This window comes from Arthrobacter sp. 01T428, from assembly GCF_056398685.1.
The window spans coordinates 629,696-685,966 of record NZ_JBFTPW010000001.1 but is presented as its reverse complement, the minus strand read 5'-3'; the positions used below and the strand labels follow the sequence as shown (position 1 = coordinate 685,966).

Sequence of the window (56,271 nt, the reverse complement as noted above, 5' to 3'; positions counted from 1 at the left end):
TAGGCAGACCGGCCAATGATATGTGGCCGATGTGAAGTGCGGCACACTTTTCTAGCTCAAACGGTGAGGATGCTAGTCCTCCAGATCCACTTCACGAACCATGTCGGCGCCGATGCCGGCCTTGATGGCTTCAAGGACCTGCTGCGGCACCGAAGTGTCGATCGTGAGCAGCGCCAGGACCTGGCCGCCTTCGCTCTGGCGGGCCACCTGCATGCCACCGATATTGATGTTGTTCATGCCCAGGATGTGGCCGATGGTGCCGATGACACCGGGACGGTCCGCGTAGGAAACAACCACGAGGTGCTCGCTGATCGGGATTTCGACGTCGTAACCGTTGACGCCCACGAGCTTCTGGACCTGCTTGGGTCCGGTGAGCGTTCCGGCCACGGAAATCTGCGATCCGTCGCTGAGTGCCCCGCGGATGGTCAGGACGTTGCGGTAGTCCTCGGCTTCCGGCGTCGTGATCAGGCGGGTGTTGATGCCGCGCTGCTCGGCGATGACGGGTGCGTTGACGTAGGAGACCTGCTCGGTCACGACGTCGGCGAACACGCCCTTGAGCGCCGCCAGTTCGAGGACCTTCACGTCCAGGCTGGAGATTTCGCCCGCGACCTCGACGTCGATCTGCGTCAGGGATGCGTGGGTCAGGGCCGTGAAGATCCGGCCGAGCTTCTCGATCAGCGGGATTCCGGGGCGGACGTCGGAAGCGATCACGCCACCGGCCACGTTGACTGCATCCGGGACGAGTTCGCCGGCGAGGGCGAGGCGCACGGACTTCGCCACGGAGACGCCGGCTTTTTCCTGGGCTTCGTCCGTGGAGGCACCCAGGTGGGGCGTCACGATGACATTGTCCATGCCGAAGAACGGAAGGTCGGTGCTCGGCTCCTTGACGAAAACGTCGATGCCGGCGCCGGCGATCTGGCCGTCTTCCAAAGCCTCGTGGAGGGCTTCTTCGTCGATCAGGCCGCCGCGGGCGACGTTGACAACGTAGGCCGTTTCCTTCATCTTCTTGAAGGCATCGGCGCCCAGCATGCCCACCGTTTCCGGGGTTTTGGGCATGTGGATGGTGATGAAGTCGGACTTCTCCAGCAGTTCGTCCAGGGTGACGAGCTTGACGCCGAGCTGAGCGGCGCGCGCGGAGGTGATGTAGGGGTCGTAGGCGAGGATCTCGGTCTCGAAGCCCTGCAGGCGGGCGGCCACGAGCGCTCCGATGCGTCCGAGGCCGATGATGCCGATCTTCTTCTCGAAGAGTTCGATGCCCGTGTACTTGGAGCGCTTCCACTCGCCGCCCTTCAGGGCGGAACTGGCCTGGGGGATGTGGCGGGCAAGGCTGAGGATGTGGCCGACCGTCAGCTCGGCAGCGGACACAATGTTCGACGTCGGGGCGTTGACCACCATGACGCCGGCCTGGGTAGCGGCCTTGATGTCCACGTTGTCCAGGCCGACGCCGGCACGCGCGATGATTTTGAGGTTCTTGGCTGCGGCAATTGCCTCGGCGTCCACCTGGGTGGCTGAACGCACGAGGATGGCGTCGACGTCGACGATTGCGGAGAGCAGCTGGGAGCGGTCCGCGCCGTCGGTTTGGCGGATCTCGAAGTCCGGACCAAGGGCCTCGATCGTGGCGGGCGAAAGTTCCTCAGCGAGGAGTACTACTGGCTTGGTGCTAGTCACCGGTGACCTCTTTAGCTCTCTTTTTCAGGTGGGGTTTTGGTGAAACGATTCTTTGACGACGAAGGCCGGACCCGGTATACCGGGTCCGGCCTCCATGCCGGGCGGCTTCATTTCGAGCCTATCCCGAACGGCGTTCTGTGTTGAATTGCTACGGCTCCTGCCGCGGCTTCAACGGGTGCCTTGACTAGCGGGCCGCGGAGCCTTCGACGTAGTCCTCGTCCTGCTGCTGCCAGGAGAACAAGGAACGCAGCTCGCGGCCGACCCCCTCGATCGGGTGCTGCTCTGCCTTGGCACGCAGCTCCTTGAACTCGACTGCGCCGTTGTCCTGGTCGTCGATGAAACGCTTGGCGAAGGCACCGGACTGGATGTCCGCGAGGACACCGGCCATGTTTTCCTTGACGCGGGGGTCGATGACGCGCGGGCCGGAGACGTAGTCGCCGTACTCTGCGGTGTCGGAAACGCTCCAGCGCTGCTTGGCGATGCCGCCCTCCCACATGAGGTCAACGATGAGCTTGAGCTCATGAAGAACCTCGAAGTAGGCGATCTGCGGCTGGTAGCCGGCTTCGGTCAGGGTCTCGAAGCCGTACTGGATCAGCTGGGAGACGCCGCCGCAGAGGACAGCCTGCTCGCCGAAGAGGTCGGTTTCGGTCTCTTCGGTGAAGGTGGTCTTGATGACGCCGGCGCGGGTGCCGCCGATCGCCTTCGCGTAGGACTTGGCCAGTTCCCAAGCGGAACCGGAAGCGTCCTGCTCGACGGCGATGATGTCCGGGATACCGCGTCCGGCTTCGAACTCGCGGCGCACGGTGTGGCCCGGAGCCTTCGGGGCGATCAGGATGACGTCAACGCCCTCGGGCGCCTCGATGTAGCCGAAGCGGATGTTGAAGCCGTGGGCGAAGGCAAGGGCCTTGCCGGCGGTCAACTTGTCCTTGATGGAGTCGTTGTAGATCGCGCGCTGGTGCTGGTCCGGTGCCAGGATCATGATGACGTCGGCCCATTCGGCGGCGTCGGCAACGTTCTTGACCGTGAAGCCTGCGTCCTCGGCCTTTGCGATCGACTTCGAGCCTTCCTTGAGCGCGATGACAACCTCGACGCCGGAGTCGCGCAGGTTCAGCGCGTGGGCGTGGCCCTGGGAACCGTAGCCGACAATGGCAACCTTGCGACCCTGGATGATCGACAGGTCTGCGTCGTCGTCGTAGAACATTTCAGTCACTTGCGTAACTCCTCTTGAGTGGTTTTGTAGATATTGTCTGTGGTTCGGTATCGGGCTACTACGCGGTACTAGGACAGTGCCTAAGCGCTGCGCAACGCCCTGTCACTCATGGAGCGGGATCCCCGCCCAACGGCCAAGGTGCCGGACTGCACTATTTCGCGGATGCCGAACGGCTCGAGCACTGAAAGCAGCGCTGCAAGCTTTTCCGGGGTACCGGTTGCCTCGATGACCACCGAGTCTGTGGAAACGTCAACCACTGAGGCACGGAACAAGTCTGCAGCTTGGGTGACCTGCAGGCGTGTCGCGGCATCCGCACGTACCTTGACCAGGATGTGGTCACGTTGCACGGAAGATTCTGAAGTCAGCTCCACAATCTTGATCACGTTGATCAGTTTGTTGAGCTGTTTGGTGACCTGCTCGATGAGGTCGCCATCGGCGTCGACGACGACGGTCATCCGGGAAATCCCGGAGACCTCGGTGGGGCCGACGGCCAGGGAGTTGATGTTGAAGGCCCGCCGGGCGAAGAGGCTGGCCACGCGGGTCAGCACGCCGGGCTTGTCTTCGACCAGAACGGACAATGTGTGGCGGCTCATGGCTAGTCCTCCTCTTCCCATTCCGGGGTCATGTTGCGGGCAACCTGGATCTGGTCGTTAGAGACTCCGGAGGGGACCATCGGCCACACCATGGAGTTCGGGCTGACCACAAAGTCGATGACCACGGGACGGTCATTGATTTCCAAGGCCTTCTGGATGGTGGCGTCAATGTCCTCGTCCCGCTCGCAGCGGAACGCGGCACAGCCGTAGGCGTCCGCCAGCTTGACGAAGTCCGGGATACGGACGGTGTCGTGGCCGGTGTTCAGGTCGGTGTTGGAGTAGCGGCCTTCATAGAAGAGGGTCTGCCACTGGCGCACCATGCCCAGCGAGGAGTTGTTGATGATGGCAACCTTGATGGGAATCTTGTTGATGGCGCAGGTGGCCAGTTCCTGGTTGGTCATCTGGAAGCAGCCGTCGCCGTCGATCGCCCAGACCACGCGGTCGGGTTCGCCGACCTTGGCGCCCATGGCTGCCGGCACGGCATAACCCATGGTCCCGGCCCCACCCGAGTTGAGCCAGGCGTGGGGACGCTCGTACTTGATGAACTGGGCGGCCCACATCTGGTGCTGGCCAACGCCTGCAACGTAGATGCCTTCCGGACCCGTGAGCGCACCAATGCGTTCGATGACCCGCTGGGGGGCGCTGAGTCCGTCTTCCGGCTCGGTCCAGCCAAGGGGGTAGGTGTCGCGGAGGTTGTTGAGGAACGCCCACCAACCGTCGAGGTCCGGGGTGCCGGATTGCTCGAAAGCGTTGCGGACAGCCTCGCTCAGTTCCGGAATGATCTCCTTGACGGAGCCCACGATCGGAACGTCGGCCGTACGGTTCTTGGAGATCTCCGCGGGGTCGATGTCCGCGTGGATGATCTTTGCGTGCGGAGCGAACGTGCTGAGCACACCCGTCACGCGGTCATCGAAGCGCGCACCAAGGGTGATCAACAGATCGGACTGCTGCAGTGCGGTAACCGCGGAAACCGTGCCGTGCATGCCGGGCATGCCGACGTGCAGGGGGTGGGAATCCGGGAACGCGCCGCGGGCCATGAGCGTTGTCACCACGGGAGCGCCGGTGAGTTCCGCGAGCTCGCGCAGTTCGGCCGATGCGTGGGCCTTGACCACTCCGCCGCCGACATACAGGACAGGCTTGCTTGCCGCAGCGATCAGCCGGGCGGCTTCGCGGACCTGCTTGTTGTGCCCGCGGACCACCGGACGATAACCCGGCAAATCGATCTTGGGCGGCCAGGAGAAGGTCATGGTGCCCTGCTGGGCATTTTTGGCGATATCCACCAATACGGGACCGGGACGACCGGTGCTCGCAAGGTAGAAAGCCTCGGCCATGACGTGCGGAATGTCATTGGGATCCGTCACCAGGAAGGAATGCTTGGTGATCGGCATGGTGATGCCGACGATGTCCGCTTCCTGGAAGGCATCAGTGCCGATGACGGAAGCCGATACCTGGCCGGTAATGGCCACGAGGGGCACGGAGTCCATGTGGGCATCCATGATGGCGGTAACGAGGTTGGTGGCACCGGGGCCCGAGGTGGCGATGCAGACGCCGACCCGTCCGGTAACCATGGCGTAGCCTTGCGCTGCGTGGCCGGCTCCCTGTTCGTGACGGACCAGGACGTGATTCATCTTGGAGGCCATCAAAGGGTCATAGGTGGGGAGGATCGCGCCACCGGGCAAACCAAAAATATCGTCCACGCCGAGTTCTTCGAGCGAGCGGACAATAGCTTCCGAGCCGGTCATCACCGTTGGGGGTACAACGTTGTTCGGCCCGAGTACAGGAGAGAGAGTTGCAGCATTGTCGACGACGGCGTCAGCCGGACGGTCGACCTTTTCCGGAGCCTTGGGGGCTCCAGCGGACTTTGCAGCCATCAGCGAGGGGCTGATCGGCGATCCTTTGCTCATCGGACTCTTCCTTTGGGGATCTTCAATTAGTGAAAGTTACTGCGTGGGTACTGCGTTCATGCTGGTTCTTGCTCAATGCGCCGTCCCCTGCGGGAAATAAAAAAACCCCTCAGCCTTGCGGCTCTTCGAGGGGTTGCGCGTGACGGTTCGTTACCAGTCGGGCTAGGAGGCCACGCGCTTGGTAAGTACGACAGTGCCCACGGTGGCGCCGACAGTAACGAATGCGATCATGCGTTCAGTGTTCCCTCTTAGTGAGATAGGTGTCAAACGATGAAGATGTCATCTCACTATGTGGACCTCATTGTCCACGGACTGGTCCTACCCCACCCTCCGGCGTGAACGCCGTCCGGCCGGGACCCCTCGGACCAGCCCTTATTAAGCCCTGCCGCCTCCAGCGGCCTTGTCACCGCTGGAGGCACGGGGTACTTAGCTTCAGCCGCAGTAGGCGCCTGTGGAGGCGCTGTGCACCAGCTTGGCGTACTTCGCGAGGACGCCCTTGGTGAACTTGGCCGGGAGGGGCTCCCAGCCAATCTTGCGGGACTCGAGCTCGGCTTCGTCCACCAGGAGGTCGAACGAACGGGCAGCGATGTCCACGCGGATCTTGTCGCCGTCCTTGACGAAGGCGATGGGTCCGCCGTCGACGGCTTCAGGCGCAACGTGCCCGATGCAGAGGCCGGTGGTACCGCCCGAGAAGCGGCCGTCGGTCAGCAGGAGCACGTCCTTGCCAAGGCCCGCGCCCTTGATGGCGCCGGTGATGGCGAGCATCTCACGCATGCCCGGGCCGCCCTTGGGACCTTCGTAACGGATCACGACGACGTCCCCCGCCTTGATCTCGCCCTTGTCCAAGGCGTCGAGCGCACCCTGCTCGCGCTCGAACACGCGGGCGGTTCCTTCGAAGACGTCGGCGTCGAAGCCGGCGCTCTTCACGACGGCACCTTCCGGGGCCATGGAACCGTGCAGGATGGTGATGCCGCCGGTCTTGTGGATCGGGTTGTCCAGGGCGCGCAGGATCTTGCCGTCGAGGTCCGGCGGGTTGATGGAGGCCAGGTTTTCGGCAAGGGTCTTGCCCGTGACCGTCAGGCAGTCGCCGTGCAGCAGGCCGGCGTCGAGCAGCGCCTTCATAATGACCGGCACGCCGCCGATCTTGTCGACGTCGGTCATGACGTAGCGGCCGAAGGGCTTGAGGTCGCCCAGGTGCGGGATCTTGTCGCCGATGCGGTTGAAGTCGTCCAGGGTCAGTTCGACCTCGGCTTCCCGGGCGATCGCGAGCAGGTGCAGGACGGCGTTGGTGGAGCCGCCGAAGGCCATGGTGACGGCGATGGCGTTCTCGAACGCCTTCTTGGTCATGATGTCCCGCGCGGTAATGCCGAGGCGAAGCAGGTTGACCACTGCCTCGCCGGACTTGCGGGCAAAGTCATCACGACGGCGGTCTGCCGAGGGCGGGGCAGCCGAGCCCGGCAGGGACATGCCGAGGGCTTCACCGATGCACGCCATGGTGTTGGCCGTGTACATACCGCCGCAGGCGCCTTCACCAGGACAGATCGCGCGTTCGATGCGGTCCAGGTCGCCCTTGCTCATCTTGCCTGCAGCGCAGGCGCCCACGGCTTCGAAGGCGTCAATGAGGGTGACTTCCTTCTCCGATCCGTCCTCAAGCTTGACCCAGCCCGGCATGATGGAACCGGCGTAGAGGAAGACGCTGGCGAGGTCCAGGCGGGCGGCTGCCATCAGCATGCCCGGGAGGGATTTGTCGCAGCCGGCCAGCAAAACGGAGCCGTCGATGCGCTCGGCCTGCATGACCGTTTCAACGGAGTCGGCAATGACTTCGCGCGAAACAAGGGAAAAGTGCATGCCCTCGTGGCCCATGGAAATGCCGTCCGAAACGGAAATGGTGCCGAACTGCATGGGGAAACCACCGCCGGCGTGAACGCCTTCCTTGGCGCCTTGGGCGAGCCGGTTCAGCGAGAGGTTGCAGGGGGTAATTTCGTTCCACGAGCTCGCGACGCCGATCTGGGGCTTGGCGAAGTCATCATCGCCCATGCCTACGGCCCGGAACATGCCTCGCGCGGGGGCGGCATGGATGCCGTCCGTTACGACCCGGCTGCGTGGCTTGATGTCCGGCTGGTTGTCTGTCGCAATTGGGGTGTGGTCACTCATGGGCACGAGTCTATGACTCTTGGGCTGTGGCCAACGAACATGATCGGCGGGTTAAGGCGAATTTGGCACTATTTCAGCCAATATTTCATTCAAATAATGGACAGTCGTCTCGCTATGTGAGACATGGGTCTCATTGTCGGCTGCTGGCCTATCCGACAGGATCGCTGATGCGCTGAAGGGCCGCGAATCGATTGACTAACCTAGACAGCCCCGTGACACGGACGTAACGTCAAATCACGACAGCTGCGCCACTCGAACAGACATGCGCCAATTGAACAGACAGAAGGGCTCCTCCCATGGATTGGTTGATCTGGGTCATCGTCATCGTGTTGATCGTCGCGATTGTTTGGTGGCTCCTGAGCCGCAATAGCGCGAAGTCTTCTTCGGGCTCCGGGGCTTCGCCGTCGCAGGCCGCCTCGTCACCACAAATGGACGTCACAGCAGCCGCATTGACAGGCTCCGCCCCCTTGGTCGCCGCAACCGCGACCGCAGATCAAGAGCTAGCCGAGTCGCGCGCAGCCGCACCCGAGCCGGAGCCGGAAGCCGAAACTGAGGCAGGCGGCGTCGACGTCGACGACTGGGAGCGCCCCGGCCCTCCCCTCGAAACCGGCATGGCCGCCCCGGAAGAAGAATCGTCAGCGGCCGGCCCCTCGGTGGTGGAGCCCGTGTTCGAGGAGCCCACGCTCTCGGAACCCGTACTGTCCGAGGACGCGGTTTCCGAGGCTACGGCCTCAGAGACCGCCGCACCGCTGGCTGCCGAGCCGGAACTTGAAGGGGGCGTGACGGCCGACGACGTTAACGCGGCCGACGCCGGGCCGTCCGTTCCCGCGGCTGCCGGCGTTCCGGCGTCGTCGGGCTCGGAACCAGCCACCCCCGAACAGTTGGCCGACAGCGCCGAATGGGAAGCGACCTGGAGCGAAGGCAGCGCACCAGTGGCTCCCGCCCCGATCCACCACCGCGAATACACGGACGCCCATGCACCGACGCTTCCCGGCGCGGAATCCGCCGCGGCGGAGGCAGTCGACACTGCAGCCGAAGGGGCGCAGGAAGACCGGGCCGAAAATCCCGACGCGGCACCTTCGCCGGTTGAGTCAACCACCGTGGCCCAGGATTCCGCAGCCGCATCGCCGCTGGGCGGGCATCTCGCAGCCGAGCAGCCGTATGGCGAAGGCTCCGCCGCGGCCGACGCTGACGGGAGTGGCCCTGATGGCTACACCGTCAAAGGCAACGCGGACACCATGACCTATCACGATGAAGACAGCCCGTCGTACGACGAGGTCAAGGCCGACGTCTGGTTTATTTCCAGCGCCCACGCCGAGGCAGCAGGCTTCCGACCTCCTCGCAGGAACCGCCGCTGAGAGCCCCAAGGAGCTGACCCAGGGCGGCAAGCAGCCCTGCAACCAGGACCCAAGCAATGAACCAGGCAAAGGCGGGATCCGGGAGCCTCTTCCGGTCCCGCCTTGGGCTCGTCCGGGCTCCCGTAGCGGTGGCCTGCCTCGTGGCCCTGTTGCTGAGCGCCTGTACAGGGAGTGCCCCCGGACCGGGGCCTACCCAAGGCAACGGACCCGAGTTGATTCGGAAGCTTGACCTGAATCTGACAATTCCGTGGTCGATCGTGTTCCTCGACGACGGTACTGCCGTCATCTCCGAACGCGACACCAAGCTGATCAAATCGGTCCGGAACGATCGGGCCACGACGGTAGGCGAGGTTCCCGGCGTCGTACCCGGGGGCGAAGGCGGGCTGCTGGGGCTGGCGCTCTCCCCGACGTTCGCCAGCGACCGCCTGCTCTATGCCTACTTCACCGCTGAATCGGACAACCGGATTTCGCGCATCCGGCTGGAGCAGGCCGCAGACGGGCGGTTGAGCCTCGGCACACCCGAAGTCATCTTCACCGGCATTCCCAAAGCCGGCACCCACAACGGCGGGCGCATCCGCTTCGGTCCCGACGGGTTCCTCTACGTCGGCACGGGAGACGCGCAGCACCCGGAGCAAGCACAGGACCGCATTGCGCTTGGCGGGAAGATCCTGCGGCTTACACCCGAGGGAAAGCCGGCACCGGGCAACCCGTTCGGCAATCCCGTTTACAGCTACGGACACCGCAATGTGCAGGGTTTGGCTTGGGACAGTGACGGCAGGCTGTGGGCGAGTGAATTCGGACCCGACGTCAACGACGAACTCAACCTCATCGAAGCGGGCGGCAACTACGGTTGGCCACAAGTGACCGGTGCGCCCGGCCGCGCCGGTTACATCGACGCCAAGGTGGTCTGGCCGTCGACGGCGGATGCCTCACCGAGCGGTCTGGAAATCGTGAACGGAACGGCGTTCACGTGCGCGCTGCGCGGTCAGCGTTTGTGGACCGTACCGCTGCGCGGAGAAACGGCGGGGAATCCCGTGGCGTACCTCACGGCCCAGTACGGACGGCTGAGGGACGTTTCGCTAGCGCCGGACGGCACACTGTGGGTCCTCAGCAACAACCAAAACCCCGACTTTGCACTGCTCCTGAAGCCTCCCCGCCAGTGACGCGCAGGAGGCCCGGGCCGATTTCACACTTCGGCAAGTGTCGTGTAGAGTTACATGTCGTTGCGGAGATCAACGAGGGAAGAAAAGCCCTCAGCCGATCGAAATCGACAAATGCACCTCTAGCTCAATTGGCAGAGCAATTGACTCTTAATCAATGGGTTCCGGGTTCAAGTCCCGGGGGGTGCACCAAAGGGAAGGACCCTTGAGCGGCAGTAGCCGCTCAAGGGTTATTTCTTTGCGTTGCGAGCAACAAACAATTGCACCTCTAGCTCAATTGGCAGAGCAATTGACTCTTAATCAATGGGTTCCGGGTTCAAGTCCCGGGGGGTGCACCAAAGGGAAGATCCCTGGATGGCTGAATGGCCGTCCAGGGATCTTTTTTATTTTCCCCCGGACTCGGCCCGGAGCCGGTTCCGCCCGGACCTGCGGAGGCCTAGTTGGAGGGCTCGCCCGGCGCCACACCTGAATCCGCTGCGGCCACAATGTCGTTCACGACTGCCGAGGAATGATTGTTTGCCAGTTCGCGTACAAGCGACTGGAGCTCCCGCCGCAGTTTGGCGGTGTCCACGGGCACGGGTGCAAGCACTTCGCGTTCCAGCTGCGTGGCGAGTCCGAGGGTGCGCTCCCCCGCCTCGGTCAAACTGACCACTTGGCTACGGCGGTCGGACACGCTGCGTGCACGGCTGACGTGGCCGTGCGCCTCCAGCCTGGTGAGCGTCTTCCCCATTGTCTGCGCCTGAACCCGGACGATCTGTGCGAGCATCGACTGGGTGGTCGGTCCGTTGACGGCAAGTACTTCCATGACAATGACCCCGGCATGGGTCAGGTCCATACCGCGCAGTTTCTCGTTCCAGGCATGCTCCACGAGTCGCGCGGCCGTGGAGAGCAGGCGCCCAGTGGGCCACCGTTCCATATCAGGCATAAGGGCCAGTATATAGACCGCTGCGCGCGGAGCAGGACCGGGGTTCAATTCGTGAAGCGGCCAGCCGATCACTAAGCTGAGTGATCGCGAACGCTAGCAAGGAGCACAAATGGCTGAACGACTCATTCCAGGCGACATTGCCCCGGACTTCACCCTCAAGGACCACGCGGGCCGCGAGGTCAGCCTGGCGTCGCACCGTGGCCGCAATACAGTCATCTACTTCTACCCCGCGGCTTCCACCCCGGCATGCGCCAAGCAGGCCTGCGACTTCCGCGATTCCCTCGCAACCCTCCAGGCCGCCGGTTACGAGGTTCTTGGCATCTCTCCGGACACCGTGAAGGATCTGGAGAAGTTTGTGGCCGAAGAATCATTGACCTTTCCACTGCTGTCCGACGAGGGGCACCACGTGGCTGAGGCCTATGCGGCGTGGGGCGAAAAGAAGAACTACGGGCGCACCTACCAAGGGCTGATCCGCTCAACGATCGTGGTGGACCCCGACGGCAAGGTGGCCTTGGCCCAGTACAACGTGCGGGCCACCGGCCATGTCGCCAAACTCCGCAGGGACCTCAAACTCGACAAGTAGCCACCGCATCGCCGCATAGGCGCGGCTGGAATGGGTGGCGCGAAACCGTGGGTACAATGGAGGCCGGTAGAAGACCGCGGCGGGAATCCCTGAATCCCGGTCCGGAGACCAACACCAGCGCGAGTGGTGAAATTGGCAGACACGCAGGATTTAGGTTCCTGTGCCTTCGGGCGTGGGGGTTCAAGTCCCCCCTTGCGCACATTCAGGAAGTGCCCCGGTCCTTGGCCGGGGCACTTCCAGTTTCCAGCCGGGACTCAGGGCCCTGAACTAGACTGGACCGCGGTCCGGCTGCCGCGGGCCCCAAGCCCGTCCAACTGCCTTGAGGGGACAAGAGTGGTAAGCAGCAAGCTTCGCCGAGTCACGCTACAAATCGGCGCAGGCCTTCTGGCCCTGGCCTTGACCTCGTGCACGGTAAGTCCTGGACCGGCACCGTCAGCCTCGGCCGCGGGCAGCACCAAGGCAGAGCCGAGCAAGACCTTCAACTTCGGCACCCCGTCGATGCCGCTTGGGCTCGATCCCGCCGTGACGAACGACTCCGAGTCCTATCGCGTGACCCGGCAAGTGATGGAAGGCCTTGTGGGGGTCGACGCGTCCACCGGCCAACCAACTCCCCTGCTTGCCACCTCTTGGTCACAAGGGAACGACGGACTCAGCTACGACTTCACGTTGCGGTCGAAAGTCACCTTCCACGATGGCACCGTCTTTGACGCCGCCGCCGTCTGCAGCAACTTCAACCGTTGGTTCAATTTCCCGGCGACCGTGCGTCAGCAGGCACCGGGCATTGCATTCAAGAGCGTCTTCAAATCCTTCGCGGACGACGCTTCGCTTTCGCTCTTCAAGAACTGCAAGGTCATCTCCCCCGATCACGTCCAAATCAACCTGGCCAAGCCCTTCACAGGCTTCCTTCAGGCTTTGACCCTGCCGGCGTTCGCGATGTCCTCCCCGAAAGCAATGGCCGACGGCAAGGCCGACGTCCTGGACAAGAAGCTGTCAGGCCAGCCGGCGTCAGCCTATGCCTCCCACCCCGTGGGCACGGGACCTTACGTTTTCTCCTTCTGGAGCCAGGACCGCATTACGCTGACCAGCTACAAGGGCTACTGGGGCGACCGGGGAGAGATAGCCGCGGTCAACTTCATTCCGTTCGACTATCCGCAGGCCCGGCTCCAGGCCTTGCTCGCTGGAACCATCGACGGATACGACCTTGTTACCGCCGGCACCTTTGACCAACTGGTCAAGAAGGGCATGCAAATCGTCCAACGGGATCCGTTCTCCGTGATGTACCTGGGGATGAACGAGTCCGTGGCGCCCCTCCAGAACCTTGGCGTGCGGCAGGCAATAGAGATGGCCATCGACAAAGACACCCTTATCCACAAGTTCTTCATCGACAACACCTCACCTGCGACCCAGTTTGTTCCCCCCAAGCTGAGCGGCTTCAACAACAACGCACCGTCCTTGGGATACGACCCGGACAAGGCCAAGCAACTCCTCGCCAAGTCGGGCTACAAAGGCGAGGAGCTCAAGTTCTACTACCCACTCAATGTCACGCGCGCCTACCTTCCCACTCCGGAGAAGATCTACGCGGAGATCAGCGCGGAGCTCACCGCCATCGGACTGAACATCAAGCCGGTGCCCGTGAACTGGGACGACGGCTACCTCCAGAAGGTCCAATCACCCGGTGACCATGCGCTGCATTTGCTCGGCTGGAATGGCGCCTACTCGGACCCGGACAACTTCGTTGGAACCCTCTTCGGTGAAAACAACGGTGAGTTCGGCTACAGCGATCCCCAAGTCTTCTCAAAGATCGACCGGGCCCGGGGACTCCCCGACGGCGCTGACCGCAACTCGCAGTACCAGACCATCAATGCGCAGATCGCTGCCACCGTCCCGGCGGTACCCATCGCCTTCCCGATCTCGGCTTTGGCCCTTTCCGACCGCGTCGAGAAGTACCCGGCATCGCCTGTCTTAAACGAAGTTTTTACAAACGTTCGCCTGAAGTCTTGACGTCCCGCCGCAATTTCAGTTATGTGCCCACGCGGGGATATTCTGTGACAGCCAGTGCCGCCGCTATCGGAGATAGATCGTGACCTTCATTTCCAAGACACACCACGCTGACGTCGTCCTTATTGGGGGCGGGATCATGAGCGCAACCCTGGGGGCGTTCATCAAGCAACTCGAACCCAGCTGGACCATCTCCCTTTTTGAGCGACTCGACGAAGCCGGCCTGGAAAGCTCCGGACCGTGGAACAACGCGGGAACCGGGCACGCAGCGCTCTGTGAGCTTAATTACTCGCCCGCAGCCAAGGACGGCTCGGTAGACCCGTCCAAGGCCCTCCACATCAACGAGCAGTTCCAGCTCTCCCGGCAGTTTTGGTCCCACCTCGTGGACAACAAATTGATCGGCTCCCCGAAGGGATTCATCAACACCGTCCCGCATATGAGCTTCGTCATCGGCGACAAGCACGCAGACTTCCTCAAGACCCGCTACGAGGCACTCAAGCCCAACACGCTCTTCCGCAGCATGGAATACACGGAAGACCAGGCACAGATCGCCAAGTGGGCTCCGCTGATCGTCAAGGGCCGCGACGCCAAGCAGCGCGTTGCCGCCACCCGCGCCGCTGAAGGCACCGACGTCGACTTCGGCGCCTTGACCCGCGAACTGACCGGCTACCTCGCCGCGAACGGCGTTGAAGTCAACTATGGCCACGACGTCACCAATGTGAGCAAAGCCTCCGACGGCGGCTGGGACCTTTCACTCAAGTACCCCGCTTCCGGCGAACACAGCCGGATCCACGCCAAGTTCGTCTTCGTCGGCGCGGGCGGCGGAGCACTCCACCTGCTCCAGGCATCGGGCATCCCGGAAAGCAAGGGCTACGGCGGTTTCCCGGTATCCGGACAGTTCTTCCGCTGCACCGACGAGGCCATCGCCAGCCAGCACAGCGCCAAGGTGTACGGCCAGGCCTCCGTCGGCGCCCCGCCCATGTCCGTGCCGCACCTTGATACCCGCTACGTCGGCGGCAAGCGTTCCCTGCTTTTCGGCCCGTACGCCGGCTTCTCCACCAACTTCCTCAAGACGAGCAGCTACCTTGACCTTCCGCTGTCCATCCGCCCGAGCAACATCATCCCGATGCTGGCCGTGGCCAAGGACAACATGGACTTGACCGCGTACTTGATCAAGGAAGTGGCCAAGCGCCACGACGCCAAGGTGGAGTCCCTTCGCGAGTACTACCCCCAGGCCGACGGCGGCAACTGGGAGCTCATCACAGCAGGCCAGCGGGTTCAGATTATCAAGAAGGACTCCAAGAAGGGCGGCGTGCTGCAGTTCGGCACCGAGGTCATCACGGCCCGTGACGGATCCATCGGAGCACTGCTCGGCGCCTCCCCCGGCGCCTCGACCGCCGTCCCCATCATGATCGAGATGCTCCAGCGGTCCTTCCGGAAGAACTTCAAAGGCTGGCAGTCCAAGCTCAAGGAAATGATGCCGGGCTACGGCGTCAAGCTAAACGACAATCCCGACCTTGCGGCCGAGCTGGAAGCGAGCACTGCCCGTTCGCTCCAACTCGAGCCTGCCGACGCCGTCCAGCACTAGCAACCGTCCGGGCTGCGGCCGGTTCACGACAAGAGACAGACCGTAGATCCCAGGAGACAGTGCAATGTTCCGTCTGGCAAAGCTTTCACTGGCGAACAGGGCACTGATCGCGCTGATCACCGTCTTCGCGGCGGTGTTCGGCGTGATCACCATGTCGTCCCTCAAGCAGGAACTCATTCCCTCGATCGAGTTCCCGCAGATCTCGGTGATCACGGCGATGCCGGGCGCGTCGCCGGAAGTTGTCGACAAGCAGCTCAGCCGCCCGCTCGAAGCAGCACTGAACAGCGTCGAGGGCCTGGAATCGACCACGTCGACGTCGCGGAACGGTGTTTCGCAGATCTCCATGGTGTTCACCTACGGTTCGAACCTGGACCGCGCGCGCAACCAGATCGACCGCGCCATCTCCAACGCCAAGCGTGTGCTGCCGGCCGACGTCGAGCCCCGATCCTTTGCCGGCAGCATCAGCGACTTCCCGATCGTGTACCTGGCGGTGTCTTCGGACAAGCCTCTCAGCGAGCTGAACACGGACCTGCAGCGATTGAGCGTTCCCCGGCTCCAGAAACTGGACGGGGTCCGCAGCGCTGACGTGACAGGCGGGGCCACCCAACACATCCTGATCCAGCCCAAAGCCCAAGCCATGGCCGCGAGCGGCGCCACGATCCAGTCGCTCACGAACGCCCTCAAGAACAACGGGACCCTGGTACCGGCAGGAACCATCGAGGACCAGGGCAAGACCCTTTCCCTGCAAATCGGCAGCCCGGTGGACTCCCTCGACGTCATCAAGGGCTTGCCGCTCACCGGCGCCAAGGGCGGAACCACCATCGGCTCCGTTGCCGACGTGAGCATCAAGGACGACGCCGCAACCTCGATTACCCGGACCAACGGGAAGCCGACGCTGGCCCTGTCCATCACGAAAAAGCCCGACGGCGATACCGTTGCCATTTCGCACGCCGTGAAGGATTCCATTGCCCAGGTGGAAGCCGAGCTCGGCTCCAATGCGCACTTCACGCCAGTGTTCGACCAAGCCCCGTACATCGAAAAGTCCATCAAGGACCTCACGACGGAAGGCCTTCTTGGGCTGGGCTTCGCGGTAGCGGTCATCCTCGTGTTCCTGATGTCCGTACGCTCAACGCTCGTGACGGCGGTCTCCATTCCGTTGTCGCTCCTGATCACGTTCATCGGAATATCGGCGACCCACTACTCGCTCAACATCCTCACCCTCGGCGCGTTGACCATCGCGATCGGCCGCGTGGTGGATGACTCGATCGTGGTGATCGAGAACATCAAACGGCACCTCAGCTACGGCGAGCACAAGCTCGGGGCCATCCTCAATTCGATCCGCGAAGTTGCCGGCGCCATCACAGCGTCCACCCTCACCACGGTTGCCGTGTTCCTGCCGATCGCCTTTGTGGGCAACCTGGCTGGCGAGCTGTTCAGGCCCTTCGCCCTGACGGTGACCATCGCCCTGTTGTCCTCGTTGCTCGTCTCCCTCACCATCGTTCCGGTCCTGGCTTACTGGTTCCTCAAGTCGCCGTCGCCGGCTTCGGCTGCGGAGGACGCCCGTGCCGCCGAGGCCGCCCGATCCAAGGCGCACGAGGCGGAGCAACGCAGCCGCCTGCAGCGCGGCTACTTGCCCATCCTGGCCAAGACCCAGAAGCACCCGGTCATCACGATCGTCGCTGCTGTGCTGGTCTTGGGCGGGACTGCTGCCATGTCTCCCCTACTCGCTACCGACTTGCTGGGTAACTCCGGCCAAAACAGCATGACCGTCCGGCAGGTCCTTCCTGCCGGCACCAGCTTGGAACAGACCGGCGCCGCCGCCGCCCAGGTGGAATCGGTCCTCCGCGGGATAGACGGCATCAAGGACGTCCAGGTCACGTCAGGCAACGCCCAAACGGGATTCGCCGCGCTCACCTCGAGCGGCGCTTCCAACTCGACGTTCACCGTGGTGACTGACGATAAGGCTGACCAGCAGAAATTGCAGGACACGGTCCGGTCCCGGCTCGCCAGTGCCTCGGCTCCCGGGAAGGTCACTGTCGGTGCACAGCAAGGCGGGCTGGGCACCTCTTCCAGCGTCGACATCACCATCAACGCCGCCAACTCGGCGGATCTCAAGACCGCAAGCGACGCCGTGGCGAAGGCCATGGACGGCGTGCCCGGGAGTGCCGAGGTAGCCACCAACCTGGATGCCAGCCAGTCCGTAGTCCAGGTGAAGGTAGATCGCGCCAAGGCCGTCGCCGCCGGGCTGAACGAGGAACAAGTCGCCGGGGTCCTCGCGTCCACGGTCAGCCCTATCCCCGCAGGCACCGTCCGTATCGACACCACGGACTTCCCGGTGCAGATCGGCGAAGGCACGCACTTCACCAGCATCTCCGATGTCAGGGCCATCAATCTCCCGACGCCGGCCGGGCCCGTTCCGCTGTCGAGCATCGCGTCCGTGGATCAAGTTGACACCCCGGTCTCCATCACGAGCAGCAACGGCCAGCGGAGCGCGAAGGTGACCGTCACGCCGTCGGGCTCCAACCTTGGCGCCGTCAGCACGGCAGTCAGTGACCGGCTGGCCTCGGTGCAGCTCCCGGCAGGCGTTACCGCCACCATCGGCGGCGCCACGACGCAGCAGGCCGACTCCTTCCGACAGCTCGGGCTCGCGCTCCTGGCAGCCGTCGCCATTGTGTATGTCATCATGGTGGCCGCGTTCAAGTCCCTCATCCAGCCCCTCATCCTGCTCGTGTCCGTGCCTTTTGCGGCGACGGGCGCCATCGCTCTGCTCCTGGTCACGGGCGTTCCGCTGGGACTGCCTTCCCTGATCGGCATGCTTATGTTGGTGGGAATCGTCGTGACCAATGCGATCGTCCTGATCGACCTCATCAACCAGTACCGCAAACCACACGATGGCAGCCCCGGAATGAGCGTGGCAGACGCCATCACCCACGGAGCCAGGCAGCGGCTACGCCCGATCCTCATGACGGCGCTTGCTACCGTCTTCGCCCTGACACCCATGGCTTTGGGCCTCACGGGAGGCGGCGGGTTCATTTCCCGGCCGCTGGCGGTTGTGGTCATCGGCGGCCTCGTTTCGTCCACGGCGTTGACGCTCGTCCTGGTGCCCGTCCTTTACAAACTGGTCGAAGGCCGGCGGGAGAAGAAAGCGCTCCTCAAGGCACTCACGCAACGCCCCGACGTCGCGCAGGACGGGGTCGCGGGCCACGGCGACGGCGACCACCTGGACTGGACCACCGGAATGATTCCCAAAGTCTCCGGCCGCCGATCCGCCTCCAGCCCCGCCGAGTAGGGCGACACACCGGGAACAAAATGATGCCTCACCCTGTTGCAGGCAGTGATACATGCAAATGCATCTATTTTGGGATAGACTGTTGGCAGAGCCCGGACACCAAATCGGGCAGGCAGAAAGGCACATCATGGAGATCGGCGTATTCAGCGTCAGCGACATCACCACTGACCCCACCACGGGCCACACCCCCACGGAGAACGAGCGCATCAAGGCCGCCGTGGCGATCGCCAAGAAGGTCGAAGAGATCGGCATGGACGTCTATGCGATCGGCGAGCACCACAACCGCCCCTTCTTCTCATCGTCCCCCACCACCACGCTGGCGTACATCGCAGCGCAGACTGAACGCATCACGCTGTCAACGTCCACCACGCTGATCACCACGAACGATCCCGTCAAGATCGCCGAAGACTTCGCGATGCTCCAGCACCTGGCGGATGGACGCGTGGACCTCATCATGGGCCGCGGCAACACTGCCCCCGTCTACCCCTGGTTCGGCAAGAACATCCAGGACGGGATCGAGCTCGCGATCGAGAACTATTCCCTGCTACGCAAGCTCTGGGATGAAGACACCGTCAACTGGAGCGGCAAGTTCCGCACCCCGCTGCAGAACTTCACCTCCACGCCCCGCCCGCTCGACGGCGTCGCGCCCTTCGTCTGGCATGGCTCCATCCGCAGCCCGCAGATCGCGGAACTTGCCGCCTACTACGGCGACGGCTTCTTCGCCAACAACATCTTCTGGCCCAAGGAGCACTACCAGCAGCTGATCGGCCTGTACCGCGAGCGCTATGAGCACTACGGCCACGGCAACGCAGACCAAGCCATCGTCGGCCTCGGCGGGCAGTTCTTCATGCGCAAGAATTCCCAGGATGCCGTGAAGGAGTTCCGCCCCTACTTCGACAATGCACCGGTGTACGGCCACGGGCCCTCGCTCGAGGACTTCACGTCCCAGACACCGCTGACCGTCGGCAGTCCGCAGGAAGTCATCGAAAAGACCCTGACTTTCCGCGAATACTTCGGCGACTACCAGCGCCAGCTGTTCCTCGTGGACCATGCGGGCCTCCCGCTCAAGACCGTCCTGGAACAACTGGACCTCTTCGGCGAGGAAGTCCTGCCCGTCCTGCGCAAGGAATTCGAGGACCGCAAGCCGGCCCACGTGCCCGACGCACCCACCCATGCATCCCGGGTGGCAGCGTCCGTGATCGCCTCGGCCAGCGAGGCGGTTACCGATTCCGCCGGGCGGACCCCGTGACCACCACAGCGCCCACCTCGTCCGCCGTGCGCCTCGCCGCCGAAACCTGGGAGTCCTTGTTCCGCTCCCAGGTGGCGGTGATGCGCCGCCTCCAGGCCGGGCAGGCATTCAAGAAACTGCCCATCAAGGAGTACGACGTCCTGTTCACTCTTTCCCGTTGCCCCACGGGCAAGCTGCGGCTGAACGAGATCAACGATCACGTCCTGCTCAGCCAGTCCAGCCTGAGCCGGCTGGTTGACAGGTTGGAGAAGCGCGGGCTCGTGGAGCGCAGCATCGCCCCCGACGACGGACGCGGCATCCTACTGGGGCTTACCGCGGCCGGGCAGGAACTGCAGAAGGAGATCGGGCGGGAGCACGTCCGCGACATCGCCGAACTTGTGGCTCCGGCTTTGACAGCCGAGGAGCAGCGTGAGCTCCTTCGCCTGACGGAAAAGCTGCAAGTGTTCGTCGCGCACAAGCAGCCGCGCGAAGGCTAGCGGAGGACGACGAGCTTTGCCGGATCCTCATCCGGCAGCTCGTCGGCCACCACCGCGGTGACTTTCAGGCTCTTCAATGACAGGCTGCCGCCCACCGTGGACAGAAACGCGGTGTCCGAGGAATCGCGTCCGGCCGTGATGCGCAGCATGGACTCGCGCGGGGCCAAGCCGGTGGGATCGATCACGTACCACGTTCCGTCGATGTGGGCCTCAGCCACGGCGTGGAAGTCCATGGGGCTCAGTCCTGGCGCGTACACCGCCGCAAGCCGGGCGGGGATGTCCTTGGAACGCAGGAGGGCAATGGCAAGGTGGGCGAAGTCCCGGCAAACCCCTTTGCGGTGCAGGAGCGTCTCCACCGCTCCATCCGTCCCGCGCGAGGAACCACTGACGTAGCGGAGCTCGTCGTGGACCCAATTCCGGACTGCCTGCAACAGTTCTTCGCCGTGGAGCCCGCCGAACTCGGCGTACGACGTCGGAAGGAGCCGATCGGACTCGGCATAACGGCTGGGCCGCACGTAGCGGATGAGTTCCATACGGGAGGACTCATCCGGGGCACCCAAGCCCTCCACCGAGGCACGGTAATCAACCGTTACCTCGCTGGGTTCTTCGAACTCCATGTACTGGAAGCGTCCGCCGTGATGGTCCCTCAACTCAGTGAACGGAACAGCTTCGCCCTCCACCGTGACGGACAGCTCTTCGGTCAACGAGTCATAGCCCGGATTGCTGGCCACGGCGATTGCCATGGCCACTTTGGTGTTGGCGACGGTCTTGAAAACGAGCTGGGCAGCAACGTTGCGTTCCATGGATCTCCGGAGTGTTGCGGCTGGACAACCCACTAATTGGGCAGAGTTGGCGCCGACGAATGTCTATCAACCTTGGTTCTACAGATTGACCTTCAGAGACAATAGCATCCGCTGGACGTTGGCGAATTCCGAGCTCTGGTCAACGTACTTGGCGGCCTGGTCCAAGGTGTCGAAGGACTTCGCGGGAGCAACTACTTCATCCGTGGCGAAGGCATGCACGGCTTGCATGTCCCCGAAGTAGTAGTTGCCCTTTCCTGCAGGTCCCACCACAAGGTTCCGCAGTTGGCAGGCCTGCCCATCGGTTCCGGCTACCAGGTTGGTGATGCCGTACGAACCGAAGAATTTATAGCCCTGGATGACCCGGAACACCACGTGCGGCGGGATCGTGGAATCACCGTCGGCATGGGGCAGGTCAATAGGCACGCTGCTGACCACGACGTAAGGACGCTTGGCGGCCGGATTGCAGTCAGCCGGACTCGCCGAGGGCAGCCCGGTGTGAAGGGTCGCCAGGTACCCTCCCTTGGCGTCTTTGACCTCGATCTTCAGGGCGCCCGGCATGGAACCGGCGTCGGGCGTGACCGATTGCGCAATCCAGTCACTCGGAAGATCGAAGCTGACCTTCTTGGCCGCATCCGAGTACGTTTTCCACGCCGCGGCAGTCGCCCCCGCCGTCGCGGTGCTTCCTGCGGAAGGGCTGGCACTGGAACCGCCCGACGGCGCGGCTGTGCTTGGGCCCGACGGCGTTGCGCTCCCGGGAGCCGCACTGCTGGACCGGGCTGTCCAGACGGCGCCGCCCTTGCCCTCGGAACTACAGCCGGCGGCGGCGACCACAATGAGCGCACCGAGGACGGCGACTGAAAACTTCAACGGGATCCGCTTTGCTCTCATGCGCACCAGCCTAGCGGCGCCGAGCCGCTGCCCGTCCCTCCGGATCGGCGTTTCGCGCCTGCAAACCCAGCCGATGCCCTACGGGCCGCCGCTTCGGCCCGCGCGGTAGGACTAGGCTGGACGCATGGCTCCCGATCTGCTCGATGAGGACGAAAACAGTGTGGCGGACATTTCCGCCGTGGACATCGCAGACTGGCGTTTGCGCACATTCGCCTTGTACGACGACGTCCGCAAGATCGCGATGGACGACCCCTTCCAAGCCCACGTGTACTGGCGCCAGGAACGGGACCGCATGTTCGGTACCCACCCGGCCTCGGCGCTGACTCCCGCCAGCAAGCAGGCTTTTTCGGGCTTGCGCACCGCGGACTACGATCCCCGGTTCCGCCGCTATGCCGCCCTTTCGCCGGAAGGCGCGGGCCAGGAGATGAACGTCCAGACCGGGACCGACGGCGTGGTGCCGTTTGTCCGCCTCGGCACCTTCGACCTCGACGAGCTCGGCTCGCTGGCCGTGTGGCGCCTGCGCAGCTACGGCGGCGGCATCTTCGTGCCCTTCCGCGACGCCACGGCCGGCAAACCCGGAGGAAGCTACGGCGCCGGCCGCTACTTGCTGGACACCATCAAGGGAGCCTTCCACGGCCTTCGAGGATCCGGGCAACAGGAGTTCGTGCTCGACTTCAATTTCGCCTACAACCCATCCTGCGCCTACAACGAGGCCTGGGCCTGCCCCTTGGCCGGGCCCGCGAATCGCCTGGCCGCGGATATCCCCGTGGGCGAGCTCTACTTGCCCGTCTAAACCTGCCGCCTCAAGAGGTTCAAGGACGTAGGATGTCTTCATGACTTCCTCACGTGCACGCCGGATCGCCCGCGTCCGCCCGCTCTCCCCCACCTCACCGGACGAACAGTTCTTCGTAGCAAACGACGCCGCCGACTTCGCTTCCGCGGAAGGCCGGAGCTGGACGGTGGTGGACAGTCCGTTCCCCGGGTCGCCGGCAAATAGCAGCAGCGCAGGGCGGCCAGGTTGGGTTGCAGGCTCTCGTGTCTCCGAGGATGTGTTCACGTTCCTGGCGCCGTCTGTTCCCGCCAACGTCTTCGGCATGGCGCACAACACCGGCCAGCCAGGCCGGGATTTGCCTGCGCAGGCGTTCCACAAGGCCGCCACAAGCGTCATCGGACCAGGCGACGCCATCGAGCTCGCCTCCGGCGTCGGATACGTGGACCCCGAAGCGGAACTGACCGTCGTCGTCGGGCGCAAAGTCCGCGGACTCACACTCGACAACGCGCGCGACGCCATCCTCGGTTTCACGATCGGCAACGACGTCTCGGCGCGGGACCTGCAGAAGACCGACGAATTGTGGATCAGCGCGAAAAGCCAGGACACGTTTACCCCTGCGGGACCGTGGATCGTCACTGACCTCAATGACAGTGATCTTTCGATCGGCATCGTGCACAACGGCAGGGAATTGCGGACGGCCAGCACCGCCGACCTCGGATGGAAGGTGGACGAGATCCTTGTCTACCTCACGTCGTTCATGACTTTGCACCCCGGAGACCTGGTCCTCACCGGCTTCCCCGCCGAGTGTGCCAGGATCGCGCCAGGAGACCTTGTGAGCTGCCGCATTGAGGGCATCGGAGAGCTCACCAACCCCGTCATCGCAGCAACTTGGGAGAAAATTCCCAGCTTGATATGACAGGCTTGAGCAATGGAGCCTCCTGCCGTGCCGGCAATTGAGACGCGGCAGACGTCCCTTTCCAGGCCAAATACAAGCAAGCGCCGCAAAGGCGTGCTGCGCTATCCGGTGGTCAGGCAGCTCATCCGTTTCACCGGCGTCGGGATCATCTGCACCGTCACCTCGCTGGCACTGTACGCGCTGTTCAGGCCGTGGTTGGGACCCCAACCTGCCAACGCCGCAGCGCTGATCATCACCTCGCTCATGAACACGGCCCTGAACCGTCGGCTGACCTTCAAGATCAGCGGCAACCGGAAGAGGACGCGGGACCACTTGAACGGGTTGATCGTGATCGCCGTGGCGCTGGTCATCACGGGCGGGAGCCTGGGCGTGCTGCATGCATTCCGGCCCGGGGCAACCCTCGAGGAGGACCTCTGGACCACCACGCTGTCCGGATTCGTCGCGACGGCCGTGCGGTTCACGATGCTGCGGCACTGGATTTTCCGCCGGGCCCGCCACGTTTGACTCCCAACTGACTCGCATTTGTTGTCGTTTTGAGGGCTCAGAACGACAACAAATGCGAGTTACTTGGGGTGGGGACCGTCAGCGGCGGCCGAGCCCCTGGACGCTCCCGACGGCGGCAGCCACGGCTTCCGCGGCTTGGTCCAGTTCCGCTGACGTCACCGTGGAGTCGAAGCTGAAACGCACAGCTGTGTGGGCCACCTCGGGCTCGATTCCCAAGGCCAGCAGGACCGGAGAGGGGGCGTCGGATCCAGCGGCGCAGGCCGATCCGCTGGAGCACACCACCCCGAGCCGCTCAAGCTCAAGCAACACCGACTCCCCGCTGGTGCCGGGGAAACAGAAAGACGCGACGGACGGTAAGCGTTGCGAGGGGTGGCCGGTCAACACGGCACCAGGCACCGCCTCGAGGACAGCGCGGATGAAGGCATCCCGCAACTCCGTGACACGTCCGGCAAGTCCGGACTGCCCGGCATGGGCGAGCGTCAGCGCCGTGGCCAGCGCGACGGCTCCCGCCACGTTTTCGGTCCCGGAGCGCCTGCCCCGCTCCTGCCCGCCGCCATGGACGAGCGGTTCAAGTCTCAGCCTGCCCTTGGCATAGAGTACGCCGCTGCCCTTCGGTGCGCCGAGCTTATGGCCTGAGATACTCAGCGCGTCGACCCCAAGTTCTTTGACGCCAATCGGGAGCCAGCCCGCAGCCTGGACGGCGTCCGTGTGAAACGGCACACCATGTTCCGCGGCAACCTCGGCAAGTTGCCGCACGGGCTGCACGGTCCCGATCTCGTTATTCGCATACATGATGCTGACGAGGGCCGTCTCCGGGCTCAGCGCGGCCCGGAGCGCCTCAACCGTCACCACACCGTTCCGGTCCACGGGGACCACATCCACCTCGAACCCGTGGACGCGTTGCAGGTAGAGTGCGGATTCCTCGACGGCAGGGTGCTCGATGGCGCTGATGACAACGCGGTTCAGGGCAGGATCCGCCGCACGTCTCGCGAGGGCAATTCCTTTCACCGCCAGGTTGTCCGCCTCGGTGCCGCCGGACGTGAAGGTGATCTCCCCCGGCCGGCAGCCCAGAGCCTTCGCTACCGCCGCGCGTGCCCCGGACAACGCGTTCGCGGCTGCTTCGCCGAGGTTGTGATGGCTTGAGGGATTGCCGAACTCCCCCGTCAGATACGGCCACATGGCTTCGAGGACTTCCCTGCGGACCGGTGTGGTCGCCGCGGCGTCGAGGAAGATCATGGTGTCAGCCGAGAGCCAGGGATGGGTCCGGCGCCACGTCGAGCGTCACGTCCAGGCCGAGATCCAGCGCGCTGACGCTGTGGGTGAGTCCGCCGATCGAAATGACATCGACTCCCGCGGCCGCGATGTCCGCCACGGTGTTGACGTTGACGTTGCCGCTCGCCTCGACGACGGCGCGGCCCGCCACCTGCTTCACGCCGGCACGGAGCTCCTCAAGCGAAAAGTTGTCCAGCATGATCGTGTCGACACCGGCCGCCAGCACGGGTTCGATCTGCTCGGCGCGGTCCACTTCCACCTCGAAGTGCGTGGTGTGGCCCAGTTGGGCCTTGGCGGCCTTCAGCAGTGCAGTGAGTTTCGCGGAATCGCCACCGGTCATCACTGCCAAGTGGTTGTCCTTCGCCAGCACGGCATCGGACAAGCTGTAGCGGTGGTTGGCTCCTCCGCCGCATCGCACGGCGTAGCGTTCCAATACCCGCAGCCCGGGAGTAGTTTTCCGGGTGTCGGTGATGCGGGCCTTGGTACCGTCGACCAGCTTGACGAATTCCGCGGTCTTGGTGGCAATGGCGCTCATGCGCTGGGCAAGGTTGAGCCCGACGCGTTCGGCGAGCAGCACCGAGCGTGCCCGGCCGCTGACCCGCGCCAGGTGGGTTCCGGCGTCGAACGCTTCACCGTCCGCGAGCAGCAGCTCCACTTCGGTGTCCGGGTCGACGAGCAGCATGGCGTCACGGAACACCGTTCCGCCGCTGAACACCCCCGGAACCCGGGCATTGAGCACGGCGGTGGCCCGGGCTTCGGCGGGAATGAGCAGCTGCGAGGTGATATCGCCGCTCGGCGCGTCCTCCGCGAATGCCCGCTCCAGGATGTCCCGGACGGGTGCTGCGGGGAGGGTCAGGCTAGTCATTGACGAGGCTCGCTTTCCGGCGGATCGTGTATCTCTGAACAATTTCTTCACGCGGGGTTTCGACCGCATCACTCCGATAATGCGCCCCCAACGACCCCCGCCGCGCCCCCGCAGCCCGCACCAACAACTGCGCAGCCAGGAGCAAATTGGCATCCTCGTGAACCACGGAATCCACCGAGTCCGGCATATTCTCAGGAAGCACGACGTCGGCCCAAGCGTTGAGTGCCTCAGCGGCCTCCCGCAGCAACCCCCCGGTCCGAAGCACCCCGGCTTTGGCAGTCATCAACCGCCGAAGGGCGGCCCGGCTAAAGGGCTCCGGAACGAGCTCAGGCTGCCACACGAGCGCCCCGGTCGGCTCGGTGGTTCCCGAAAGCGCCGTTGTTGCGTAGAGGTCCACGCCGGCCTCCGAGCTTGCGAGGCGTTCGCCGGCGAGAGACCGGAGCGCAGGCGCCGAGGGAACTAGCGAGTCGGTCCCCCCGCCGTTCGGCGGCGCCCACCCAAGGAACCCTTCAACAGCCCGCCGTCCAAAGACCAGCCCTTCGAGCAGCGAGTTACTAGCCAAGCGATTGGCGCCCTGCACCCCGGTACAAGCAACTTCGCCGGCGGCAAGCAAGCCAGGTACAGACGTCCGGCCGTGGAGATCCGTGACCACCCCACCCATCCAGTAGTGGGCGGCAGGGGCGACCGGAACTGGCTCAAGGGTCCAGTCGACTCCGGCTTCGCGGGTCCGGGCGCTGAGCGTGGGGAAGCGTTTCTCAAGGAAGCCTTTCCCCTTGTTCGCTTCCACGGTCCGGGCGTCAAGGAAGACGTGGCCGTTGGGATCACCAAGTGACGCAAGGTGGAGGGCGATGCTGCGGGAGACGACGTCGCGCGGCGCCAGTTCGGCGTCGGGGTGGTAGCGGGGCATGAACCGTTCGCCGTTCGCGTCCACCAGGATGGCGCCTTCGCCGCGGACGGCTTCGGAAATGAGGAGCGGATCGGCGCCGAAGGGAGCCGGTTTTCCTGCAGCGGAGAGGACCATGCTCGTGGGGTGGAATTGGAAGAACTCCAGGTCCGCGAGCTCCGCGCCTGCCCGCCATGCGAGCGCGAGTCCGTCAGCCGTTGCCACCAAGGGGTTGGTGGTCTGGGCGAACAGCTGCCCCGCCCCGCCGGTGGCCAGCAGCACGGCATCGCCGAATACGCTCTCAAGGCGGCCGTTGCGCAGGAATTCAACGCCCGTCACGCGACGCTCGGACTGGATCAGTGACGTCGCCTGTGAATGTCCCAGCACCTGGATCTTCCCGGCGTCCTGTGCGTCAAGGACTGCCAGGATGAGTGCGTTCGCCACCCCGGCACCCGTGGCGTCTCCACCGGCGTGGAGAATCCTTGGCGCGGAGTGGGCGGCTTCGAGCCCCAAGGCGGGATCGCCGTCGTCGTCCGCGTCGAAACGGACGCCGAAACGCTCCAGCCCCCTGATGTCGAGGCGAGCTTCGGAGCACAGAACCCGCACGGCCTCCTCATCGCAGTGGCCCGCGCCGGCTGTGAGGGTGTCCGTGATGTGCGCGGCGACGGTATCGCCGGGGGCCGGTTCGTCCAGCACTGCCGAAATCCCGCCCTGGGCGAAGAAGGTATTGCTGTCCGCGAGCGCGCCCTTGCTGAGCAGGACGACCTCCGCACCGGCCTCGGCGGCCAGCAGCGCGGAGTAGAGGCCGGCGATGCCGCTCCCGACGACGACGAGCCGCCGCCGCGCCGGGGCGCCGGGAATGCGTTCTGCAGTCATGTGAGGCTCGATTCGACTGGTTGGTACGGGATGTGGCCTAGAGCGGCCGAGCTGCGAGCATGCGTTCAAGGGCGATCTTGGCGTTGTCCTTGACCGAATCGTCCACAGTAATGCGGTTGACCACGCGGCCCTCCACCAGTTCCTCGAGCACCCAGGCGAGGTAGCCGGGGTGGATGCGGTACATCGTGGAACAAGGGCAGATCACCGGGTCGAGGCAGAAGATGGTGTGCTGCGGGTTCTCCGCGGCCAAGCGGTTCACCATGTTGATCTCGGTGCCGATCGCGAAAGTGGTGGGCTCGGTCGCGGCGGCGATGGCCTTCTTGATGAAGTCCGTGGAGCCTGCGCCGTCTGCCGCGTCAACAACCTCCATGGGGCACTCAGGGTGCACAATGACGTTCACGCCCGGGAATTCGGCGCGTGCCTTCTCGATCTGGCCCACGTTGAAACGCTTGTGGACGGAGCAGAAACCGTGCCAGAGGATGACGCGGGAATCCAGCAGGGTCTGTTCGTCGTTTCCGCCGAGTTCCTTGCGCGGGTTCCACATGGGCATCTGCTCCAGCGGGACGCCTAGCGCCTTGGCCGTGTTGCGGCCCAGGTGCTGGTCAGGGAAGAAGAGGACCCGCTGGCCGCGTTCGAAGGCCCATTCGAGCACCGTCTTGGCGTTGGAGGACGTGCAGACGATGCCGCCGTTGCGTCCGCAGAAGGCCTTCAATGCGGCCGAGGAATTCATGTAGGTCACCGGGATGACCGGGGCACGGCCTTCGGAATCGGGGGCGGTCCCGAAGAGCTCCTCGAGCTGCTCCCAGCATTCCTCCACCGAATCCTCGTCCGCCATGTCGGCCATGGAGCAGCCGGCGGCCAGGTTCGGCAGGATCACGGCTTGGTCTGCGCTGGACAGGATGTCGGCTGTTTCGGCCATGAAGTGAACACCGCAGAAGATGATGGCCTCGGCGTCGGGCTTGGTCAGGGCAGCGTTGGCGAGCTGGAAGGAGTCGCCCACGAAATCCGCGTACTGGACAACTTCGTCGCGCTGGTAGAAATGGCCCAGGATGACAGCCCGGTCCCCCAGCGTCTCCTTGGCGGTACGGATCCGGGCGTCGAGCTCGGCGTCGCTGGCCAGCTTGTACTCTTCGGGCAACTGGCCTTGGCGGGGCGTGGCCTTCGGAGCGTCGTCGGCGCTGGACGCACCGGGACCGTAAGCGGGGATGCCTGCGAGGGCTTCGGCGAGGTCGTACTCCCAGGGGCCCTTGGCCAGAGCGGGGCTGCACGTCGACCCGGCCGCGGAACGGCCGTTTTCGGCTTCTTCCCGGGTGATCAGCTGGATAGCTGTATTGACGCTGCTCATGGTGTACTCCTGTTGTCTGGCCCGAGTCCGGGCGTGCCGGTGAAGCGGTAGAGGCGGGGCGGGCGGTGTTTTCCGCCCTGAAGGTATTCACCGGTTTCCTCGATTTCCGGTGTTCCCTTGATTTGCCGGCGGAAGTTTGCCGGATCCAGCTGACGGTCCAGGACAGCCTCGTAGACTTCGCGGACCTGTGCCAGGGTGAAGAATTCACCCAGCAAGTGATAGGCGATGGACCCGTAGGCCATTTTGTTGCGCAGCCGCCACAAGGCGTAGTCCACAATCGCGTTGTGGTCGAAGGCCAATTCCGCGAGCCTATCGGCCCGGAACCACCGGACGTTCTCGGATTCGTCGGCCAGGGCGGCTTCCGTGGGCTGTACCAGGGCCCAGTAGACAATCGACACGACCCGCTGGGCGGGCGAGCGGTGCAGGCCGCCGAAAGCGTAGAGCTGTTCGAGGTATTGGGGAGCCAGCCCCGTGGTTTCGCGCAGGTTGCGGGACGCGGCATCCTGGAGGGATTCGTCGTGCTGGAGCGGTCCGCCGGGCAATGCCCACATGTCCTTGAACGGTTCGCGGATGCGGCGCACAAGAGGCAACCACAGCGTGGGGCGGCCGGAGCTTTCACTGGGGCGGAGGGCGAAGATCACCGTCGATATGGCCAACGACGGCGGCGCGAGCCTGCGCTCTGCGACATTCGCGGAGGTGGCGTACACGGTATTCACCCCGCTTCTTTGCCGTAGGGATCAGAAAACTAGTTATAGTCAAATTGACTAGAACTAATGGTACGACTGTCGGCGGACAGTGTCCAAATGTTTCAGCCCGCGTTCTCCTTGGCGGCAGCTTCCAGGAGGGGCAAAGTGCGGCCTTGGAAATGCGTATTCAGCACGATCACCGAGGACGAACGGAGCACGGTCTTGGTGGCGATGAGCTTGTCCAGCACGCGCTGCAGGTCCGAGTTCGACTTGCCCACCACCCGCACCATGAGGTCCGAACTACCGGAAACGGTGTGGACCTCAATGAGTTCAGGGATCGCTGCCAAAGCTTCGACGACGGCGTCGTGCCCCAGGTCCTGGTTGATGGTCAGCGAGCAGAAGGCGACCACCGGATAGCCGAAGCCGGCAGGATCGGGCTGCGGAACCCAGGGAGCCACCACTCCGCGCTCGGCCATCCGGTCCAGCCGCGACTGGACCGTGGCACGGGCGACCTTCAAGACCCTCGATGCCTCCAGAACGGACGCCCTCGGCGAGTCTGTGAAAAATCGGACAATCTTGGCATCCAACTCGTCCACAACCATCAGTTTTTCCTGCTTCCGCCCAAGGGGATGTACAAATCGGCACTTCATGCCCAGATGCCGCTCCAGCTTGTAACCATCCTCTCACGAGTGTGTTTTTCGCCACTTTCATCCGGAAGCGGTAAATTCGATAAGTCCTACGAGGACCAGCGAACAAACCATCCACAAGAAGGCAAACACGAATGACAACGAAGTCCACCGCTGTTCGACCCTCCATTCCTTCGCGAGGCCTTGGCCACTCGATGAAGCCGCGCCAGCTCACCATGATGGGCTTGGGCAGCGCCATCGGCGCGGGACTCTTCCTCGGTTCGGGCGCCGGAATCCACGCCGCCGGCCCGGCAGTGCTCATCTCCTACCTTGTGGCGGGCACCTTGATCATCGTGGTGATGTGGGCCCTAGGCGAGATGGCAGCCGCCAACCCGAACAGCGGCGCCTTCTCGGTGTACGCGGAAAAAGCCATGGGCAGGACGGCCGGGTCCACGGTCGGCTGGCTTTGGTGGCTGCAGTTGGTAGTGGTCATCGCCGCGGAGGCACTCGGCGCAGCAGGGCTGCTCTTCTCCGTCTGGCCAGTCATTCCTGTGTGGGCGCTGGCGCTGGTATTCATGGTGGCCTTTACCGCGATCAACCTTGCCGGGGTCCGGAACTTCGGTGAGTTCGAATTCTGGTTCGCCATCCTGAAGGTCGCGGCCATTGTCGCTTTCCTCGTCATCGGCGCAGCTTTGCTCTTCGGCTGGTTGCCCGGCGTAGCTTCCCCCGGCCTCGCAAACCTGACCGGCAACTTTGCACCGTCCGGCTGGTCCGGAATTGCCGCAGCCCTCTTCGTAGTGATTTTCGCCTTCGGGGGCACCGAAATCGTGAGCGTGGCTGCTGCGGAGACGCAGAACCCGGCACACAGCGTCGGCAAAGCCATCCGCACGGTGGTGTGGCGCATCCTGGTCTTCTACATTGGTTCGGTCTTCGTCATTGCAGCAGTACTGCCCTCCGATTCCGAAGGCTTGAAGTCGCCGTTCGCCGGCGTCCTGGACCTTGCCGGCATCCCGGGAGCCGGCGCTGCCATCACGCTCGTCGCCGTCGTGGCATTGCTTTCCGCGCTCAACGCAAACCTCTACGGCGCCTCACGCATGGTCTTCTCCTTGTCTGAACGCGGCGAAGCACCTGGCTTCCTGTCACGGCTGCGCGGCGCCCAGGTGCCCATGGCCGCCGTCGGGGTTTCCGTTGCATTCGGCTTCATCGCCACCATTCTGGAACTGCTGTTCCCCGACCACGTACTCCCCGCCCTGCTCAACCTTGTCGGGTCCACGTGCCTCGTAGTCTGGGGAACTGCGCTCGTGTCCCAGTTCATCCTGCGCCGGCGCGCCGACCGCGAAGGAACCGAACTGCCGCTTCGCATGAAGGGATTCCCCTTCCTTACGGTATTCGGACTGGCGTTGCTTGCCCTGATCTTCGTGGTGGGCTTCTCGAATGCCGAGAGCGCCGGTCAGCTGATCGGCACGTTCCTGTTGATCGCGTGCATCGCCGTTGCCTGCCGGATCGGCGCCAAGGTGAAGTCCGCACGAAACGCCTAAGCTGACCAACCAACTAGCAGTTGATGTCGTTTTGAGCCCTCAAAACGACAACAACTGCAGGGCCCACGCCGCCGGGGTTCCCTGGCCGAGCTTGCGAGGCGAGGGTGGCGGTGGGGAGTTAGTTGGGAGGTGCGCAAATTGCTATGTGTCCCCAGGGGAAAGCTGGCAGTCTATGGCAGTTTGACTAGCCCCGAATAGGCGGATTGCCTACGTTCCGAACAGTGACTACGGTCACGTCCATGGACTCATCTCTTCCCGTCGTGGCCGCAGCCGACGCCGCACCCCTGTCCCCCGGACAGCTCAGGGAGCTCTATTCCCTGATGGCTGCCGTTCGATACCTCGATACCTCGGCCGTTGCCTGGCAGCGCCAGGGAATCATCCCCGGCTACGCTCCGGAACTCGGCCAGGAAGCCGCCCAGGTCGGCAGCGCCTACGCCCTCGACACTGCCCGCGACTTCGCCTTCCCGACGTACCGCGAGATGGGTGTCGCCAGGACCATGGGCGTGGACATGGTGGCGTACATGTCCACCCACAAAGCAACGTGGCACGGCGGCATGTACGATCCCCTGGCAAGCGGCCTCGCGCCCATCCAGGCCGTCGTGGCAGGCTCGGTGCTTCATGCCGTCGGCTGGGCCCACGGCCAGACCCTGAGCGGCGGGCACGGAGTGGCCCTCAGCTACTTCGGCGATGGCGCGTCCTCCCAGGGCGATGTCCACGAGGCCATGAACTTTGCCGCCGTGATGAAGGCACCTGTTGTCTTCTTCATCCAGAACAACGGCTGGGCGATTTCCGTGCCCACCGAGCGGCAGGTGGCCGGCGGTTCGGTAGCTGCCCGAGCCGCGGGCTACGGAATCCCGGGCATCCAGGTGGACGGCAACGATGTGGTCGCCGTCCACGAGGCCACCCGCAACGCCTTCGCCCACTGCCGCGCAGGAAAGGGTCCGGTTGTGGTCGAAGCCATGACCTACCGCCGGGGTCCGCATTCCACCGCCGACGATCCCGGCCGCTACAGGAGCCTCGACGACGAGCGCATCGACGCCGGCGAGGATCCGCTGGAACGCCTCCGCAAGCGTTTGCTGGCCGAAGGCGTAGCCGACGAGGCGTTCTTCACCGCCGCCAACCAAGCAGCCCGGGCAGAGGAAGAAGCCATCCGCATCGGAATCGAAGCCCTCGGGCCCCGGCCCGGCAACGAGATGTTCGATTTCGTCTTCCAGGAAACCACCCCCGCCCTTGAAAACCAGGCCACCCGTTGGCGCGAGGAGTCAGAACATGTCTGAAAGCACCACAGCCACCCTCGAAGCCAGGGCAGCCACAGAGAACCAGTCCGTCAAGCTTTCCATGCAGCAGGCACTCAACCGCGCCCTGGACGAGATCCTCTCGGCCGATCCGAAGACGGTGGTCTTCGGCGAGGACTGCGGCCGATTGGGCGGGGTCTTCCGCATCACCGACGGACTGCAGGCCAAGCACGGTGAATCCCGGGTCTTTGACACGCCGCTCGCGGAATCGGGCATCCTGGGGATGTCGGTGGGCCTGGCCATGGCCGGTTTCCACCCCATTCCGGAGGTGCAGTTCGATGGCTTCGCGTATCCCGCCATCAACCAGATCGTGTGCCAGATCGCCCGGATGAACTACCGCAGCCGGGGCAAGCTTCCGATGCCGATCACGCTCCGCGTACCCAGCTTCGGCGGCATCCGCGCCCCCGAACACCATGGCGAAAGCCTCGAGGCACTCTTCGCGCACGTTCCGGGGCTCAAGGTGGTCTCGCCGTCGGACCCGCACGATGCCTACCACCTGCTCAAGTACGCCGCCTCGCGGCCTGACCCGGTGATCTTCATGGAACCGAAGTCCCGGTACTGGCAAAAGGGCGACGTGGACGCCTCCGACGGCGGTACCCTCACCGGCGCCCGCGTTGTCCGGCCGGGCCGCCACCTGACCCTCGTAGCCTGGGGTGCCATGGTTGCCCGGTGCCAGCAGGTTGCCGAACTCGCCGCGGAAGACGGAATCGAGGTCGAGGTCCTCGATCTGCGCTGGCTCAAGCCGATCGATGCCGAAGCACTGGCGACTTCCGTCGGAAAGACGCGGCGCGCCGTCGTCGTGCATGAGGCTCCGCTGACCTCCGGGCTGGGGGCCGAAGTGGCCCAGCTGATCACGCAAAGCTGCTTCGACACGCTCAAGGCGCCCGTCGAACGGGTCACCGGCTTCGATGTGCCGTATCCCTCCGGCGACCTGGAGGACGAATACATTCCGAACATTGACCGCATCCTCCTGGGGATCCAACGAGTACTGGAGTATCGACGTGGCTGAAATCAGCTTCCCCCTGCCCGATCTTGGCGAAGGCCTCATCGAAGCGACCGTCCTGGACTGGCTCGTCTCCCCCGGCGACCAGGTGGAACGGAACCAGCCGCTCGTGGAGCTGGAAACGAGTAAATCCGCCCTCGAGTTGCCGAGCCCGCAGGCGGGTAAAGTGATCCGTATCCACGGAGCGCCGGGCGAGACCATCAACGTCGGTGAACCGCTGGTGGTGTTCGAGGTGCCGGACAATACTGCCGGTATCGTGGGCACCGTTCCCAAGGATGACGCACCGAAGCGCCGGGTCCGCCTGAGCGCCGTACTTGATGAGGACTGACACCATGAGCGGCAGGCACAAGGAAGAGCACATCCACACTGTGGAAGGGACAGATCCGCATCTGTTCGTGGAAGTCCATGAGCCTGCCGAAGGGACCGACGCCGGATTGCGCCCCGTGCTGCTGCTGCACGGTTTCTCCTCGTCCACCAAACTCAATTGGGGCGACACAGGCTGGATTTCCACCCTCAAGTCCGCGGGCCGGCGTGTCATCACCGTGGACCTTCCGGGGCACGGCCAGAGCAGCTCGCCCGAGGACCTGGACTCCTACTCCCCGAGCCGGATCCGCGCGGACCTGCTCCAGATAGTCGCCGACGCCGGTGCGCGCCCCGTGCGCGCCGGTGACCCTACCAGCGGGCTCGACGTCATCGGCTACTCTTTGGGCTCCCGGCTCGCTTGGGAATTCGGGGCAACCCAGCCCGAACTCGTGCACCGGCTGGTGTTGGGCGGCCCGAACAAGGAAGACCCCCTGGCGTCGTTCGATCTCGGAGCAGCCCAGCGCTACCTCGCGGACGGCACACCCATTGAAGACGAGTCCACGGCAGGGTTGCTCAAAATGGCACAGCTCTTGCCGAGCAACGATCTTTTTGCGCTCTTGTCGCTCATCGAGGCCATCAAGGGCGAACCCTTCGATCCTGCCGAAGCCGTGCCCCACATGCCGATGCTCCTGGTGGCCGGCGACAAGGACGAGCGCGCCGTCACCATGCCGGAGCTCGCTTCGATCGCTTCCCATTCCGGGGGCATGGTTGAACAACTGCTCGTACCGGGGCGGAACCACAGCAACGCCGTGACCAGCCGGGTTTTCAAGGACGCTGCGGTGGCGTTCCTCGGCGTCTAGGCGGTGGCGGAGCGGCTGATAGTGGCGGAGCGGCTGCGCTACCCGCCAGCCGCTCGGCGTTGAGCGTCATGCGCTCCAGCACGCTGACGGCCATGGCGTATTCGTCGATACCGATCCCCATCGAGAGGTCCCGCCGGGATTCTTCAACGAGCTTTTGGGCTTCCGTATGTTTTGCGTGGCCCAGTTCGCTGAGGCTGAGGCGATCGTCCACCATGATGATCATGCCGCGGCCGACCAGGGCGGCGAGTTCGTTTTCGCGACGTCGCGTGTCGCCGCCCCAAAAAGGGTTGAGTATTCCGTCAAGATCATCGGGGCTGATGGTTGTCTCGGCCAGGACGTTGAGCGTCTGCCACTGCCTCCGGCTGAGTTTCAACCTCGCCAAGGTGCTGTCCAGGTGCGCCTCCAAAGCGGCGTCCAGGCGTTTGGTCCAGTAACCGATCGGCTTGTTCACATGGCCCATCGTGGCAGCGCAGAGCGGTCCCGGCAACAAAGGTAGGCTTGATTCAGCGCTGGATGACGTGGAAGTGAGACGAATGGGCATGCGCTTCAAGGACCGTGCGGACGCCGGACGCCGCGTGGCAGCAGGCCTTCCGCAGCTCCGGCATCGCCCGGACACCATCTTGCTGGGCCTCGCCCGCGGTGGAGTCCCCGTGGCGGCGGCTGCCGCCGTCGAGCTCCACCAGCCATACGGCGCCATGCTGGTACGTAAACTCGGCATCCCGGGCCGCGAGGAAACTGCGTTCGGCGCCCTCGCCTGGTCCAACGGCAGGATCGTCCGCATCCTCAACCGGCCCCTCGCCGAACGCATGCTTCGGCATGGAATCACCCAGGCTTCGCTCGACGCTGTGGAGGCACGCGAGCGCGGAGAACTCCTGCGGCGAGTGACGACCTACCCGGGTATCAGCTTCGATCTCTCGGGCCAGACTGTTGTCCTTGTCGACGACGGACTCGCCACGGGCGCAACGATGCGCGCCGCCGTCGAGGCCGTCCGCGCGGGAGGCGCGGCGACTGTGGTAACCGCCGTCCCCGTGTCATCCCTCGAAGCCCAAGCGTCCATCAGCCGGGTGTGCGATTTCATGATGTGCCTGCACACGCCGGGCAAATTCCATGCCGTGGGCGCGTTCTACGAGCACTTCGAACAATTGACCGACGACGACGCGGTGCGGCTTTTGGAGCAGGCGGGGTAGTTCGCAAGCCGCTGGGTTGCGATTCGCGCCAAACGCGAGCGAGCGTCGATGAATTTCCCGTCATAGCTGAGCGAGCGTCGGAGAATTTCGCGCCAAACGCGAGCGAGCGTCGGAGAATTTCGCGTCATAGCTGAGCGAGCGTCGGAGTGCGAACGACGACGGCGATAGCTCGCCGTCGTCGTCGGACGCGCCGTGGCGCGTTCAGTCCTTCCGCTCGAGGAACTCCCGCACCCGGGCGCGGGCCGGCTCGCGGTCGTAGCTGTTCACGAGGGCGGCAGCCATGCGGACGGGGTCGCCGAAGAAGAAGTACTCATAGAGGGCCTGGCGCCCGGCGAACGCGGAAATGCTGGCATCGAAAGCGAGCTTGAAGAGGCGCACGCGCTCCGGGCCGGTCAGGGTCTTCGCCTGCAGGTACAGCTCGATGTCCGGCAATGCCTCGCTGGCTACGTCCGCTTCGCCCGGCAGGGCCATGAGGCCCGACGCCGAGAACTTCCGGATGATCGCGGGGAACCGCTGGGCAACCTTGGGGTACCAGTTGCGTGCCGCATTCAGGGTGGGCCAATGCGGCAACAACACGCCATCCGGGCTTGGAGCTGCCTGGGCCTCCGCGGCCACCATGAGGGCCTTGCCGATTTCGACGGTCTCGATCAGCTCCGCGAGGTCTTCCTGGATGTGCTGGAATCCGTCAATCCCGATCGACGCCGCGATCTCCGAGGCCAGGCCGAGGAAGAACTCGCTCTTCGCAATGGTCCTCGTGACCACCTGGTGGGTCATGAGGGCCCCGGCGCCGGTCTCGGAGTAGAAGGCATTGCACAGCTCGGGATGGCCGAGCATGAAGATGCGATCGTTCGGAACGAATACGTGGTCGAAAACGACGACGGCGTCCATCTCCTCGAAGCGGCTGGCGAGCGGCTCATCGTGGGTGCCTCCGCCGTTGTAGAGCGAGGTCCGGCACAGGTAACGCATGCCCGGCGCATCGTTCGGGAGGGCGAACGCGTAGGAGTAGGGAGCATCTTCCGGCGTCGAGCGCAGGAGCGTCGAAGGGAACACGAGGAGCTCGTCGGCGATCGGCGCGATGGTGGCGAGCATACGTGCGCCGTGGACCACGATGCCGTCTTCCCGCTCCTCGACGACCCTGGCCGAGAGCTGCCCGCCGAGCTGTTCGGAACCTGACACCGAACGGTTGACTTGCGGCGGGATCAGCGTGTGCGTCGCAAGGAGATCGTTCTCGCGGCAATGCTCATAGTATTTGCGGATGTTTTCGCCGAACATCGGATCGGCCTGGGCAAACCATTTTTCTGCGGCCGCGAGTGCCGTAAGGGCGCCGTTCATGTAGTCACCCGTCCGGCCCAGGAACCCAAGGGAGTACTCCGCCCAAGTGCGGATGGCCGCATGCCGATGTTCGAGGTCTTCCTTGGTGCGCGGCACCAGGAACGAGGCGTTCACCCGGTCACCCGTCGTCGGGGACTCGTAGGTGAGGGCGTCCGCATACTTCGGGTCATGCTGCATGTCGAAGAGCTTCGCGTACGTGCGGGCCACATTCCTGAAGGACGGGTGGTCGGCGATCTTCCCGGTGACCATTTCGCCGTCGATCAGGACGTGGGGGTTCATCGAGTTGAGCTTGTCCAGGTACTGCTGTCCGGTCCGGATTCCCATGGTTGTCTCCAATGATGGTTGTGCTGAAACGGCATACGGATGCGGCGTCGACGGGCGCCGGCAACTACAGAAGATCCTCCATTCCCAATTGGCTTTCCGGGATAGTGGTGAAAGAGCTGTTGGCGAACGCGAGCGCGTCGCCGCTGCGGTAGTTGAAGTCCACCACTTCACCCACGTAGAGGGTGTGGTCTCCGCCGTCGTAAGCCGCCCAGGGCGTGCATTCGAAATAAGCGAGGACGTTGGATAGCCGGGGCGCCGTGTCGCCTTCTACCCAAAGGGGCTCGGGCCCGGGTCGGCCCGCGAAATGCAGGGCGAGTTGCTTCTGTTCGGCACCCAGAATATTGACGCTGAAGGGGCGCCCGGCCAGCTCATCGTGGGCTTTGGCGTTGCGGGCGATGCTGACCAGGACCAGCGGCGGTTCCATAGATACGGCGGTGAAAGAGTTGACGGTGATACCGTGCCGCTTGGTTGCGCCGTCGAACGTCACGATAGCGACACCTGTGGCGAAGCGGCCCAGGCTGCCGCGGAAATGATGTGCCCGCGGCCGCGAAGTGCGGCTCAAGGGACCGGGCTCCGCATTATGGCTGGACTTGGCAATCATCGTTGATTCCTGGCTAGCGATTGTTCTATATGTGAATTTGTTCTATATTTGAACAACAAATTCTCATACAGAACCATAGTCTCTTGTGAGTGACAGCACAAGACGGCGGGCCGGTCGCATTAGGCCCCAACATAGGATGGAGCGCATGATGTCTCCCAGCGCCGCAAAAAGTCTGCAGGACACGACGGCGACGGTCTCGCCTTCGCAGACCCTCTCCCGCGGAATCCAGGCCCTGGAAATCCTGGCGGCAGCAGAGCGCCCATTGACCATTGCAGAACTCGCCGGCGCCCTGGGCGTTCATCGCTCGGTGGCCTACCGGATCCTTCGCACGCTGGAGGATCATTCCCTGCTGGTGCGCGACGACGCCGGCCGAGTTCAGCCAGGTCCCGGCCTTGCGGTGCTGGCCCGGGGTGTCTCCCGCGACCTCCAGACGGCCGCCCTACCGGAACTGACCCAGCTTGCCAACGCCCTGAACATGACGGCATTCGTCGCGGTCTGGGATCATCAGGACTGCGTCACGCTGGTCACGGTCGAGCCCCGACACTCAGCCGCGACCCTGGCACAGCATCCCGGCACCCGCCACCCCGTGAACACCGGGGCGCCTGGAATCGCGATCCAGTCCACCATGAGCGAAGAAGAATGGGCCGCCCGCGCGCCGGGCCTGCCGTATCGTCCGGAAGCGGCAGAAGCGCGCCGGCTCGGCTATGCGGCGAGCCACGACGAAGTCATCGCCGGCTTGTCATCCTTGGCCGCCCCGATCCGGGTGCCAGGCGGGCGGCCCGCCGCGATCGCCGTCGTCTACATCCGCCGCGAACAGGACCAGGCCGCCGTCGGCGAAGCACTGGCAGCGAGCGCGTCCCGGATAGAGTCCCAGCTGGCGTAAGGACCCGCCGATGGACTCGTGGGGCTTTTCACCTTTGGTGCGCGCGTTCGTCCTGTTTCCGACGCTCGCTCACTTATAGGGCCAAAACCTGAAACGCGCGCTCAGATGATCTGAGCGAGGGTTTCCCAAAAGTGGCCCATAAGTGAGCGGGCGTCGTTATGGTTGCGTGCTTGGCCTGCGCCGGAGGACCAGTCCTGCGACGATGCCGAGCAGCAAAAGCGCGCCGGAAGCGGACGTGGACACCACAAATGCGGCGCCCGGACCCTGCGTCTGGGCCAACTGGCCGGCAAAGTAGGCGCCCAGCGCCGTACCCGCCACGATGCCGCTAGCCAAGGCGGTCATGACGGTCGCCATGCGGCCGGCCGGTGCCACGACTCCCCCGATGCTGAACACCGTCACCATGACCGGTCCCACGGGAATTCCGAGCACCAACAGAACGATGACCATCGGCCAGATCCCGGCGGGAAGGAACAACAGTAGGGAGAACGCCGTCATCGCGGCCGCGGCGAGCACCCAGCGGATGGCCAGCCCGAAGCGCTGCGGCCAATAGGCAACGGACAACGCCGCGACGGCGGAGCTCAGGCCCATGACGGAATACATCAGCCCCGCAATTTCAGCCGTGGCGAACTGGGCGGAGAAGGCGCTCAACGCATTCTGGGTTGCACCAAAGAAAGTACCCATGCAGACCATGGCCAGCACCGGAACGGCGACCTTCAGCCAGGCCACGGATCGGACACTTGACTGCCGCTGTGCAGGGACGCTCCCGACGGCGACGCGCGCCTTGCGCTTTGCAGGCACCACGGCCAACTGCGAGGGATGGACGGCGAAGGCCGGCACGAGCGTGGCCGTCAGGACGGCCGCCAATGCGAGCGGAAGCCAGGGGGCTACGAGGCTCGCCAGAATACCGACCAGCGCCGGCCCCAGGACGAACGTGACCTCGTCCGCAGTTCCTTCATAGGACAACGCGGTGTCCAGGTCTGCGCGGCTGGACGCCACACTTCCAGGACCGTTGGTATTCAGGTTCCTAGTGGTCAGGGCCATCCAACGGACACGGGCCATGGGCCCCACCTGAGGGCAACTCGCTCCAGCCAGGAAAGCCGTCACCAAAATGGCAATCGCGTCCGTGGGGGCGTTGAAATCGGGCGTCAGGTAGGCGGCCACGAGCAAGGCGATGACGGTCACGGCGTTGACAACCGCGGCCACGAGGAGCACAGGGCGCTGGCCTGAGCGGTCGGCAAGGGAGCCAAGCACCGGCGCGCCCAAGGCCGAGCCAATGCCGACCGCTCCGGCGGCCAGGCCACCGATGGCGTAAGAATGGCTGACAGCTGTGACAAGGGTGAGGGTGCCAACGGTCAGCATCGCGAGTGGCAGCCTAGCGAAGAGACCCAGCGGCAGGAAGTTCCGGCCTGCGAGTTCGGGCAAGCGGGCGAAGCGGCCAGGCAGACGCGAACGGCGCGGCGCGGCCGACGGGGGCAGTGCCGACTGCGGCGCAGAAGGAAATTCAGGGTGAGGCTTAAGTGCGGTGTTCGCCGCGGACTTCTGTGGGGAGGAGTTCATGATTCCGGGTTCGCTGAATGGTGCGCATCGTCCCTCCTCCCGATGCGCGCGACCCGGTGTAACCCTCCAAGTCTACCGGACGGCTGCGCCTGCTCAAGCGTGCCCATACACGACGAAGCGCCCCAAAGCCAGTGCCTAGGCGGCCGCGGCGTCGACGATTCGAACGGTGGAACCGTTCCGGTTCTTGATTACCTGCAGCTGGCTGCTGATTCTCTGCTTCATCTCCGCAACGTGGCTGACCAGCCCCACTACCCTGCCGCCGTCGCGCAGCCCCTCCAGTGCATCCATGACCTGCTCGAGCGATTGCTCGTCGAGGCTCCCGAATCCCTCATCGACGAACAAGGTCTCGATGTCCACACCGCCGGCCTCCTGCTGGACCACATCCGCGAGCCCCAGGGCCAACGCGAGCGAAGCCATGAACGACTCCCCGCCGGACAGTGTGGCGGTGTCCCGCCGCTGGCCTGTCCACTCATCCACCACTTCCAGTCCCAGGCCTGATTTCGCGCCCCGGGCTGCCTTGGCGTCTGTGTGCTGCAGGGTGTATCGGCCATCGCTCATGGCGATCAGCCGCTCCGACGCCGCCGCCGCGACCTGTTCGAGGCGGGCGGCCAGCACATAGCTGTTGAGGCTCATTTTGTAGCCGTTGTCGCCCGCCCCTCTTGCGGTTTCTGCGAGCTCGTTGAGTACCCGGGCGCGATCCCGGGGGCCGCGCCCGGAGGCCGCAGCTTCCTCGTACTGCGAGCGGATCGCAGCCAGGCTGGTCACCGTGCGGGCAGCGAGTCCCGCAGCAAGATCCAGCCGTCGGGCTGTTTCTTCCGCCCGTCCGGCGTCTTGCTCGAGGGCTGCGAGCTCGACGGCCGTCAGTGGCACCTCTCCGATCTGGGCTTCCTTCGCAGCGAGAACGAGATCCTCGGACTCGAAGAGTTCCGCGAGCCGGGCGCTCTCGGTCTCCGCGGACCTGATGGCTTCGTCGAGCCTTGCAGCGTGCTGCTCGTCGAGGATTTCGAGGCGCGCAGCATCCGCGGTGTCGAATCCGTTCGCTGCAAGGGCGCTTTCCAAGGCCGCAGACGCATCGTCCAAAGCCTCCCGGGCACGTTCAAGCTGCACTCCCGCGGCGACAGCGGACTGCAGGAGTTCGCGATGCCCGGTCAGGGCATCGATCCGCTCGTGCAGCGTGTCGAAGCCATCACGCAGCCCGCAAAGCAAGGTCTCCAGGGACTCACGTTGCTCACCCAGCAGGGCCATGGTGGACCCGGCCTGCGCCGCAGCGGTGTCCTCTTGGACTTGTTCTTCCTCCAAGCGGGCAATCCGCTCCGTCATGCGGGCGAGCTTTGCCTTGCCACGTTTGAGCCTCTCGACGGCGGAACGCGCCAAGGCCAGGGCGTCTTTGGCCAGGGCCTCCGCCGAAGCGGCTTCCTTGGGATCGATGCCTCCGCCCTGGGCGGCGAGCACGGCAACTTCCTGCTCGGCGGCCGCCAGCTCGCCTGCCGCTTGGAGAAGTTCATGCTCGCTTTCGTCATAGCGTTCGTGGGCGGATTGCTCTTCCTCCGCAAGGGCCAGTGCGGTTAGCCCTGCGGCTGCCGGGGACGGGTGTTCGGCGCTTCCGCAGACCGGGCATGGATCGCCGTCGTTCAGCTTTGCGGCGAGTTCGGCGGCGGCATTGGCCAGCCGGGATTCGCGGAGATCCAGCCAGAGTTGCCGGAGGTCCTGGGAGAGCGCGCGTGCAAAAGCGTGGCGCTTCACTGCCGCGGACTGGGAATCAAGGGCGCTTGTGTAACGGGCTACGGTTTTGACAGTGTTCTGCACTGCTGCCGCTTCGCTTTCCCGGAGGGGCAGCTCCACAGCGGCCGCTTCCAGCGGGCCCAGCTCGCCTTCCAAAACAGCCGCATCCGAGCGAAGCCCGGCCAACGCAAGGGACCGCGCCGCATTGGCCGACTCGCGCTGCCGTGCAGCGACGTCGAGGGCATCAAGCCTGGCAGTGATGTCCTCGAGCTTCTGTTCGTCCCCGACCCGGGCCTCAACGACAGCCATGGTCTCTTGAATCCTCGCCAGCGACGTGCCCGGCTCGCTTGCGTCAAGAGAGGCGGCAAGCAGCTTCGCCGTCGCCGACTCCGCCTTCGCGCCCGCGATGTCTAAGGCCTTGGCAGCGCGGTCGACGGCGTCGAGTTGTCCGCCGAGGACGGCGGCTTTACGGTGGCGTCCAAGCCGCTCGCGGAATTCCTGCACTTCAGCCGCACGTGTGGCGAGGACTTCGCGCCGGCAAGTGGCGGCGTCGAGCTTCGCGTGCCGTTGGACCCGTTCCCGCGCGGAGTTGAGCTTGTCGGCAAGCTGAAGCCGGACGGCTTCGGCAGAGCCGGCGGCTTGTTGCCGCTTGAGAGATTCGGCACGGGCCCGGGCCTCGAGGGTCCCGAGCCGGAGTTCGGGCGTGGAATCGTTGGATCCTGCGTCATCAAGATCCGGGTCAGCCGCCTCGTCAATGCCGAGTTGCGCGAACTCGGACTCTGCCCGCTGCGCGAGCAGCTTAAGTCCGTTCTGGTTGTCCTGCACTTCTGCGCGCGCGGCGTTTGCTTGGAGTGCCAACTGCTGCTCGATCGCTTCAAAACGCTGGGTTCCGAAGAGCTTCTGCAGAAGATCCAGCCGGTCGGACGCCTTGGAACGCAGGAAAGCCGCGAAGTCTCCCTGCGGGAGCATGACCACCCTGGTGAATTGTTCCCGATCCATCCCCAGGACATCTCCGATTTCCATGCCGGCTTCGTCGTTGCGGGAGGTCTTTTCTTCCCACGAGCCATCAACCCGTTCACGCAGGAGGGTCTTGGCCTGCTGGGTGGTGAAGCCCTTGCGTCCACGGGCACTTGGCCTGTCCCACGCCGGTGAGCGGGTGACCTCAAAGCGTCTTCCGCGCGCCGAAAATTCGCAAACGACCCGCGGCTCCGCAGCCGGTTCCGCGTGGTCGCTGCGCAAGCGTTTTCCGTCCTGGCGGGCGCCCGGTACCGAGCCGTACAACGCAAAGCAGATGGCGTCGAGCACGCTCGTCTTTCCCGCGCCGGTGGCACCGTTCAAGAGGAACAGGCCCTGGGCGCCCAACAGATCGAAATCAATCGATTGAACCCCGGCAAACGGCCCGAAAGCCTCAATTTCAAGGCGGTGGATTCTCACAGCTCTGCCCCTTCCAACCGGACCGCTTCCAAGGCTTCACGAAGGGCGGAAAGTTCAGTCTCATCAGCCGGCCTCCCGCGCACATGGTCGAGGAAGCCGCAGCAAACACCAAGATCGTCTTCGGCCTCCGCAAGCCGGCTGCTGTAGCTGGCTTTGACCTTTCCCGCGGCGTCTTCAGGGTCAAAGCCCAGCACCAGCGTGTCCGGGAACCGGGCACGCAGCTGTTCCATGGCCTGCGCAGGCCGCGAGGAGTCTGTGAGGGTGACTTGGCAATACGCAGTCTCAGCCCAGGAATGCTCCTCCGACTCCAGAAGCTCAGCGAGCTTCCCCCGGAGAATCGCCAGCTCCCGTGGTGCTTTCCACAGAACTTCCTCGACGCTCTCAACACCGCCGACGCCGATATCAATCAGCCACGCACCCTTCCGATGCCTGGCCTCGGAGAACGAATACGCCAGCGGCGAACCCGAATACCGGACGCGCTCCGAAAGTTCCTGCCGCCCGTGCAGATGTCCGAGGGCCGTGTAGCCGAAGCCATCAAAGAGATCCAGGGGCACAGCCCCCAAACCGCCGATGCTCAAATCGCGTTCGCTGTCCGAGGTGATGCCGCCGCTCGCGAAGGTGTGTGCCAGCACAACGGAGTGCACCGGCCCTGCTTCGCTTCTCCGGGCAATGTCCTCACGGATGAGCTCCACCGCGGCCTGCGTGACGTCAAAGTGGCTCGGGGTTTGGGTGCCGAGCCGTTCGGCGACAAGCCGCGGTTCAAGGTACGGAATTCCATAGACGGCAACCACGGGCGCACCCGGCTGAGCTGCACCGTGGTCGCTATCCAGGGGAAACAGGACGGGCGAATCGAGATCCTCTACGCGGGTCCGCACATGGACCCCCCCGCGCTCCAGCAGGCGTGAAGCGAAACCAAGGCGGATCGCGGAATCGTGGTTGCCGCTGGTCAGCACCACCTTGGCTCCAGCATCCGTGATCCGTACGAGGGCGTCGTCGAGGAGCTTCACGACGTCCAGACCCGGAAGGGCGCGGTCGTAGACGTCGCCCGCGATCAAGACGACGTCCACCGACTGTTCCCGGACGACTGCGAGCAATTGCTCAATGAAGTTACGCTGGGCGTCAAGCATCCCGACGCCATGGAACGAGCGTCCCAGGTGCCAATCCGAAGTGTGCAAAAGCCTCATATTTTCAAGCTAACTGGAGGCCCCGACATTATTGGTGCGGCGCGGCGGCACCGGCCGTAACAGGGCCTTCCGGACAGCTGAATTCCTGCGTCAGCCCCGCTTGCCGTCGAAGAAATCGCGGGCCGGGTCGACATCTGGCTTCTCTTCGACGGGTGCCACGGCGGACTCCGCAGCGGGCGTGGAAACCTCGGCCGCGCTTTCCGGGACAGCCGCTTCAGCGTCGTCGTCGGACTTTTCCTCCCAGCCGTCGGCCGGCAACGGCTCCTCGACCTCAGCCACGGCAACCGGGGTGGTTTCGCCGAAACCGCGGAAGATGAGGCCTGCGATCGCCGCTCCGACCAGCGGTGCGACCCAGAAGAGCCAGAGCTGCTCCACTGCCCAGCTCGAGCTGAAGATGGCGGAGGCAGTGGCACGTGCGGGGTTAAAGGCAAGGTTGCCCGTGGATTGGCCAAGCTGCAGCAAGACCGCGACTGTCAGGCCGACGGCGAACGGTGCTGCGAGCTTGCTGGGATTGCGTCGAGCGGTGACACCCAGGAAGACCCCTACCAGGAGCGCGGCGCCGAGGACCTCAATGAGCATCACGCCGGTCACGGGAACCTGGAAGCTGGAGTGCGTACCGAAGCCGGAGGTCGCCGTGTCAAACACAGTCCGGCTGTCCGTGATCCCCGGTACAGTTCGGACGACGGCGAAAATCGCCAACGCGCCCAGCAAAGCGCCCACAATCTGGGCCCCCAGGTACGCGGCCCCATCCACAAGCTTCATCCGGCCGGCAACCAGGTGACCAACCGTGATGGCCGGGTTGAAGTGGCCGCCGGACAGGTAACCGAAGGCCAGCATGGCAGCAGTGACGGTCAGGCCGCTGGCCAGCGACGCCGGCATCGGAACCGCCTGGGGGTTGATGAAGATCGACACACCCAAGCCAATAACCACAAGGAACAGCGTCCCCAGAGCTTCAGCGGACGCCCGGGCTAGGAGCCGGGTTCCGCGGGAGGAGGGAGCGGACACAGTTGTGGTCATGTCGAGGGATTCCTTTGTTCGAAGTTCGGGTGGTCTGTTGCGGAGGCGGACACTCCGGGCAAGGCAAGAAGCCGTGCGGCGGACCGCTTTCTTGCCCCGCAGCATCCTGTCAGCCGAGTCTGGACGCTTCCTGAATCCGAGCCTAGCCGCCCAAGGCGATTGCGGCGACCGCAGCGCCGGCAAGCGCGATGATGGACACGGCGCTTGCAAGCATCAAGACAGCCGACGCTTCCTCCGCGCCATGGTGCAACTGGTGGGACCTGGCCCACACAACGCAGCCGAGGACGATCGTCGCTGCGGCGGCGGTCAAGGCGCAGATTCCCTGGTAGTCGAGCCCCGGTATCCCGGTGGGCAGTTGCCCCGCACCGGATTTGGCCGTCAACCACCTGCGCCAGATGAAGAGATCCACCACCAGGAGCGAAATCAGGGTCCGGCGCCAAGCGAGCGTTGTACGCTCAGGTTGCAGCCCCGGATCCCTGGATTCAACAGTCAACGCGCCACCAGGATCAGCACGGCAAAAGTGAATGCCGCCACCGCAACCACGATGGTCATGAGCAGCATGACCCGTGAGAACGGCAGGGCCTGGTCGTTCCGCATGGCCGCCTCCATCTGCGCCCACCGGCGGTAGGCGAGCGTCGCGAGGCCCGCGCCGATCATGGAAAGAACGACGCACAAGACAATGCGCACGGGCTGGGGCGCGATGTTCGGAGCAAGCTGGTCGATGGCGACGGCACCGGCCAACAGGGCCAACGACGTACGGATCCACGCGAGGAAGGTGCGCTCATTCGCGAGCGAGAATCTGTAGTCCGGGGTCTTTCCGGTTTTCCGCCACGCGGGTTCACGCATCATGCCTCCTGGTTCACGAGCCACCGTATCAGCGGGCAGGTGAAGACCGGCCGGGCAGCCACGGTAAATTACCACTATGAGCGCTGAACCATCCCCCTCCGCCGTGCCATCCTTCGAGTCCCGGGTTAACGGTTGCCTGCTGGGCGGTGCCTTGGGCGATTCGCTCGGCTACGCCGTCGAGTTCGACGACGTAGCCACCATCCGCACCCGCTTCGGCGCAGCGGGCCTCACCTCTTTCGGCCAGCTCGACGGCGGCACCCACTTTTCGGACGACACCCAGATGACGCTGTACACGGTCGACGGCCTCGTGGAAGCCCTGGAGTGGGCCAACGACGGCGTAGCCGCGGATGAAACTGCATGTCTCTGGCTGGCTTACCTGCGATGGCTCGCGAGCCAGGGCGTCGCGTTGCCGGCATCCGCCCCCGTTCCCCAACCGCGGTGGATCGACGGCCAGGAGGTGCTCCGGCACCGCAGGCACCCGGGAAAGGCGTGCCTGAGCGGACTCTCTACGGGCGAGATGGGAACCAAGTTCCGGCCCGTCAATCCGGAATCGAAGGGCTGCGGCACGGTCATGCGCTCGGCTCCCTTTGGCCTGGTCCCGCATATTTCCGAGGCCGCGGTCTACAAGCTGAGCACCGATGCCGCGTGCTTGACCCACGGGCACCCTTCGGCACGGCAAAGCGCGGGTGCCTTCAGCGTGCTCGTGCACAAGGTGACCGCGGGCTCAGATGTGCGGACTGCGGCTGAGCATGCCCTGAGCGTGGTGTCAGCACTGCCGGATCCAGCCCCCGAGCTCCTGGGGCGCCTCCGGGAGGCGCTGGAACTGTCTTCCACCGGCACGCTGCTCAGCCCGGAAGAACTCACCGCGCAACTGGGCGAGGGCTGGGTCGCGGAGGAGGCACTCGCCGTCGGGCTCTATGCGGTGCTGGCGACCGCGCGGGCAGCGGAGACACGGAGTGATCCGGCCGCCCACTTCCGCCAGGCCATAACCGTGGCGCTGAACCACAGCGGTGACAGTGACTCCACCGCCTCGATCGCGGGCAATATCCTTGGGGCGCTCCACGGCGAAGAGGCACTACCGTCGGACTGGCTTGAAGCCCTTGAAGCCCCGGAAGTGATCCGCGGGATGGCGCAACGGCTCATCGCCGTCACAGTGGGCTAAGAGCCAAACGGTTCAAAGCCTGCGAAGCGCGATATTGTTGCACGCTTCGCAGACGTCCGCGGGAATGAGTCCGCGCCTCTGCAGGATCCCGAAAATGGCGCAGCCCAGGCAGAATCCCACAAACGATTCGAGGGACGCCGCGACGATCAGCAAGGCGAGCAGGATCCACGCACCTAAGGCGAAACCGGCGAAGAACAGGACCACGGCCGCCGTGCTGAGCACCGCGCCGATTCCCTGTGCGAAACGCTTGGGCGGCCCCGGGACGAGTTTGGCGGGGCCAACTCGGGGAGCCAAAACCTTGACGGATAGCAGGGCAAACGGCGAGATCCTCGGCCCGAACAACACCCGCAGCCAGAAGCCGGCCGCGATCAGCACGAGTCCCCAGCCGACGCCGCTCACGAGGGTGGCCACTGCGGCAACAACCACCAGGCCGGCCGTGATCCTCGCGGCGTATTCGTTGACCGGATTGGGGAAAGCGAAGACGGCGCGCCATCCGGTGGCCGCCGGAGCCGGCGTTCCTACGGCGAACGCTGCAGTGTCAGCCTGTCTTCCCTGTGTCATGGCTCAAGGCTAGGAGCGCCGCGACACAACGGGAAGCTTTGTTGCTCCGTGTGAATATTGGCGCGGCTAGCGTCCGCCGACCATCTGCAGGAACTCCCCCTCGGACAACACCTCGATCTGCTGGCCGCGGCTGTGCAACTCCAGGACCCTTTTGGCTTTGCCAGTGAGGCGACCGTTCCGGAGATCGCCTGCCACGAAGCCGTCGCCCACCACGAGGACCGTGGTCCTTCCGGTCACGCGGCTCTCCGGACGCGCACCCATCTCCGCTGCCCGCTGTTTCGCTTCCGGCCGGGCAATCGCAAGCTCACCTGTGAAAACGACCGTTTGCCCGAACAGGGGGTGGCCCGGTTCCGCTGCAGGGTTGGGCTCCGGATTGTCGCCTTCTTCAGGCCAATTGCTCCAGGCGCGTCCAAGCTGGCCGGCACCATTCCCGACGCCGGACCGGCCCGCGGCCGCGTCGCGCCCTCCACCGGCCCCAGCGAGCGCAGCGAGCGTTTGCTTGGACAGTCCGTCTCCTGGCTGGAAGGCCTGCTGTTTGGGAATGGCCAGGCCGAGGGACAAGTAGAGCTCTGCGATGCTGTTGGCGTTGTTCCTGTGCGCGATGTCCACCAGGATTCCGGCGCAGGCCCGGGCGTCCTCCGCGGCGTCGTGATGGTTCACGAGGGGCACGCCCGCCTCCTCCGCGGCGTAGGGCAACGAATTGGATACCAAGGAGTAGCAGCGCCGGGACAACATCACCGTGCAGACGTACTCGTAAGCGGGGCCAGGCAGGCCGGAAACTTCGAGTCCGGAACGGATCACGCCCAGATCGAACGCGGCATTGTGGGCGGCAAGGATATCCCCGCCGATGAAAGCCCCGATTTCAGGGAAGAGTTCGCCGAAGCGCGGAGCCCCGGCGACGTCCTCGGCTCGAATGCCGTGGATCCGGGTGTTGTGGTACTCGAAGTGGTCGTGGTTTTCCGGCGGCCGCATGAGCCAGGAGGCTTCCTCCACCACGACGCCGCCGCGGACCTTGCTCAGGCCGACCGAGCACGGAGAACCCCTGAAGCCGTTCGCAGTTTCAAAGTCGATCGCCGTAAAGTCCAATGCCACTGGTCAAGGTTACAGGTGGAAAGCGGCCCCAATGGCGCCGGTGACGGCCGCCCCCTGCCCCGGAGCGTCTTTCAGACCTCGTCCGCCGTCTCCTGCAGCTTGGTCAGGGCCTTCTTGGTTGTTCTTTGGGTCAGGACATGGATGACCGCCCCTACCGCGCCCCCGGCGAAGGCGAACAGCAGCACTCCAGGCAAGGAGTCCTCCAGATTGGTCGCATCCTTCGGCGCGGGCTTTCCGGTCGACTTGCTCCAGATGGCCTCGAGGGCTTTGTTCGCCGCAACTCCGGCGCCCATGCCCACCACCAGGCCAAGTAGTTTGATCAGGACGTTCATCTCGTTCCTCCGATTGTGGCCAGACGTGTGGTCCGCGGCTGGGAAATACGCCAACGCAGCCGCCTGGACACAAGATTATCAGCATGCTTATCTTCTCTTCCCCGATGCGGGCCGTGCCTGCGACGCCGTGCGCAGCACCGGTGGGACTTACCGACGTCTCGTCAGTTTCGTCTCCCGGGGACCGGCGGGGTAGCCGCCGCGGCGGCTCGCCAGGATGATTGCGAGCGCTGCCGCCGTCGGGACGGCTGCGGCTAACGGCACCCACAGCGCGCCGACAGTGGTCAGGGCCAGGGCGCCATATCCGGCGCCCACGGCGATGCCCAGTTGAATGGTCACCACGGTCAAGCCGTTCGCGGCGTCCTTGTGCTCTCCGCCGGCGCGAAGGATAGCTGCCTGGTTGTAGATGCCGATGGCCCCGAAGGCGGTTCCCCACACGGTCACCAGCACAAGCTCACCCACCCACGTGCCGCCAAGCAGCGGCAAGAGGCCGAAGGCCAGCACCAGCAGGGCGACCGCGGAAATCAGGGAGCGCCGCGGATGGGAATCGGCGGTGAGGCCGGCGATCCAAATCCCCACGAGGCTGGCAGCCCCCACCACGGACAACGAAATGCTCGTGAAGGCATCCGGCAGTCCGGAGACGTGGAGGAACGGCGCTATGTAGGTGAAGAGCGTGAAGTGGCCCAAAAGCAAGAGCGGCCAAGCTGTGGCCACGGCGATCACGCCCGGCAGCTTCAGGGCTCCGCGGAGGGTCGGCGTCGCATGGCCGTCCTCGTCGGGGGCTGCGGGGAGTACCCAAATGGCCAGCAAAGCGAGAACCGCGCCGACTCCGGCCAGGATCAGGAAAGAGGCGCGCCAGGTGAGGACCGAGCCCATGAGCGTGCCGATCGGAGCGCCGACGGCGAGCGCGATGCTGTTACCGCTGAAGACCATGGCCATTGCTCTTCCGACCGAGTGCGCCGGGACGATCCTGGCAACGTAGGGGGCCATGCTTGACCACAGCATGCCGTGGGCGACGCCCCCGAGGAGCCTCGCGGCAACTGCCAATCCCAGGCTCGGGCTTGACGCCAACAGTACGTTGCTGAGTGCGAACGCGAGCACGGTCCCGATCAACAGCGCCTTGCGGGGAACCCGTCCGCCGAGCAGCCTGGACAACGGAAGCGCCGTGAAGACGATAACTGCCGCATAGGCGGCAGTCAGGGAACCTACGGCCGATTCGTCTACTCCCAGGTCCCGGCTGATCCGGGGCAGCAGCCCGGACGGGAGGAGTTCCGTAGTCACCGCGGTGAAGCCTGCTGCCGCGAGGATCAGGAGACCGCCCCACGGGAACACCGGGGCTGACGCAGGAGCGGCCGTCGCCGCTGTTTCGGGTATAGCTACGTCGCGCATCAAAAAGTTCTTCCTCGTCATTCATGTTCAGTTAGCTGCGGACGCAGAAGTTCTCGTCATTTCTGCCCACGTCCACCACGCTACGCATGTCGGGCGAGTGGAGGCAGTGTCTGTCAGACACCCCCAGCGGATGTGTCAAGGGCCCGACGGCGGTTGTCCCGTACCCTTGAAGGGTGACCCTTTCTGCGATGAACGACTTTGCCGTATCCGCTTTGGTGGGTGCAGGACCGGTGCAGCCGCATATGTCCGCGCTCCTCCCCGACTGGTTGAACCCCCAGATCTTCCTGGCCGACCCCGCCTTGGCGCCATGGGTAGTCCTTCTCGTGTGCGGCATCGTGTTCGCCGAGACGGGACTCCTGGTGGGCTTCTTCCTGCCCGGCGACTCGATGCTTTTCACCGCTGGGCTCCTCGTCGCCACGGATACCATCAAATTCAACATCTGGGCACTCGCGGCCCTCATCATCGTGTCCGCGATCATCGGCAACCAGAGTGGCTACCTCATCGGTTCCAAAGCCGGACCGGCCATCTTCAACAAGCCTGATTCCAAGCTGTTCAAGCGGGAAAACGTCGAGAGTGCGCACGCCTTCTTCGAAAAGCACGGCGGCAAGGCCCTGATCCTGGCCCGCTTCGTGCCCATCATCCGCACCTTCGTCCCGGTGATTGTTGGCGTCGCGCAAATGGACAAGCGCAAGTTCTTCATGTTCAACGTCATCGGGGCGGTGCTCTGGGGCGGTGGCGTCACGCTGCTCGGCTACCTGCTCGGCGACAAAGTTCCGTGGGTCCGGGACAACCTCGACATCATCTTCGTGGTCATCGTCCTGATCTCGGTGGTCCCCGTGGCCGTGGAAGTCATCCGCGGCTTGCTGGCCAAGCGCAAGCCAACGAACGGCGGAGCAGAACCCGCCGAAGAATTGGTCGACGGACGCGAAGCCGGAAAGCACGGCGAGCGCTAGGCCCGTTGCTTCAACAGAAGAGGCACCCCGCACTTTGTCTGCGGGGTGCCTCTCTCGTTAATGCTGGCGCAGGTTCTAGCGCAGGGCGTCCACGATCGCCGGGAGCAGCGCCCTGAACGCCTTGCCACGGTGGCTGATCGCGTTCTTCTCCTCCGAACTCAGCTCCGCGCAACTGCGGTCCAGTCCCTGCGGCTGGAGCACGGGGTCGTAACCGAATCCACCCGCGCCGCGGGGCTCATGCAAGAGAGTGCCTTCCAGCTGGCCGTACTCGACCACCTCGCGTGCCCCGCCGTCGACGGCGGCCGGTACAGCGAGTGCCGCCGCGCAGACGAACGCGGCTCCCCGGTGCGAGTCGGGGACGTCCGAGAGTTGCGCCAGCAAGAGCTGCAGGTTGGCGGCGTCGTCACCGTGCCGGCCGGACCAGCGGGCCGAGAAGATGCCCGGAGCTCCACCCAGGACGTCCACGGCCAACCCCGAGTCATCGGCAATCGCCACTATTCCCGTGGCTTCAGCCACGGCTCGTGCTTTGAGCAGGGAGTTCTCGGCAAACGTCACGCCGGTCTCGGCAACGTCGGGAGCACCGGCCGCAGCCGCGTCAATCACTTGCGTATCGACGTCGAGTCCCGGTACCTGCCCCCTGAGGAGTTCCCTGAGTTCGCGCAGTTTTCCCTTGTTGTGCGTGGCGAGGACGAGTCGCGGCGCAGTTGCCCCGCTCACGGGGCCTCGGCCAGGGTCTCACGCTGGATGGCTGCCAACTCGCCCGTGCCGATAAGGGCAAGGTCCAGCAAGGCATTCAGTTCATCGCGGTCGAAGGGGGCTCCCTCGGCGGTGCCCTGGACTTCCACGAACTTGCCGGAGCCCGTGACCACCACGTTCATGTCGGTTTCGGCGCGCACGTCCTCGACATAGGGCAGGTCCAGCATCGGGATACCGTCGATGATTCCCACAGAAACGGCAGCGATGGTGTCGATCAGCGGCTGTGCGTTCTTGGCGATCATCTTGTTCTCACGGGCGAAGCGGATCGCTTCGGCGAGCGCCACGTAGGCCCCGGTGATCGCGGCGGTGCGGGTGCCGCCGTCGGCCTGCAGGACATCGCAGTCCAGGACGATCGTGTTCTCGCCCAAGGCCTTGGTGTCGATGATGGAACGCAGCGAGCGGCCGATCAGGCGCGAAATTTCGTGGGTGCGTCCGCCGATCCTGCCCTTGACGGACTCACGGTCGGAACGCGTGTTCGTGGCCCGCGGCAGCATGGCGTATTCGGCCGTGACCCAGCCGCGGCCTTCGCCCTTGAGCCAGCGCGGAACGCCCTCGGTCAGGGAAGCCGTGCACAGCACCCGGGTGTTGCCGAATTCGATCAGGGCCGAACCTTCGGCCTGCTTGGACCAACCGCGGGTGATGCTGATGGGACGGAGTTGATCGGGTGTGCGGCCGTCGGCACGGATGACGGGGACAGATGTGGCTTCGGAAGTCATACTGCAAGCTTAGCGATCCCCCGGCCTCCGCTGGACTGCGGGTTCAGACGGTGTAGTGGACTCCGGCAACCGCGACGGCGACATCGCCGGCGAACTCGGGCCGCGCCTCGGCCATGACCTTGGTCTGCGATGTCCAGACCGGGATGTGGGTCAAGAGGAGGCGTCGGGCTCCGGCGGCTGTCGCTGCCTGGCCTGCGCGCTTGCCGGTCAAGTGCACATCCTTGATGTCGTCGTCGCGCCCTTCTTCGAAGGCGGCCTCGCAGAGGAAGAGATCGGCGTTGCGGGCCGCGTCCTCAAGGCCCTGGCACGAGTCTGTGTCCCCCGAGTACGTGAGGACCCTGCTGACCGCTTTGCCTTCTTTGTCCGGCTCGGTGACCTCGACGCGCAAAGCGTAGGCCTCTTCCACCGGGTGGTTCACGGCATACGGGGTCACGATGAAGGGTCCGAGCTGCACGGATTGCCGTTCGCTCCAGTTGCTGAAGTCGAATTCCTCGTGCATTCCGGGGTCCAGCTCAAGGCCGTAGGCGGTGGCCATGCGGTCGGCCGTCGCGGCGGGCCCCCAGACGGGGATCCTGTCCCGTCCCCAACCGCCCGGCTTCCAGCGGACGGCTACGTGCAGTCCGCAGAGGTCCATGCAATGGTCCGGGTGCAGGTGGGTCAGGAAGATAGCGTCGATGTCTTCGAGGTCCGTGTACCGCTGGATGGCCCCGAGGGCGCCGCTGCCGAGGTCCATGACGATCTTCCACTGGCGTTCACCGTCGTGCGCGGTCAGCAGATAGCACGACGCCGGAGAGCCGGGACCAGGGAAGGAACCCGTGCAGCCAACAATGGTCAGTTTCACTGGATGCGGCCTCCGCGGGCCGCGCCGAATTCGTTCACTGTGAAGGCTGCGGGGTCAACGAAATTGGACGTCCTCGCATGATGGCCGCCCGCGCGGGCGGCCTCCAACATTTCCGGGGTGATGCGGGCGAGGCTTCCGGTCGGGTACTGGGCGGCCACATGGTCCACGTGGCGCACGGACAGGACCTCCGGGCCGAGGAAACGGCGCGCCAGGGTCTCAAACTGGACGGCGTCGCCGGTGGCCATGAAGTCGTGCCGGGGCAAGCCGGCATCGGTCCGCTGGATCCCGTGGGTGGCCAAGGCGCGGTAAACGTCTTTGGCGGTCTCTTCGGCACTCGACACAAGAGTGACGTCGTCCCCCATGACGTAGGAGATCACGCCAGTAAGCAAGGGATAGTGCGTGCAGCCGAGCACCACGGTGTCCACGCCGGCTTCCCTGAGCGGTTCCAGGTATTCGTGGGCCGCGGCCAGCAGCTCGGGGCCGGTCGTAATGCCGGCCTCCACGAAACTCACGAATTCGGGGCAGGCTACCGAGGTGATGCTGAGGTCCGGGGCTGCGGCAAAGGTGTCCTCGTAAGCGCGGGAACCCACTGTGGCCGATGTCCCGATCACGCCGATCCTGCCGGATCTCGTCGCGGCCACCGCCCGGCGGACTGCGGGTTGGATGACCTCGATGACGGGAATCCCGTAGCGGGCCGTGTAGCGTTCGCGGGCATCGCGCAAGACGGCGGCCGAGGCTGAGTTGCAGGCGATGGTCAGGAGTTTCACGCCGGAGTCCACGAGCTCGTCCATGACG

The 56,271-nt window shown here is 64.6% G+C and carries 51 protein-coding genes and 3 tRNA genes (1 of these 54 running past the window's edge); 23 read left to right on the top strand and 31 right to left on the bottom strand.

Annotated elements, in window-relative coordinates; all coding sequences use genetic code 11:
• Positions 1 to 72: 72 nt before the first annotated feature.
• The 5 genes from serA to ilvD all read right to left on the bottom strand — a co-directional run bounded on the left by serA (position 73) and on the right by ilvD (position 7,529).
• A complete protein-coding gene (gene serA, locus AC1DJB_RS03210; RefSeq protein ID WP_284751161.1) occupies positions 73 to 1,668 on the bottom strand; it encodes a phosphoglycerate dehydrogenase in 1,596 nt (531 codons plus the stop codon).
• A 184-nt stretch (positions 1,669 to 1,852) separates the two neighbouring features.
• On the bottom strand, positions 1,853 to 2,878 hold the full coding sequence (ilvC, locus tag AC1DJB_RS03205; protein ID WP_078108575.1) for a ketol-acid reductoisomerase: 1,026 nt from the start codon (positions 2,876 to 2,878) through the stop codon (positions 1,853 to 1,855).
• 80 nt (positions 2,879 to 2,958) lie between these two features.
• Positions 2,959 to 3,471, bottom strand: a complete 513-nt coding sequence (gene ilvN / locus AC1DJB_RS03200) for an acetolactate synthase small subunit (protein WP_028264679.1) — start codon at positions 3,469 to 3,471, stop codon at positions 2,959 to 2,961.
• Between the two features lie 2 nt (positions 3,472 to 3,473).
• Complete coding sequence (locus AC1DJB_RS03195; RefSeq protein WP_284988363.1) at positions 3,474 to 5,375, bottom strand: acetolactate synthase large subunit; 1,902 nt, start codon at positions 5,373 to 5,375, stop codon at positions 3,474 to 3,476.
• A gap of 432 nt (positions 5,376 to 5,807) precedes the next feature.
• Positions 5,808 to 7,529, bottom strand: a complete 1,722-nt coding sequence (gene ilvD / locus AC1DJB_RS03190; protein ID WP_284751164.1) for a dihydroxy-acid dehydratase — start codon at positions 7,527 to 7,529, stop codon at positions 5,808 to 5,810.
• Positions 7,530 to 7,825: 296 nt separating this feature from the next.
• Here ilvD and AC1DJB_RS03185 point away from each other — a divergent pair, with 296 nt between their 5' ends.
• From AC1DJB_RS03185 to AC1DJB_RS03170, 4 genes are all read left to right on the top strand, one after another.
• The gene (locus AC1DJB_RS03185; RefSeq protein WP_441437130.1) at positions 7,826 to 8,887 is read left to right on the top strand and encodes a sunset domain-containing protein; all 1,062 of its coding nucleotides are present in this window, start codon (positions 7,826 to 7,828) and stop codon (positions 8,885 to 8,887) included.
• 56 nt (positions 8,888 to 8,943) lie between these two features.
• Positions 8,944 to 10,050, top strand: coding sequence for a PQQ-dependent sugar dehydrogenase (locus AC1DJB_RS03180; protein WP_441437131.1), 1,107 nt, complete (start codon positions 8,944 to 8,946; stop codon positions 10,048 to 10,050).
• Positions 10,051 to 10,163: 113 nt separating this feature from the next.
• Positions 10,164 to 10,239 (top strand) — tRNA-Lys (locus AC1DJB_RS03175).
• Positions 10,240 to 10,309: 70 nt separating this feature from the next.
• Positions 10,310 to 10,385 (top strand) — tRNA-Lys (locus AC1DJB_RS03170).
• A 98-nt stretch (positions 10,386 to 10,483) separates the two neighbouring features.
• Here AC1DJB_RS03170 and AC1DJB_RS03165 read toward each other — a convergent pair.
• Positions 10,484 to 10,972 (bottom strand): MarR family winged helix-turn-helix transcriptional regulator, encoded by a 489-nt coding sequence (locus AC1DJB_RS03165; RefSeq protein WP_306960850.1) that lies wholly within the window; start codon positions 10,970 to 10,972, stop codon positions 10,484 to 10,486.
• Positions 10,973 to 11,081: 109 nt separating this feature from the next.
• Here AC1DJB_RS03165 and bcp point away from each other — a divergent pair, with 109 nt between their 5' ends.
• From bcp to AC1DJB_RS03130, 7 genes are all read left to right on the top strand, one after another.
• Positions 11,082 to 11,555: a thioredoxin-dependent thiol peroxidase gene (bcp, locus tag AC1DJB_RS03160; RefSeq protein WP_284988366.1), complete on the top strand. Its 474-nt coding sequence runs from the start codon at positions 11,082 to 11,084 to the stop codon at positions 11,553 to 11,555.
• A 117-nt stretch (positions 11,556 to 11,672) separates the two neighbouring features.
• Positions 11,673 to 11,754: transfer RNA gene (locus AC1DJB_RS03155), tRNA-Leu, on the top strand.
• 134 nt (positions 11,755 to 11,888) lie between these two features.
• Positions 11,889 to 13,556: an ABC transporter substrate-binding protein gene (locus tag AC1DJB_RS03150; RefSeq protein WP_441432406.1), complete on the top strand. Its 1,668-nt coding sequence runs from the start codon at positions 11,889 to 11,891 to the stop codon at positions 13,554 to 13,556.
• A gap of 79 nt (positions 13,557 to 13,635) precedes the next feature.
• Positions 13,636 to 15,141: a malate:quinone oxidoreductase gene (locus tag AC1DJB_RS03145; protein WP_476909865.1), complete on the top strand. Its 1,506-nt coding sequence runs from the start codon at positions 13,636 to 13,638 to the stop codon at positions 15,139 to 15,141.
• A 64-nt stretch (positions 15,142 to 15,205) separates the two neighbouring features.
• On the top strand, positions 15,206 to 18,430 hold the full coding sequence (locus tag AC1DJB_RS03140; RefSeq protein ID WP_441432407.1) for an efflux RND transporter permease subunit: 3,225 nt from the start codon (positions 15,206 to 15,208) through the stop codon (positions 18,428 to 18,430).
• Between the two features lie 127 nt (positions 18,431 to 18,557).
• Positions 18,558 to 19,679: an LLM class flavin-dependent oxidoreductase gene (locus AC1DJB_RS03135; protein ID WP_441432408.1), complete on the top strand. Its 1,122-nt coding sequence runs from the start codon at positions 18,558 to 18,560 to the stop codon at positions 19,677 to 19,679.
• Positions 19,676 to 20,155: a MarR family winged helix-turn-helix transcriptional regulator gene (locus AC1DJB_RS03130; protein ID WP_441432409.1), complete on the top strand. Its 480-nt coding sequence runs from the start codon at positions 19,676 to 19,678 to the stop codon at positions 20,153 to 20,155. The genes AC1DJB_RS03135 and AC1DJB_RS03130 overlap by 4 nt, the downstream gene beginning before the upstream one ends.
• Here AC1DJB_RS03130 and AC1DJB_RS03125 read toward each other — a convergent pair.
• Together AC1DJB_RS03125 and AC1DJB_RS03120 are read right to left on the bottom strand one after the other, a co-directional pair.
• Complete coding sequence (locus AC1DJB_RS03125) at positions 20,152 to 20,958, bottom strand: transglutaminase-like domain-containing protein (RefSeq protein ID WP_441432410.1); 807 nt, start codon at positions 20,956 to 20,958, stop codon at positions 20,152 to 20,154. The genes AC1DJB_RS03130 and AC1DJB_RS03125 overlap by 4 nt on opposite strands.
• A 78-nt stretch (positions 20,959 to 21,036) precedes the next feature.
• A complete protein-coding gene (locus AC1DJB_RS03120; RefSeq protein WP_441432411.1) occupies positions 21,037 to 21,846 on the bottom strand; it encodes a hypothetical protein in 810 nt (269 codons plus the stop codon).
• A 124-nt stretch (positions 21,847 to 21,970) separates the two neighbouring features.
• Between AC1DJB_RS03120 and AC1DJB_RS03115 the strand changes: the two genes are divergently transcribed.
• The 3 genes from AC1DJB_RS03115 to AC1DJB_RS03105 are packed head-to-tail and all read left to right on the top strand — an operon-like array spanning position 21,971 to position 24,038.
• Positions 21,971 to 22,639 carry a DUF1684 domain-containing protein gene (locus AC1DJB_RS03115; protein ID WP_307054181.1) on the top strand — a complete coding sequence of 223 codons (669 nt, stop codon included), beginning with the start codon at positions 21,971 to 21,973 and terminating at the stop codon, positions 22,637 to 22,639.
• Positions 22,640 to 22,679: 40 nt separating this feature from the next.
• Positions 22,680 to 23,534 (top strand): fumarylacetoacetate hydrolase family protein, encoded by an 855-nt coding sequence (locus AC1DJB_RS03110; protein WP_441432412.1) that lies wholly within the window; start codon positions 22,680 to 22,682, stop codon positions 23,532 to 23,534.
• Positions 23,535 to 23,546: 12 nt separating this feature from the next.
• On the top strand, positions 23,547 to 24,038 hold the full coding sequence (locus AC1DJB_RS03105) for a GtrA family protein (protein ID WP_441432413.1): 492 nt from the start codon (positions 23,547 to 23,549) through the stop codon (positions 24,036 to 24,038).
• 78 nt (positions 24,039 to 24,116) lie between these two features.
• Here AC1DJB_RS03105 and AC1DJB_RS03100 read toward each other — a convergent pair whose 3' ends face one another.
• From AC1DJB_RS03100 to AC1DJB_RS03075, 6 genes are all read right to left on the bottom strand, one after another.
• On the bottom strand, positions 24,117 to 25,274 hold the full coding sequence (locus tag AC1DJB_RS03100) for a cysteine desulfurase family protein (protein WP_441432414.1): 1,158 nt from the start codon (positions 25,272 to 25,274) through the stop codon (positions 24,117 to 24,119).
• A gap of 4 nt (positions 25,275 to 25,278) precedes the next feature.
• Positions 25,279 to 26,175, bottom strand: coding sequence for a carboxylating nicotinate-nucleotide diphosphorylase (nadC, locus tag AC1DJB_RS03095; protein WP_284988376.1), 897 nt, complete (start codon positions 26,173 to 26,175; stop codon positions 25,279 to 25,281).
• Positions 26,168 to 27,934, bottom strand: coding sequence for an L-aspartate oxidase (gene nadB, locus AC1DJB_RS03090; protein WP_441432415.1), 1,767 nt, complete (start codon positions 27,932 to 27,934; stop codon positions 26,168 to 26,170). Before nadB ends, nadC begins: the two co-directional genes overlap by 8 nt.
• A 37-nt stretch (positions 27,935 to 27,971) precedes the next feature.
• Positions 27,972 to 29,279: a quinolinate synthase NadA gene (nadA, locus tag AC1DJB_RS03085; RefSeq protein ID WP_332601880.1), complete on the bottom strand. Its 1,308-nt coding sequence runs from the start codon at positions 29,277 to 29,279 to the stop codon at positions 27,972 to 27,974.
• On the bottom strand, positions 29,276 to 29,986 hold the full coding sequence (locus AC1DJB_RS03080; protein WP_113990543.1) for an NUDIX hydrolase: 711 nt from the start codon (positions 29,984 to 29,986) through the stop codon (positions 29,276 to 29,278). The genes nadA and AC1DJB_RS03080 overlap by 4 nt, the downstream gene beginning before the upstream one ends.
• Positions 29,987 to 30,087: 101 nt before the next feature.
• Positions 30,088 to 30,567: an Lrp/AsnC family transcriptional regulator gene (locus AC1DJB_RS03075; RefSeq protein WP_059387632.1), complete on the bottom strand. Its 480-nt coding sequence runs from the start codon at positions 30,565 to 30,567 to the stop codon at positions 30,088 to 30,090.
• Between the two features lie 179 nt (positions 30,568 to 30,746).
• On the opposite strand from AC1DJB_RS03075, the gene AC1DJB_RS03070 reads away from it, so the two are divergent.
• The 5 genes from AC1DJB_RS03070 to AC1DJB_RS03050 all read left to right on the top strand — a co-directional run bounded on the left by AC1DJB_RS03070 (position 30,747) and on the right by AC1DJB_RS03050 (position 35,590).
• On the top strand, positions 30,747 to 32,129 hold the full coding sequence (locus tag AC1DJB_RS03070) for an amino acid permease (RefSeq protein WP_441432416.1): 1,383 nt from the start codon (positions 30,747 to 30,749) through the stop codon (positions 32,127 to 32,129).
• 239 nt (positions 32,130 to 32,368) lie between these two features.
• Complete coding sequence (locus tag AC1DJB_RS03065; protein ID WP_441432417.1) at positions 32,369 to 33,406, top strand: thiamine pyrophosphate-dependent enzyme; 1,038 nt, start codon at positions 32,369 to 32,371, stop codon at positions 33,404 to 33,406.
• Positions 33,399 to 34,433: an alpha-ketoacid dehydrogenase subunit beta gene (locus AC1DJB_RS03060; RefSeq protein ID WP_441432418.1), complete on the top strand. Its 1,035-nt coding sequence runs from the start codon at positions 33,399 to 33,401 to the stop codon at positions 34,431 to 34,433. Before AC1DJB_RS03065 ends, AC1DJB_RS03060 begins: the two co-directional genes overlap by 8 nt.
• Positions 34,426 to 34,755 carry a biotin/lipoyl-containing protein gene (locus AC1DJB_RS03055; protein WP_234747729.1) on the top strand — a complete coding sequence of 110 codons (330 nt, stop codon included), beginning with the start codon at positions 34,426 to 34,428 and terminating at the stop codon, positions 34,753 to 34,755. Before AC1DJB_RS03060 ends, AC1DJB_RS03055 begins: the two co-directional genes overlap by 8 nt.
• A gap of 4 nt (positions 34,756 to 34,759) precedes the next feature.
• Positions 34,760 to 35,590, top strand: coding sequence for an alpha/beta fold hydrolase (locus AC1DJB_RS03050; RefSeq protein WP_441432419.1), 831 nt, complete (start codon positions 34,760 to 34,762; stop codon positions 35,588 to 35,590).
• Here AC1DJB_RS03050 and AC1DJB_RS03045 read toward each other — a convergent pair.
• Positions 35,556 to 36,041, bottom strand: a complete 486-nt coding sequence (locus AC1DJB_RS03045) for a MarR family transcriptional regulator (protein WP_441437133.1) — start codon at positions 36,039 to 36,041, stop codon at positions 35,556 to 35,558. The two genes, AC1DJB_RS03050 and AC1DJB_RS03045, sit on opposite strands and share 35 nt — an antisense overlap.
• 82 nt (positions 36,042 to 36,123) lie before the next feature.
• Here AC1DJB_RS03045 and AC1DJB_RS03040 point away from each other — a divergent pair, with 82 nt between their 5' ends.
• Complete coding sequence (locus AC1DJB_RS03040) at positions 36,124 to 36,777, top strand: phosphoribosyltransferase (RefSeq protein ID WP_441432421.1); 654 nt, start codon at positions 36,124 to 36,126, stop codon at positions 36,775 to 36,777.
• Between the two features lie 201 nt (positions 36,778 to 36,978).
• Here AC1DJB_RS03040 and hpaB read toward each other — a convergent pair whose 3' ends face one another.
• On the bottom strand, positions 36,979 to 38,433 hold the full coding sequence (gene hpaB, locus AC1DJB_RS03035) for a 4-hydroxyphenylacetate 3-monooxygenase, oxygenase component (RefSeq protein WP_441437134.1): 1,455 nt from the start codon (positions 38,431 to 38,433) through the stop codon (positions 36,979 to 36,981).
• A gap of 64 nt (positions 38,434 to 38,497) precedes the next feature.
• Positions 38,498 to 39,034: a flavin reductase family protein gene (locus tag AC1DJB_RS03030; protein WP_059387630.1), complete on the bottom strand. Its 537-nt coding sequence runs from the start codon at positions 39,032 to 39,034 to the stop codon at positions 38,498 to 38,500.
• A 148-nt stretch (positions 39,035 to 39,182) separates the two neighbouring features.
• On the opposite strand from AC1DJB_RS03030, the gene AC1DJB_RS03025 reads away from it, so the two are divergent.
• Complete coding sequence (locus AC1DJB_RS03025; RefSeq protein ID WP_284988484.1) at positions 39,183 to 39,917, top strand: IclR family transcriptional regulator; 735 nt, start codon at positions 39,183 to 39,185, stop codon at positions 39,915 to 39,917.
• 156 nt (positions 39,918 to 40,073) lie between these two features.
• Here AC1DJB_RS03025 and AC1DJB_RS03020 read toward each other — a convergent pair whose 3' ends face one another.
• From AC1DJB_RS03020 to AC1DJB_RS02995, 6 genes are all read right to left on the bottom strand, one after another.
• Positions 40,074 to 41,474, bottom strand: a complete 1,401-nt coding sequence (locus tag AC1DJB_RS03020) for an MFS transporter (protein ID WP_441437135.1) — start codon at positions 41,472 to 41,474, stop codon at positions 40,074 to 40,076.
• A gap of 135 nt (positions 41,475 to 41,609) precedes the next feature.
• The gene (locus AC1DJB_RS03015; protein WP_441437136.1) at positions 41,610 to 44,630 is read right to left on the bottom strand and encodes an AAA family ATPase; all 3,021 of its coding nucleotides are present in this window, start codon (positions 44,628 to 44,630) and stop codon (positions 41,610 to 41,612) included.
• Positions 44,627 to 45,814: an exonuclease SbcCD subunit D gene (locus AC1DJB_RS03010; RefSeq protein WP_306960881.1), complete on the bottom strand. Its 1,188-nt coding sequence runs from the start codon at positions 45,812 to 45,814 to the stop codon at positions 44,627 to 44,629. Before AC1DJB_RS03010 ends, AC1DJB_RS03015 begins: the two co-directional genes overlap by 4 nt.
• Before the next feature lie 90 nt (positions 45,815 to 45,904).
• Entirely contained in the window at positions 45,905 to 46,831 is a 927-nt protein-coding gene (locus AC1DJB_RS03005) for an MIP/aquaporin family protein (RefSeq protein WP_476909864.1), read from the bottom strand.
• 142 nt (positions 46,832 to 46,973) lie between these two features.
• Positions 46,974 to 47,324, bottom strand: a complete 351-nt coding sequence (locus AC1DJB_RS03000) for a DUF202 domain-containing protein (RefSeq protein ID WP_059387627.1) — start codon at positions 47,322 to 47,324, stop codon at positions 46,974 to 46,976.
• Complete coding sequence (locus tag AC1DJB_RS02995) at positions 47,321 to 47,680, bottom strand: YidH family protein (RefSeq protein WP_306972587.1); 360 nt, start codon at positions 47,678 to 47,680, stop codon at positions 47,321 to 47,323. Before AC1DJB_RS02995 ends, AC1DJB_RS03000 begins: the two co-directional genes overlap by 4 nt.
• A gap of 73 nt (positions 47,681 to 47,753) precedes the next feature.
• On the opposite strand from AC1DJB_RS02995, the gene AC1DJB_RS02990 reads away from it, so the two are divergent.
• On the top strand, positions 47,754 to 48,839 hold the full coding sequence (locus tag AC1DJB_RS02990; RefSeq protein ID WP_441437137.1) for an ADP-ribosylglycohydrolase family protein: 1,086 nt from the start codon (positions 47,754 to 47,756) through the stop codon (positions 48,837 to 48,839).
• A gap of 12 nt (positions 48,840 to 48,851) precedes the next feature.
• On the opposite strand, the gene AC1DJB_RS02985 is transcribed toward AC1DJB_RS02990, so the two are convergent.
• The 4 genes from AC1DJB_RS02985 to AC1DJB_RS02970 all read right to left on the bottom strand — a co-directional run bounded on the left by AC1DJB_RS02985 (position 48,852) and on the right by AC1DJB_RS02970 (position 52,210).
• A complete protein-coding gene (locus tag AC1DJB_RS02985) occupies positions 48,852 to 49,400 on the bottom strand; it encodes a DUF4395 domain-containing protein (protein ID WP_284988390.1) in 549 nt (182 codons plus the stop codon).
• Positions 49,401 to 49,466: 66 nt separating this feature from the next.
• On the bottom strand, positions 49,467 to 50,492 hold the full coding sequence (locus tag AC1DJB_RS02980; RefSeq protein ID WP_284988391.1) for a 3'-5' exonuclease: 1,026 nt from the start codon (positions 50,490 to 50,492) through the stop codon (positions 49,467 to 49,469).
• A gap of 71 nt (positions 50,493 to 50,563) precedes the next feature.
• Positions 50,564 to 50,824 (bottom strand): DUF4235 domain-containing protein, encoded by a 261-nt coding sequence (locus AC1DJB_RS02975; protein WP_284988392.1) that lies wholly within the window; start codon positions 50,822 to 50,824, stop codon positions 50,564 to 50,566.
• 147 nt (positions 50,825 to 50,971) lie between these two features.
• Positions 50,972 to 52,210, bottom strand: a complete 1,239-nt coding sequence (locus AC1DJB_RS02970) for an MFS transporter (protein ID WP_476909863.1) — start codon at positions 52,208 to 52,210, stop codon at positions 50,972 to 50,974.
• Between the two features lie 188 nt (positions 52,211 to 52,398).
• Here AC1DJB_RS02970 and AC1DJB_RS02965 point away from each other — a divergent pair, with 188 nt between their 5' ends.
• A complete protein-coding gene (locus AC1DJB_RS02965) occupies positions 52,399 to 53,163 on the top strand; it encodes a VTT domain-containing protein (RefSeq protein WP_441437181.1) in 765 nt (254 codons plus the stop codon).
• Between the two features lie 75 nt (positions 53,164 to 53,238).
• Here the strand turns inward: AC1DJB_RS02965 and rdgB are convergent, their stop codons facing one another.
• The 4 genes in view from rdgB to murI are tightly spaced (at most 43 nt apart) and all read right to left on the bottom strand, a layout consistent with a single transcriptional unit that may run on beyond the window.
• Positions 53,239 to 53,880: an RdgB/HAM1 family non-canonical purine NTP pyrophosphatase gene (gene rdgB, locus AC1DJB_RS02960; RefSeq protein ID WP_441437139.1), complete on the bottom strand. Its 642-nt coding sequence runs from the start codon at positions 53,878 to 53,880 to the stop codon at positions 53,239 to 53,241.
• The gene (gene rph / locus AC1DJB_RS02955; RefSeq protein ID WP_078108499.1) at positions 53,877 to 54,635 is read right to left on the bottom strand and encodes a ribonuclease PH; all 759 of its coding nucleotides are present in this window, start codon (positions 54,633 to 54,635) and stop codon (positions 53,877 to 53,879) included. Before rph ends, rdgB begins: the two co-directional genes overlap by 4 nt.
• Positions 54,636 to 54,678: 43 nt before the next feature.
• On the bottom strand, positions 54,679 to 55,476 hold the full coding sequence (locus tag AC1DJB_RS02950; protein ID WP_284988395.1) for an MBL fold metallo-hydrolase: 798 nt from the start codon (positions 55,474 to 55,476) through the stop codon (positions 54,679 to 54,681).
• Positions 55,473 to 56,271, bottom strand: partial view of a glutamate racemase gene (gene murI / locus AC1DJB_RS02945; protein WP_284988396.1) — the 3' portion only. It continues 272 nt past the right edge of the window; 799 of the gene's 1,071 nt are visible here — the last part of the coding sequence; its start codon lies beyond the right edge, outside the window; it ends in the stop codon at positions 55,473 to 55,475. Before murI ends, AC1DJB_RS02950 begins: the two co-directional genes overlap by 4 nt.

What these genes read in the sequence shown, in the direction of transcription:
- ilvN (WP_028264679.1), bottom strand. Translation starts at nt 3,471, where the DNA reads ATGAGCCGCCACACATTGTCCGTTCTGGTCGAAGACAAGCCCGGCGTG.
- AC1DJB_RS03195 (WP_284988363.1), bottom strand. Translation starts at nt 5,375, where the DNA reads ATGAGCAAAGGATCGCCGATCAGCCCCTCGCTGATGGCTGCAAAGTCC.
- ilvD (WP_284751164.1), bottom strand. Translation starts at nt 7,529, where the DNA reads ATGAGTGACCACACCCCAATTGCGACAGACAACCAGCCGGACATCAAG.
- AC1DJB_RS03185 (WP_441437130.1), top strand. Translation starts at nt 7,826, where the DNA reads ATGGATTGGTTGATCTGGGTCATCGTCATCGTGTTGATCGTCGCGATT.
- AC1DJB_RS03180 (WP_441437131.1), top strand. Translation starts at nt 8,944, where the DNA reads ATGAACCAGGCAAAGGCGGGATCCGGGAGCCTCTTCCGGTCCCGCCTT.
- AC1DJB_RS03165 (WP_306960850.1), bottom strand. Translation starts at nt 10,972, where the DNA reads ATGCCTGATATGGAACGGTGGCCCACTGGGCGCCTGCTCTCCACGGCC.
- bcp (WP_284988366.1), top strand. Translation starts at nt 11,082, where the DNA reads ATGGCTGAACGACTCATTCCAGGCGACATTGCCCCGGACTTCACCCTC.
- AC1DJB_RS03140 (WP_441432407.1), top strand. Translation starts at nt 15,206, where the DNA reads ATGTTCCGTCTGGCAAAGCTTTCACTGGCGAACAGGGCACTGATCGCG.
- AC1DJB_RS03135 (WP_441432408.1), top strand. Translation starts at nt 18,558, where the DNA reads ATGGAGATCGGCGTATTCAGCGTCAGCGACATCACCACTGACCCCACC.
- AC1DJB_RS03125 (WP_441432410.1), bottom strand. Translation starts at nt 20,958, where the DNA reads ATGGAACGCAACGTTGCTGCCCAGCTCGTTTTCAAGACCGTCGCCAAC.
- AC1DJB_RS03120 (WP_441432411.1), bottom strand. Translation starts at nt 21,846, where the DNA reads ATGAGAGCAAAGCGGATCCCGTTGAAGTTTTCAGTCGCCGTCCTCGGT.
- AC1DJB_RS03115 (WP_307054181.1), top strand. Translation starts at nt 21,971, where the DNA reads ATGGCTCCCGATCTGCTCGATGAGGACGAAAACAGTGTGGCGGACATT.
- AC1DJB_RS03110 (WP_441432412.1), top strand. Translation starts at nt 22,680, where the DNA reads ATGACTTCCTCACGTGCACGCCGGATCGCCCGCGTCCGCCCGCTCTCC.
- AC1DJB_RS03105 (WP_441432413.1), top strand. Translation starts at nt 23,547, where the DNA reads ATGGAGCCTCCTGCCGTGCCGGCAATTGAGACGCGGCAGACGTCCCTT.
- AC1DJB_RS03100 (WP_441432414.1), bottom strand. Translation starts at nt 25,274, where the DNA reads ATGATCTTCCTCGACGCCGCGGCGACCACACCGGTCCGCAGGGAAGTC.
- nadC (WP_284988376.1), bottom strand. Translation starts at nt 26,175, where the DNA reads ATGACTAGCCTGACCCTCCCCGCAGCACCCGTCCGGGACATCCTGGAG.
- nadB (WP_441432415.1), bottom strand. Translation starts at nt 27,934, where the DNA reads ATGACTGCAGAACGCATTCCCGGCGCCCCGGCGCGGCGGCGGCTCGTC.
- nadA (WP_332601880.1), bottom strand. Translation starts at nt 29,279, where the DNA reads ATGAGCAGCGTCAATACAGCTATCCAGCTGATCACCCGGGAAGAAGCC.
- AC1DJB_RS03075 (WP_059387632.1), bottom strand. Translation starts at nt 30,567, where the DNA reads ATGGTTGTGGACGAGTTGGATGCCAAGATTGTCCGATTTTTCACAGAC.
- AC1DJB_RS03070 (WP_441432416.1), top strand. Translation starts at nt 30,747, where the DNA reads ATGACAACGAAGTCCACCGCTGTTCGACCCTCCATTCCTTCGCGAGGC.
- AC1DJB_RS03065 (WP_441432417.1), top strand. Translation starts at nt 32,369, where the DNA reads ATGGACTCATCTCTTCCCGTCGTGGCCGCAGCCGACGCCGCACCCCTG.
- AC1DJB_RS03060 (WP_441432418.1), top strand. Translation starts at nt 33,399, where the DNA reads ATGTCTGAAAGCACCACAGCCACCCTCGAAGCCAGGGCAGCCACAGAG.
- AC1DJB_RS03050 (WP_441432419.1), top strand. Translation starts at nt 34,760, where the DNA reads ATGAGCGGCAGGCACAAGGAAGAGCACATCCACACTGTGGAAGGGACA.
- AC1DJB_RS03040 (WP_441432421.1), top strand. Translation starts at nt 36,124, where the DNA reads ATGGGCATGCGCTTCAAGGACCGTGCGGACGCCGGACGCCGCGTGGCA.
- hpaB (WP_441437134.1), bottom strand. Translation starts at nt 38,433, where the DNA reads ATGGGAATCCGGACCGGACAGCAGTACCTGGACAAGCTCAACTCGATG.
- AC1DJB_RS03030 (WP_059387630.1), bottom strand. Translation starts at nt 39,034, where the DNA reads ATGATTGCCAAGTCCAGCCATAATGCGGAGCCCGGTCCCTTGAGCCGC.
- AC1DJB_RS03025 (WP_284988484.1), top strand. Translation starts at nt 39,183, where the DNA reads ATGTCTCCCAGCGCCGCAAAAAGTCTGCAGGACACGACGGCGACGGTC.
- AC1DJB_RS03020 (WP_441437135.1), bottom strand. Translation starts at nt 41,474, where the DNA reads ATGAACTCCTCCCCACAGAAGTCCGCGGCGAACACCGCACTTAAGCCT.
- AC1DJB_RS03010 (WP_306960881.1), bottom strand. Translation starts at nt 45,814, where the DNA reads ATGAGGCTTTTGCACACTTCGGATTGGCACCTGGGACGCTCGTTCCAT.
- AC1DJB_RS03005 (WP_476909864.1), bottom strand. Translation starts at nt 46,831, where the DNA reads ATGACCACAACTGTGTCCGCTCCCTCCTCCCGCGGAACCCGGCTCCTA.
- AC1DJB_RS02995 (WP_306972587.1), bottom strand. Translation starts at nt 47,680, where the DNA reads ATGATGCGTGAACCCGCGTGGCGGAAAACCGGAAAGACCCCGGACTAC.
- AC1DJB_RS02990 (WP_441437137.1), top strand. Translation starts at nt 47,754, where the DNA reads ATGAGCGCTGAACCATCCCCCTCCGCCGTGCCATCCTTCGAGTCCCGG.
- AC1DJB_RS02985 (WP_284988390.1), bottom strand. Translation starts at nt 49,400, where the DNA reads ATGACACAGGGAAGACAGGCTGACACTGCAGCGTTCGCCGTAGGAACG.
- AC1DJB_RS02975 (WP_284988392.1), bottom strand. Translation starts at nt 50,824, where the DNA reads ATGAACGTCCTGATCAAACTACTTGGCCTGGTGGTGGGCATGGGCGCC.
- AC1DJB_RS02970 (WP_476909863.1), bottom strand. Translation starts at nt 52,210, where the DNA reads ATGCGCGACGTAGCTATACCCGAAACAGCGGCGACGGCCGCTCCTGCG.
- AC1DJB_RS02965 (WP_441437181.1), top strand. Translation starts at nt 52,399, where the DNA reads ATGAACGACTTTGCCGTATCCGCTTTGGTGGGTGCAGGACCGGTGCAG.
- rph (WP_078108499.1), bottom strand. Translation starts at nt 54,635, where the DNA reads ATGACTTCCGAAGCCACATCTGTCCCCGTCATCCGTGCCGACGGCCGC.